This is a genomic window from Streptomyces sp. NPDC048142 (assembly GCF_043202835.1).
Classification (GTDB): Bacteria; Actinomycetota; Actinomycetes; order Streptomycetales; family Streptomycetaceae; genus Streptomyces.
Genome location: NZ_JBIDBC010000031.1, coordinates 1 through 56,695, shown reverse-complemented (window position 1 = coordinate 56,695; position 56,695 = coordinate 1). Strand labels below are relative to the sequence as shown.

The 56,695-nt window shown below is 71.6% G+C and carries 49 protein-coding genes and 1 pseudogene (1 of these 50 cut by a window edge); 34 read left to right on the top strand and 16 right to left on the bottom strand.

Features of this window, described 5'->3' with window-relative positions:
• The 4 genes in view from ACGF2Y_RS29730 to ACGF2Y_RS29715 are tightly spaced (at most 27 nt apart) and all read left to right on the top strand, a layout consistent with a single transcriptional unit that may run on beyond the window.
• Window positions 1-518, top strand: the 3' portion of a protein-coding gene (locus tag ACGF2Y_RS29730; RefSeq protein ID WP_392953776.1) for an NAD-dependent epimerase/dehydratase family protein. 238 nt of this gene lie to the left of the window's left edge; 518 of the gene's 756 nt are visible here — the last part of the coding sequence; its start codon lies off the left edge, out of view; the stop codon is at window positions 516-518.
• A 27-nt stretch (window positions 519-545) separates the two neighbouring features.
• Window positions 546-1,946, top strand: coding sequence for an NDP-hexose 2,3-dehydratase family protein (locus ACGF2Y_RS29725; RefSeq protein WP_392953774.1), 1,401 nt, complete (start codon window positions 546-548; stop codon window positions 1,944-1,946).
• Entirely contained in the window at window positions 1,943-2,974 is a 1,032-nt protein-coding gene (locus tag ACGF2Y_RS29720; protein ID WP_392953772.1) for a Gfo/Idh/MocA family protein, read from the top strand. Before ACGF2Y_RS29725 ends, ACGF2Y_RS29720 begins: the two co-directional genes overlap by 4 nt.
• Window positions 2,974-3,777, top strand: coding sequence for an SAM-dependent methyltransferase (locus tag ACGF2Y_RS29715; protein ID WP_392953769.1), 804 nt, complete (start codon window positions 2,974-2,976; stop codon window positions 3,775-3,777). The genes ACGF2Y_RS29720 and ACGF2Y_RS29715 overlap by 1 nt, the downstream gene beginning before the upstream one ends.
• Window positions 3,778-3,838: 61 nt before the next feature.
• Here ACGF2Y_RS29715 and ACGF2Y_RS29710 read toward each other — a convergent pair whose 3' ends face one another.
• Window positions 3,839-4,429 (bottom strand): TetR/AcrR family transcriptional regulator, encoded by a 591-nt coding sequence (locus tag ACGF2Y_RS29710; RefSeq protein WP_392953767.1) that lies wholly within the window; start codon window positions 4,427-4,429, stop codon window positions 3,839-3,841.
• An 88-nt stretch (window positions 4,430-4,517) separates the two neighbouring features.
• On the opposite strand from ACGF2Y_RS29710, the gene ACGF2Y_RS29705 reads away from it, so the two are divergent.
• The 11 genes from ACGF2Y_RS29705 (at window position 4,518) to ACGF2Y_RS29655 (ending at window position 17,341) form a co-directional block, all read left to right on the top strand.
• Window positions 4,518-5,762: a nucleotide disphospho-sugar-binding domain-containing protein gene (locus ACGF2Y_RS29705; RefSeq protein WP_392953764.1), complete on the top strand. Its 1,245-nt coding sequence runs from the start codon at window positions 4,518-4,520 to the stop codon at window positions 5,760-5,762.
• 57 nt (window positions 5,763-5,819) lie between these two features.
• On the top strand, window positions 5,820-7,025 hold the full coding sequence (locus tag ACGF2Y_RS29700; protein WP_392953761.1) for a nucleotide disphospho-sugar-binding domain-containing protein: 1,206 nt from the start codon (window positions 5,820-5,822) through the stop codon (window positions 7,023-7,025).
• A 71-nt stretch (window positions 7,026-7,096) separates the two neighbouring features.
• The gene (locus ACGF2Y_RS29695; protein WP_392953758.1) at window positions 7,097-8,287 is read left to right on the top strand and encodes a cytochrome P450; all 1,191 of its coding nucleotides are present in this window, start codon (window positions 7,097-7,099) and stop codon (window positions 8,285-8,287) included.
• Between the two features lie 13 nt (window positions 8,288-8,300).
• The gene (locus ACGF2Y_RS29690; RefSeq protein ID WP_392953755.1) at window positions 8,301-9,434 is read left to right on the top strand and encodes a nucleotide disphospho-sugar-binding domain-containing protein; all 1,134 of its coding nucleotides are present in this window, start codon (window positions 8,301-8,303) and stop codon (window positions 9,432-9,434) included.
• A gap of 91 nt (window positions 9,435-9,525) precedes the next feature.
• A complete protein-coding gene (locus tag ACGF2Y_RS29685) occupies window positions 9,526-10,683 on the top strand; it encodes a nucleotide disphospho-sugar-binding domain-containing protein (protein WP_392953752.1) in 1,158 nt (385 codons plus the stop codon).
• Window positions 10,684-10,868: 185 nt separating this feature from the next.
• Window positions 10,869-11,510, top strand: coding sequence for a dTDP-4-dehydrorhamnose 3,5-epimerase family protein (locus tag ACGF2Y_RS29680; protein WP_392953749.1), 642 nt, complete (start codon window positions 10,869-10,871; stop codon window positions 11,508-11,510).
• A complete protein-coding gene (rfbA, locus tag ACGF2Y_RS29675) occupies window positions 11,507-12,436 on the top strand; it encodes a glucose-1-phosphate thymidylyltransferase RfbA (protein ID WP_392953746.1) in 930 nt (309 codons plus the stop codon). The genes ACGF2Y_RS29680 and rfbA overlap by 4 nt, the downstream gene beginning before the upstream one ends.
• Window positions 12,393-13,424, top strand: a complete 1,032-nt coding sequence (locus tag ACGF2Y_RS29670) for an NAD-dependent epimerase/dehydratase family protein (protein ID WP_392953743.1) — start codon at window positions 12,393-12,395, stop codon at window positions 13,422-13,424. Before rfbA ends, ACGF2Y_RS29670 begins: the two co-directional genes overlap by 44 nt.
• A gap of 39 nt (window positions 13,425-13,463) precedes the next feature.
• Complete coding sequence (locus ACGF2Y_RS29665) at window positions 13,464-14,240, top strand: class I SAM-dependent methyltransferase (RefSeq protein WP_392953740.1); 777 nt, start codon at window positions 13,464-13,466, stop codon at window positions 14,238-14,240.
• 61 nt (window positions 14,241-14,301) lie between these two features.
• Window positions 14,302-15,531: a class I SAM-dependent methyltransferase gene (locus tag ACGF2Y_RS29660; protein WP_392953737.1), complete on the top strand. Its 1,230-nt coding sequence runs from the start codon at window positions 14,302-14,304 to the stop codon at window positions 15,529-15,531.
• Between the two features lie 22 nt (window positions 15,532-15,553).
• Complete coding sequence (locus ACGF2Y_RS29655) at window positions 15,554-17,341, top strand: carbamoyltransferase (protein ID WP_392953734.1); 1,788 nt, start codon at window positions 15,554-15,556, stop codon at window positions 17,339-17,341.
• 171 nt (window positions 17,342-17,512) lie between these two features.
• Here ACGF2Y_RS29655 and ACGF2Y_RS29650 read toward each other — a convergent pair whose 3' ends face one another.
• Window positions 17,513-18,181 carry a TetR/AcrR family transcriptional regulator gene (locus ACGF2Y_RS29650; protein ID WP_392953731.1) on the bottom strand — a complete coding sequence of 223 codons (669 nt, stop codon included), beginning with the start codon at window positions 18,179-18,181 and terminating at the stop codon, window positions 17,513-17,515.
• Between the two features lie 92 nt (window positions 18,182-18,273).
• Here ACGF2Y_RS29650 and ACGF2Y_RS29645 point away from each other — a divergent pair, with 92 nt between their 5' ends.
• The 5 genes from ACGF2Y_RS29645 to ACGF2Y_RS29625 all read left to right on the top strand — a co-directional run bounded on the left by ACGF2Y_RS29645 (window position 18,274) and on the right by ACGF2Y_RS29625 (window position 23,550).
• Window positions 18,274-20,061, top strand: a complete 1,788-nt coding sequence (locus ACGF2Y_RS29645) for an ABC transporter ATP-binding protein (protein WP_392953728.1) — start codon at window positions 18,274-18,276, stop codon at window positions 20,059-20,061.
• Window positions 20,058-21,839 carry an ABC transporter ATP-binding protein gene (locus ACGF2Y_RS29640; protein ID WP_392953725.1) on the top strand — a complete coding sequence of 594 codons (1,782 nt, stop codon included), beginning with the start codon at window positions 20,058-20,060 and terminating at the stop codon, window positions 21,837-21,839. Before ACGF2Y_RS29645 ends, ACGF2Y_RS29640 begins: the two co-directional genes overlap by 4 nt.
• An 18-nt stretch (window positions 21,840-21,857) precedes the next feature.
• On the top strand, window positions 21,858-22,487 hold the full coding sequence (locus tag ACGF2Y_RS29635; RefSeq protein WP_392953855.1) for a transposase: 630 nt from the start codon (window positions 21,858-21,860) through the stop codon (window positions 22,485-22,487).
• A 205-nt stretch (window positions 22,488-22,692) separates the two neighbouring features.
• A complete protein-coding gene (gene panD / locus ACGF2Y_RS29630; protein WP_392953723.1) occupies window positions 22,693-23,118 on the top strand; it encodes an aspartate 1-decarboxylase in 426 nt (141 codons plus the stop codon).
• Between the two features lie 78 nt (window positions 23,119-23,196).
• Window positions 23,197-23,550, top strand: a complete 354-nt coding sequence (locus ACGF2Y_RS29625) for a GNAT family N-acetyltransferase (protein WP_392953720.1) — start codon at window positions 23,197-23,199, stop codon at window positions 23,548-23,550.
• A gap of 818 nt (window positions 23,551-24,368) precedes the next feature.
• Here the strand turns inward: ACGF2Y_RS29625 and ACGF2Y_RS29620 are convergent.
• From ACGF2Y_RS29620 to ACGF2Y_RS29605, 4 genes are all read right to left on the bottom strand, one after another.
• Entirely contained in the window at window positions 24,369-25,784 is a 1,416-nt protein-coding gene (locus tag ACGF2Y_RS29620; RefSeq protein WP_392953718.1) for a diaminopimelate decarboxylase, read from the bottom strand.
• A gap of 153 nt (window positions 25,785-25,937) precedes the next feature.
• Entirely contained in the window at window positions 25,938-26,735 is a 798-nt protein-coding gene (locus ACGF2Y_RS29615; RefSeq protein ID WP_392953715.1) for a family 1 encapsulin nanocompartment shell protein, read from the bottom strand.
• A complete protein-coding gene (locus tag ACGF2Y_RS29610) occupies window positions 26,735-27,805 on the bottom strand; it encodes a Dyp-type peroxidase (RefSeq protein WP_392953712.1) in 1,071 nt (356 codons plus the stop codon). Before ACGF2Y_RS29610 ends, ACGF2Y_RS29615 begins: the two co-directional genes overlap by 1 nt.
• 500 nt (window positions 27,806-28,305) lie before the next feature.
• Window positions 28,306-28,830 (bottom strand): DUF5709 domain-containing protein, encoded by a 525-nt coding sequence (locus ACGF2Y_RS29605; protein ID WP_392953710.1) that lies wholly within the window; start codon window positions 28,828-28,830, stop codon window positions 28,306-28,308.
• 578 nt (window positions 28,831-29,408) lie between these two features.
• Here ACGF2Y_RS29605 and ACGF2Y_RS29600 point away from each other — a divergent pair.
• From ACGF2Y_RS29600 to ACGF2Y_RS29590, 3 genes are all read left to right on the top strand, one after another.
• Window positions 29,409-29,552, top strand: a complete 144-nt coding sequence (locus ACGF2Y_RS29600) for a hypothetical protein (protein WP_392953707.1) — start codon at window positions 29,409-29,411, stop codon at window positions 29,550-29,552.
• 287 nt (window positions 29,553-29,839) lie between these two features.
• Entirely contained in the window at window positions 29,840-31,315 is a 1,476-nt protein-coding gene (locus tag ACGF2Y_RS29595) for a UDP-N-acetylmuramoyl-L-alanyl-D-glutamate--2,6-diaminopimelate ligase (RefSeq protein ID WP_392953705.1), read from the top strand.
• A gap of 261 nt (window positions 31,316-31,576) precedes the next feature.
• Window positions 31,577-33,301, top strand: coding sequence for a carboxylesterase/lipase family protein (locus tag ACGF2Y_RS29590; protein WP_392953703.1), 1,725 nt, complete (start codon window positions 31,577-31,579; stop codon window positions 33,299-33,301).
• 169 nt (window positions 33,302-33,470) lie between these two features.
• Here the strand turns inward: ACGF2Y_RS29590 and ACGF2Y_RS29585 are convergent, their stop codons facing one another.
• Window positions 33,471-33,833: a hypothetical protein gene (locus tag ACGF2Y_RS29585; RefSeq protein ID WP_392953700.1), complete on the bottom strand. Its 363-nt coding sequence runs from the start codon at window positions 33,831-33,833 to the stop codon at window positions 33,471-33,473.
• A 113-nt stretch (window positions 33,834-33,946) separates the two neighbouring features.
• Between ACGF2Y_RS29585 and sigJ the strand changes: the two genes are divergently transcribed.
• Window positions 33,947-34,837: an RNA polymerase sigma factor SigJ gene (gene sigJ / locus ACGF2Y_RS29580; RefSeq protein ID WP_392953697.1), complete on the top strand. Its 891-nt coding sequence runs from the start codon at window positions 33,947-33,949 to the stop codon at window positions 34,835-34,837.
• A 41-nt stretch (window positions 34,838-34,878) separates the two neighbouring features.
• Here the strand turns inward: sigJ and ACGF2Y_RS29575 are convergent, their stop codons facing one another.
• Together ACGF2Y_RS29575 and ACGF2Y_RS29570 are read right to left on the bottom strand one after the other, a co-directional pair.
• On the bottom strand, window positions 34,879-35,451 hold the full coding sequence (locus ACGF2Y_RS29575) for a GNAT family N-acetyltransferase (protein ID WP_392953694.1): 573 nt from the start codon (window positions 35,449-35,451) through the stop codon (window positions 34,879-34,881).
• 101 nt (window positions 35,452-35,552) lie between these two features.
• Window positions 35,553-36,623: an SCO7460 family lipoprotein gene (locus ACGF2Y_RS29570; protein ID WP_392953853.1), complete on the bottom strand. Its 1,071-nt coding sequence runs from the start codon at window positions 36,621-36,623 to the stop codon at window positions 35,553-35,555.
• Between the two features lie 422 nt (window positions 36,624-37,045).
• Here ACGF2Y_RS29570 and ACGF2Y_RS29565 point away from each other — a divergent pair, with 422 nt between their 5' ends.
• The gene (locus ACGF2Y_RS29565; protein WP_392953691.1) at window positions 37,046-38,191 is read left to right on the top strand and encodes a S1 family peptidase; all 1,146 of its coding nucleotides are present in this window, start codon (window positions 37,046-37,048) and stop codon (window positions 38,189-38,191) included.
• A gap of 540 nt (window positions 38,192-38,731) precedes the next feature.
• Window positions 38,732-40,093 carry a transglycosylase family protein gene (locus ACGF2Y_RS29560; RefSeq protein WP_392953689.1) on the top strand — a complete coding sequence of 454 codons (1,362 nt, stop codon included), beginning with the start codon at window positions 38,732-38,734 and terminating at the stop codon, window positions 40,091-40,093.
• On the opposite strand, the gene ACGF2Y_RS29555 is transcribed toward ACGF2Y_RS29560, so the two are convergent.
• A complete protein-coding gene (locus ACGF2Y_RS29555; protein WP_392953686.1) occupies window positions 40,063-41,226 on the bottom strand; it encodes a DMT family transporter in 1,164 nt (387 codons plus the stop codon). The genes ACGF2Y_RS29560 and ACGF2Y_RS29555 overlap by 31 nt on opposite strands.
• Before the next feature lie 244 nt (window positions 41,227-41,470).
• Between ACGF2Y_RS29555 and ACGF2Y_RS29550 the strand changes: the two genes are divergently transcribed.
• Window positions 41,471-42,175: a (2Fe-2S)-binding protein gene (locus tag ACGF2Y_RS29550; RefSeq protein ID WP_392953683.1), complete on the top strand. Its 705-nt coding sequence runs from the start codon at window positions 41,471-41,473 to the stop codon at window positions 42,173-42,175.
• A 341-nt stretch (window positions 42,176-42,516) separates the two neighbouring features.
• Window positions 42,517-42,927: a RidA family protein gene (locus ACGF2Y_RS29545; RefSeq protein ID WP_392953680.1), complete on the top strand. Its 411-nt coding sequence runs from the start codon at window positions 42,517-42,519 to the stop codon at window positions 42,925-42,927.
• A gap of 43 nt (window positions 42,928-42,970) precedes the next feature.
• Here ACGF2Y_RS29545 and ACGF2Y_RS29540 read toward each other — a convergent pair whose 3' ends face one another.
• Complete coding sequence (locus tag ACGF2Y_RS29540) at window positions 42,971-43,426, bottom strand: ATP-binding protein (protein WP_392953850.1); 456 nt, start codon at window positions 43,424-43,426, stop codon at window positions 42,971-42,973.
• Between the two features lie 394 nt (window positions 43,427-43,820).
• Window positions 43,821-44,714, bottom strand: a complete 894-nt coding sequence (locus ACGF2Y_RS29535) for an RNA polymerase sigma factor SigF (protein ID WP_392953677.1) — start codon at window positions 44,712-44,714, stop codon at window positions 43,821-43,823.
• 255 nt (window positions 44,715-44,969) lie between these two features.
• Here ACGF2Y_RS29535 and ACGF2Y_RS29530 point away from each other — a divergent pair, with 255 nt between their 5' ends.
• Both ACGF2Y_RS29530 and ACGF2Y_RS29525 read left to right on the top strand, forming a co-directional pair.
• Window positions 44,970-46,454: an SDR family NAD(P)-dependent oxidoreductase gene (locus ACGF2Y_RS29530; protein WP_392953675.1), complete on the top strand. Its 1,485-nt coding sequence runs from the start codon at window positions 44,970-44,972 to the stop codon at window positions 46,452-46,454.
• Window positions 46,455-46,813: 359 nt separating this feature from the next.
• The gene (locus ACGF2Y_RS29525; protein WP_392953672.1) at window positions 46,814-46,990 is read left to right on the top strand and encodes a hypothetical protein; all 177 of its coding nucleotides are present in this window, start codon (window positions 46,814-46,816) and stop codon (window positions 46,988-46,990) included.
• Window positions 46,991-47,006: 16 nt separating this feature from the next.
• Here ACGF2Y_RS29525 and ACGF2Y_RS29520 read toward each other — a convergent pair whose 3' ends face one another.
• From ACGF2Y_RS29520 to ACGF2Y_RS29510, 3 genes are read right to left on the bottom strand one after another with little or no spacing between them, the layout of a single operon-like run.
• A complete protein-coding gene (locus ACGF2Y_RS29520) occupies window positions 47,007-48,461 on the bottom strand; it encodes a lipase maturation factor family protein (protein ID WP_392953669.1) in 1,455 nt (484 codons plus the stop codon).
• Window positions 48,462-48,483: 22 nt separating this feature from the next.
• Window positions 48,484-48,996: a DUF1990 family protein gene (locus ACGF2Y_RS29515; protein WP_392953666.1), complete on the bottom strand. Its 513-nt coding sequence runs from the start codon at window positions 48,994-48,996 to the stop codon at window positions 48,484-48,486.
• Window positions 48,993-49,853, bottom strand: coding sequence for a YndJ family protein (locus ACGF2Y_RS29510; protein ID WP_392953663.1), 861 nt, complete (start codon window positions 49,851-49,853; stop codon window positions 48,993-48,995). The genes ACGF2Y_RS29515 and ACGF2Y_RS29510 overlap by 4 nt, the downstream gene beginning before the upstream one ends.
• 171 nt (window positions 49,854-50,024) lie before the next feature.
• Here ACGF2Y_RS29510 and ACGF2Y_RS29505 point away from each other — a divergent pair, with 171 nt between their 5' ends.
• The 4 genes from ACGF2Y_RS29505 to ACGF2Y_RS29490 all read left to right on the top strand — a co-directional run bounded on the left by ACGF2Y_RS29505 (window position 50,025) and on the right by ACGF2Y_RS29490 (window position 55,662).
• Window positions 50,025-51,131 (top strand): DUF6777 domain-containing protein, encoded by a 1,107-nt coding sequence (locus ACGF2Y_RS29505; RefSeq protein ID WP_392953660.1) that lies wholly within the window; start codon window positions 50,025-50,027, stop codon window positions 51,129-51,131.
• 81 nt (window positions 51,132-51,212) lie between these two features.
• Window positions 51,213-53,276, top strand: a complete 2,064-nt coding sequence (locus ACGF2Y_RS29500) for a SpoIIE family protein phosphatase (protein WP_392953657.1) — start codon at window positions 51,213-51,215, stop codon at window positions 53,274-53,276.
• A gap of 124 nt (window positions 53,277-53,400) precedes the next feature.
• A complete protein-coding gene (locus ACGF2Y_RS29495) occupies window positions 53,401-54,765 on the top strand; it encodes a wax ester/triacylglycerol synthase family O-acyltransferase (RefSeq protein WP_392953654.1) in 1,365 nt (454 codons plus the stop codon).
• Window positions 54,766-54,801: 36 nt separating this feature from the next.
• Window positions 54,802-55,662: an Fpg/Nei family DNA glycosylase gene (locus ACGF2Y_RS29490; RefSeq protein WP_392953652.1), complete on the top strand. Its 861-nt coding sequence runs from the start codon at window positions 54,802-54,804 to the stop codon at window positions 55,660-55,662.
• 105 nt (window positions 55,663-55,767) lie between these two features.
• Here the strand turns inward: ACGF2Y_RS29490 and ACGF2Y_RS29485 are convergent.
• Window positions 55,768-56,307: pseudogene (locus ACGF2Y_RS29485) on the bottom strand (site-specific integrase); the annotation flags it as partial.
• Window positions 56,308-56,695: the final 388 nt, after the last annotated feature.

Here is a 56,695-nt window from a genome sequence, read left to right as displayed (position 1 = left end):
GCCGCGAGGACCGCCCCGTCGTCCCCTGCACCCCCTACGGCACGCACAAGCTCGCGCTGGAGAAGCGGCTGGAGGCCTCCGGCGTCGACTACCTGGCCCTGCGTCTGGGACACCTCGTCGGGCCGGGGCAGCCGCCGCACCAACTGCTGCCGACCCTTGTGCGCCAGATGCGCACCGGAACGGTCCACGTCCACCGGGGCGCCACCCGCGACCTCATCGACATCGACGACGTCGTCACCATCGTGGACCGGCTGCTCGGCGCGGGCCTCAGCCGGGAGAAGGTCAACGTCGCCTCCGGCAGCGCCGTGCCGATCGAGCGGATCATCGACCACATCGAGGAGCGCACCGGTCTCGTCGCTCGCCGGGTGTACCGGGACCGGGGCGGGCATCACACCATCTCCACCGACAAGCTGCGCGCCCTGGTGCCCGAGACCGAGGCCATGGGCTTCGGACCGAGCTACCACCGCCGGGTGCTCGACGCCTTTCTGACGGCGGCCGTCCCCACGGCGACGCCCTGACCCGAAGGTTGGCCCATCATGCCCGCCATGTCCGCAACCACGCTCACCCACCCCGTGCTCCGGCCGCGCCGGGAGGCCTCGGCCGTCGAGCGGTACGCCCGGTCCGCCGCGGCCCTCGAAGGAGCGGCGATCCGCACCGCCGACGTGCCGGCCTGGCTGGAGGAACGCAGGCGCGCCCACGACTTCCGGGTCGACCGCATCCCGTTCGCCGAACTCCGCGGCTGGGACTTCGCCCCCGACACGGGCAACCTCGTCCACCGCAGCGGAAGGTTCTTCTCCGTCGAGGGTCTGGACGCCACGGTCACCGACGACGACGGGACCCGGACGACCTGGCGTCAGCCGATCATCAAGCAGCCCGAGGTCGGCATCCTGGGGCTGCTGGTCAAGGAGTTCGACGGCGTCCCGCACTTCCTGATGCAGGCCAAGATGGAGCCCGGCAACCCCAACCTCCTCCAGCTCTCGCCGACGGTCCAGGCGACCCGCAGCAACTACACGGGTGCCCACCGGGGCGCTCCCGTCCGGTACGTCGACCACTTCGTCAGCCCCGAACCCGGCCGCGTCGTCGCCGACGTGCTGCAGTCCGAGCACGGCTCCTGGTTCTATCGCAAGAGCAACCGCAACATGATCGTCGAGACGACCGCCGAGGTGCAGCCGCACGAGGACTTCCGCTGGCTCACCCTGGGGCAGCTGGCCCAGCTGCTCCACCAGGACGACGTGGTGAACATGGACACGCGGACCGTGCTGTCCGCGGTGCCGTACGCCGACCCGCACGGCAGGGCCCGGCTCCGCGACGCCGAACTGCACTCGTGGTTCACCGGTCAGCGTGCCCGGCACACCGTCAGCGCCGAGCGTGTACCGCTGGCGGACGTCACCGGCTGGACCCGCGGTGAGGAGACCATCGAGCACGACGAGGGACGGTACTTCAGGGTGGTCGCCGTCTCCGTCCGGGCCGGCAACCGCGAAGTCACCGGGTGGACCCAACCGCTGTTCGAGCCGGTGCGGAGCGGTATCGCCGCCTTCGTCCTGCGCCACTTCGACGGCGTGCCGCACGTGCTGGCGCACGCCCGGGTCGAAGGCGGCTTCCTGGACGCGGTCGAACTTGGCCCCACGGTCCAGTACACCCCCGCCAACTACGCTCACCTGCCGGTCGGGGAACAGCCTCCGTTCCTCGACCTCGTCCGTACGGCGCGACCCGACCGCATCCGCTACGAAGCGGTGCACTCGGAGGAGGGCGGCCGCTTCCTCAACGCCGGGAGCAGGTATCTGGTGGTCGAGGCGGACGAGTCGCAGGCGCCGCTCGACCCGCCCCCCGGCTACCAGTGGGTCACCCCCGGCCAGCTCACCTCGCTCGTCCGGCACGGCCACTACCTCAACGTGCAGGCCCGCACCCTGCTCGCCTGCCTCGGCGCCATGGGGCTCACCTCATGAGCGCCCCCAGCCCCCCGGCGCGGCCCCGCCCCGTCCGGGTCGGCGTCCTGGGCACGGCGTCCATCGCCCGCCGCCGACTGCTGCCCGCACTCGCCGCCTGCCCGGACACCCGGCTCGTCGCCGTGGCGAGCCGCGACCTCGCCACCGCCGAGGAAGCCGCGGCGCCCTACGGCTGCCGGGCCGCGGAGGGCTACGAGGCGCTGCTCGCGCGGGACGACGTCGACGCCGTCTATGTGCCCCTTCCCGCCGCCCTGCACGCCCCGTGGGTGCGCGCCGCGCTGACGGCGGGCAAACACGTACTGGCGGAGAAGCCGCTGAGCACCGATGCGGCGACCACGCGCGGGCTCTTCGCGCTCGCCCGCGACGAGGGCCTCGTGCTGAGCGAGAACGTGATGTTCGTGCGCCATGCCCGGCACACCGCGGTCCGGCGCCTGATCGATGACGGCGCGATCGGCGAAGTGCGGGCGTTCCACGCGGCGTTCACCGTGCCGCGCCCGCCGGACGGCGACATCCGCCACAGTGCGGGACTCGGCGGGGGAGCGCTCTGCGACATGGGCGTGTACCCGGTGCGTGCCGCGCTCCACCTGCTGGGCGACGGCCTCCGGGTCGCGGGCGCGGTGCTCACCGCGGCGCCCGGGAGCGAGGTGGAGACCTCCGGCGCGGCTCTGCTCCGTACCACGGAAGGCGCGAGCGTCCACTGCGCCTTCGGGATGGAGCACAGCTACCGCTCCTTCTACGAGGTGTGGGGGGAGCGCGGACAGATCCGGGTGGAACACGCCTTCACCCCGCCCGCCGCACACGTGCCCGTGATACGCGTCGAACGGGACGGTGAGATCGAGGACGTCACGCTGGCGCCGGACGACCAGGTGGCCAACACCGTGTCGGCGTTCGCGGCGGCCGTACACGCCGGCCACTCCCCGGACGAAGCGGTGACGCTGCGCCAGGCGGAGCTGCTCGACGCCATCCGCCGGACAGCGGACCGGCCGGAATCCGGGCCCGAAACCCCCGACAACCGAAGGAGTCAGTGATGTCCGCCTCTGTACAGTGGATCCCCGAGGACACCGACCGTGAGCGTGCCAGCGCCGCCCGGGCGTACGACTACCTGCTGGGCGGCAGCCACCACTTCGAGGCGGACCGCGCCCTCGGCGACCAGGTGCTCTCCGTACTGCCCGCGAACGTCATGGCCCGGCAGAACAGGGACCTCCTCGGGCGCATGGTGCGCCACCTGATCGATGCCGGCATCCGGCAGTTCATCGACCTCGGCTCGGGACTGCCCGTCATGGGCCACGTCCACGAGCTAGCCGGGGAGAGCGGCCGGACCTGCCGAGTGGTCTACGTGGACAACGAACCGGCCACGGTCGCCCACGCCGGACTCCTGCTGCGCGGCGTCCCGGGCACGGCCCTGATCGGCGCGGACGTACGGGACCCGGAAGCCGTACTGGGAGCCGAGGCGACCCGTGAGCTGATCGACTTCACCGAGCCGGTGGGGCTGCTCATGCTCGGCGTCACCCAGTTCCTCCACGACGAGGACGACCCGTGGGGCCTCACCGCCCGCTACCGCGACGCCCTCGCCCCCGGAAGCCACCTCGCCCTGTCGTGCTTCACCTGGGACAACGACCCGGACACCATGCGCAGGACCGTCGAGATGTTCCGGGCGAGCGGCCGGACCCCGATCGTGCCGCGCACCGGCGCCGAAGTCCGCAGGCTCACCGGCGACTTCACCCTGCTCGACCCGGGCCTCGTGTACGCGCCCCGGTGGCGGCCCGACGCCATGTCCGGCGGCGAGCAGGAGCGGTCCAACCTGTACGCGGCCCTCGCCCGCAAACCGTGAACGGCCGCCGCGGGAGCCAGCGGCCCGGCCGGCCGGCACTCGCCGTGGCCGTCGCCCCGGTTCAGTCCTGCGGATCACGCGGGCCGTGAGCCCGCTCCACCATCTCCGTCGCGATGGAGAGCAGCGCCTCGCGCTTCTCCTCCTCGGAACCCTCGAAGTGCGGCAGCGCGAAGGTGCCGAAGTGCAGGGTGAGCAGAGCGCCCATGCACTGCAGCTGCTCCACGAGTGAGTAGCCCGGATCGCTGAGGAGTTCGCCGATGGCGGTCATCTGGTCCTTGAACTCCCGCCCCACCTCCAGATCGCGGAGCGTCGCCTCGTTCTCCTGCATGAACCGGAACAGCGGCACCGTGGCGTCGAGCGCGGCCCCGTACCGGCGCAGCAGCTCCCGCTTGGTCTCCAGGGTCCTGGGCTGCACCTCGCCCCACGCGATGGCGTCGGCCACCGGGCGTCCCAGGTTCTGGAAGATGCTGAGGAGGATCTCCTCCTTCGACTGGAAGTGGTAGTAGATCGCAGGCTTGGTGACCTGGAGCACCTCGGCGATCTCCCGCAGGGAGGTCTTCTCGTAACCCTGCTCGGCGAAGAGGTCGAGGGCCACCTCCTGGATGCGCCGACGGGTCTCCCCACGGCTCTTGCGGGCACCGTTCTCGGCCACGCTCTCTCCTCGGGTTCGTTCCCACCTACCTGTCGGCCGGTAAGCGGCCACCTCGTCGAGTCTACGGTCCCCACCTGAAAGGACCCCGATGCGCGTTCTGTTCACGGTCTCCAACTGGCCCGGTCACTGGTACTCCATGGTGCCTCTCGGCTGGGCGCTCCAGGCGGCCGGACACCAGGTGAAGGTGGTCTGCACGCCGTGTCAGACGGGACCGGTGACACACGCGGGGCTCATGCCGGTGCCGCTGCTCGAAGCGATGGACATGACCGTCCGGGGCCGGCTGCACAACTATCGCAAGGCCGAGGTGGGGACCTGGCCGTTCGCTACCCCGCCCCCGCACCCGCTCACCGGCGAACCGCTGCGCTCCCTCGACGAGTTCGACATGGGGCAGTGGTCGGCGGAGAACCGCGACTGGGCGGTCGGGGTCGTCAACCGCAGTGCCGACGCGGCCGTGGACTTCGCCCGCGGGTGGCGGCCCGACCTGGTCGTGCACGACCTGATGAGCCTGGAGGGCCCCCTGGTCGGAGGGGCGCTGAAGATCCCCGCCCTGCTGCACCTGTGGGGGCCGTGTGGACCCCAGGACCCGGTGCCCGGTGCCCCGCCCGGATCGAGCTTCGTCCCCATGGACCCGGTCGGAGCCTTCGAGCGGCACGGCGCGGGACCGATGGACGCCGACGTCTACACCCACGTCATCGACCCGTCGCCGATCTCCGTACAGCCGCCGCTGAAGGCCGAACGGATTCCGGTGAGGCATCTGCCGTACAACGGACCGGGGGCCGTCCCGCCCCGGCAGTCGCCGCGCGAGGACGGCCGGCCCCGGGTGTGCGTCGTCTGGGGCACCTCCGTCAGCGGGGTGCACGGACCCGCGTCGTTCGCCGTGCCCCGCGTCGTCGAAGCCCTGTCCGGCATCGATGCCGAGGTGCTGCTCACCTTGACCGGCGACGACCGCGCCCGGGTTGAGAGCGGACCCGCGCTGCCGCCGCACGTCCGGCTGCTGGAACGCACTCCGCTCAGCCTGCTGCTCCCGGAGTGCGACCTGGTCATCCACCACGGCGGAGCGGGCTGCACCATGACCGGACTGGCCGCCGGAATACCGCAGTTGGCGATCCATGCCGGATCCGACCAGGAAGTGATCGCCGACCGGGTCGCCGCGGCGGGCGCCGCCCACTCCCTGGTCAACGCCGAAGCGGACGCGGCGGCGGTCCACGGGGCCGTCACCCGGCTGCTCGGCGACCCGGCCCACCGGGCCGCCGCCCGCGGGCTGAGGGACGAGATGGAGTCCCTGCCCACCCCCGCCGATCTCGTGTCCGTCCTGTCCGAGCTCGTCGGCTGAACATCCGCACGCCCCCGCCACCCGCCGGAACCCATCGACGACACGAGGAACCCCGCCATGCGCGTCCTGGTGATGACCACTCCCGATCCGAGCCATCTGCCGCCCCTGGCACCGGTCGCCTGGGCGCTGCGCGCCGCGGGCCACGAGGTGCTGGTCGCCGGCCAGCCTGACAGCGCCGAGTCCGCCAGGACCACCGGGCTGAGCATGGTCGCGTTCGGCGAACCGTTCGACACCGAACAACTGGTGCTGAATTCCCTGGCCCCCGGCAAGCGTCCGCTGGAGAGCCGCCCCGGCAGCGCGCCCGGCACCTCGCCCCCCACCAAGGGCGGCTTCGGCGGCGTCTGGATCGAGCGAGCGCGGGCCATGGCGGGGGAGTACCTCGCCTTCGCCCGCGACTACCGGCCCGACCTCGTTCTCTCCGACCCGCTGGACTACAGCGGCCTCGTCATCGCCGGCGTACTGGGGATCCCGGCGGTGCACCACCGCTGGGGAGTCGACCCCGTCGGCACCCCCCGGATCCCCGCCGCCCGCGAGGAACTGGCCGACTTCTGCCGGACGCTGGGGCTGGGGACTCTCCCGGACCCCGCCGTCGTACTCGACCCGTGCCCCGCCGCTCTCCAACTGCCCCAGGTACGACGGGGGACCCCGGTGCGGTACGTGCCCTTCAACGGCAGCGGGGCGATGCCCGACTGGGTGCGAGCGGAGTGGGGCACTCCGCGCTCCACCATGCGGCGGGTGGTGGTCTCCCTGGGCCGGAGGACCCTCGCCTACCACGGTGTTCCGTTCGTCAGGGCCCTGCTGCACGCCCTGGCGGAAGTGCCGGACGTCGAACTGATCGCCACCGTCGGCGCCGATCACCGTGCCGCGGTGGGCCCCGTACCGGCCAATGTGCGGATGCTGGACCCCTTTCCGCTGCACGCCGTGCTCGACTCCTGCGACGCGATCGTCACCCACGGCGGATCGGCCACCACCATGACCGCCACCCTGCACGGGGTACCGCAACTGGCGCTGCCGCAGATGGCCGACTGCTTCGCGCACGGTGAGCGGCTGGCGGCATGCGGGGCCGGCGTCAGCCTGGCCACCGTGGCCGAGCAGGACGACGCCGCTGTGCTGCGCGCGTCGCTGTCCCTGCTGCTGGACGACCCCTCGTACGCCGCCGCGGCGTCCCGGCTGCGTACCGACATGGAGCGCATGCCCAGCCCCGCGGAGGTGGTCCCCGAACTGGAACGGCTCGCCGGGAAGGCGTTCCCGGCCCCCCTCTGACCCGCACCGCACCAGCGCGGCCCCACCCGGGCCCACCGATCCCCACCGAACCCCACCGAGCGAAAGGCACGATGATGACCGCGACCGGCACGCCATGGACCTTCCACCAGGACCAGTTCTGGATGCGCGGCGAGGAGCCGCCCGGCAGGGTCGTCCACGACGATGAGAAGGGCCTGTGGAACATCTACGGATGGGACGAGTCGCTCCAGGCGCTCGGCGACCCGGAGACCTTCTCCTCCGATCTGAGCGTCCTCGCACCCGAGGGCAAGCGCCAGATCTTCCCCGGAAACCTGACGACGATGGACCCGCCCGACCACACCAAGCTGCGCAAGATCGTCAGCGGGGTCTTCACCCGGGGCATGGTGGCCGCCCTCGAACCGCGCATCAAGGAACTGACCCTCGAACTCCTCGCCGGGACCGAGCCGGGCAGCTCCTTCGACCTGGTGGAGGAGCTGGCCCACCCCCTGCCGGTCATCGTCATCGCCGAACTGCTCGGCGTCCCCAGCTCGGACCGCCATCTGTTCCGCGAATGGGTCTCCAAACTGCTGGCGAACAACCAGAGCTTCTCCACCGGCGAGGACACCCCCGAGCTGCGCGCCCAGCGGGCGCTGACGTTCGAACAGATCGAGAACCTCTCCGGCTATCTGCGTGAGCACGTCGAGAGCCGACGGGTGACTCCCCGGGAGGACCTGCTGGGCCGCCTCGTCGAGGCCGAGGTCGACGGACAGCGGCTCAGCACCGCCGAAGTGGTCAACTTCGCCTTCGTCCTGCTGGTGGCCGGGCACATTACGACCACGATGCTGCTGGGCAACACCATCCTGTGCCTGGACGCCCACCCGCGGGCGATGAAGGCCGTACGCGAGGACCGCGAGCGGATCCCGTCGGCGATCGAGGAGTCCCTGCGGCTGTTCAGCCCCCTCGCCTCGCTGCGCCGGGTGACCACCAGAGCGACCCGCATCGGCGACGCCGAGATCGCCGCCAGGCAGGTGGTGATGGTCTGGACGGCCGTCGCCAGCCGCGACACACGGCAGTTCGGCGATCCGCACACCTTCGACATCGACCGCCGGGCCAACGCCCATCTGGCGTTCGGCCGCGGTTCGCACTTCTGCATGGGCGCCCCGCTGGCACGGCTCGAAGGACGACTCGCCCTGGACATCCTCCTCGACCGCTACCCCGGCCTGCACCGCGACCCGGACCGCGACCCCGTGTTCATGCCCGGCGCCAATGTGATGGGTGTGGAACAGCTGCACCTGCTGACCTGAGAGCGAGAAACAGATGAGGCTGCTGTTCGTCACGGGGCCCACCCCGTCCAACGTCTTCGCCCTCGCGCCGCTCGCCCTCGCGGCACGCGACGCGGGACACCAGGTATTCATGTCGACCGTACGGGAGCGGACCTCCGTCGTGACGGGCGTCGGGCTGCCGGCGCTCGCCGCGACGACCACCCCGCTCGCCGATCTCAAGGCGACCCGGCGCTCCGGCGAACGCGAGCGCGTCCCGGACGACGTGGACCATCCCGAGTTCATCCGGTACACCGGCCGCTGGTTCGGACGCGTGGCGGCCGAGAGCCTGGTCAGGCTCCGCGAGGTCGCGGCGGCCTGGCGGCCGGACGTGGTGATCGGCGGCCCCCACGCCTACGCGGCGGCCCTGCTGGCCCACGAGCTGTCCGTGCCGTGGGTGCGGCACACCTGGACCGCCCTCGACACCCGGGGCATCCACATCGGCAGTGAGGCAGAACTCGCCCCGGAACTGGGCCGGCTCGGCCTCGACCGGATACCGCCCCCAGCCATGCTCATCGACAACTGCCCACCCTCGATCCGTCAGGCCGACGCCGCTCCCGCCCAGCAGATCCGCTACGTCCCGGTCAACTCCCAGTGCACCACCGAACCCTGGATGTACACGCCCGGCGAGCGGCGCAGGGTCTGCGTCACGGGCGGCAGCATGGCCGCCCGCGACAACAACTTCGAGCTGATCCGCTCCATGGTGAAGCACCTGCGGGCACTGGGGACCGAGGTCGTCGTCCCCGCACCGCAGGAGACGGCCGACGCGCTCCGCGCGGAGTTCGGCGACATCAGGGCCGGCTGGTTCCCGCTGGATGTGGTGATGCCGACCTGCGCACTGGTCGTTCACCACGCGGGCGGCCTCACCGGGCTGACCGCGACGCTGTCCCAGGTCCCCCAACTGCTGTTGCCGCAGGAGGCGAAGGTGCGGGAGTCCGCCCGCCTCGTGGCCGCGTACGGGTGCGCGGTCAGTCTGCTGCCCGACGATTCGACCGAGGACAGGGTCGCCGATGCGCTGGAGGAGCTGCTTCACAAGTCCTCCTACTCGGAGCGTGCGGGCGATCTCGCCCGGGAGATCGACGGGATGCCGACGCCGGTCGAGGTCCTCGACCTCGTGACCTCCCTGGCGTGAACCCCGGGCGCCCCGTCGTCCGGCCCTTCTCCACCGGGCCGTTCCCCCTCCGACCGCTCCACGAACCCGACCGCCTCATGAGGAGAGCAGGATGCGCGTACTCTTCGTCACCGGTGGCGGGCAGGCCACCGTCTTCGCCCTGGCCCCGCTCGCCACCGCCGTGCGTGCCGCCGGACATCAGGTGTTCATGGCCGCCAACCACGAGGTCATGCCTGCGATCACCGCGTCGGCGCTGCCGGCGGTGCCGGTCACCGAAAGCTCGTTGCGGCACTTCATCTCGCACGACCGGCAGGGGCGGCCGGTCGATCTGCCGCTCGGCAGGCCGGTCGCCGAACAGGGCGAGTTCACCGGCCGCTGGTTCGCCAGAATGGCCGCGGAGAGCCTCCCGCTGCTGCGGGACTTCACGGCGCGATGGCGTCCGGACCTCGTCGTGGGCGGCACGAGCACCTATGCGGCCGCGTTGCTGGCGCGCCACCTCGGCGTACCGTACGTCCGGCTTGCCTGGGACGCGATAGACGCCCGCCACGTGCATCCCGGCGCGAGCCGGGAACTGGGCCCCGAACTCGCCCTGCTGGGGCTGGACGTGCTTCCCGAGCCCGACCTCTTCATCGACGTCTGCCCGCCGGGTCTACGGCCCCGGGAGGCTGCCCCCGCCGAACCGATGCGGTTCGTGCTGGGCAATCTGCACCGGGTGCTCGAACCCTGGATGTACACCCGGGGCGAGCATCGGCGGGTCTGTGTCACCGCGGGCAGCCAGGTGACGCGTGCCGGCGGGCACGGACTCTTCGAGTTCCTCACCAGGACGGTCCGCGAACTCGCCCCGCTCGACGCCGAAGTGCTGGTCGCCGCTCCGCAGGCGCTCGTCGAGGACGTGCGGTCGGAGTGCCGGGACGTCGGCCGACTGCAGGCCGGCTGGATGCCGTTGGACGTGGTCGCGCCCACCTGCGACCTGCTCGTCCACCACGGCGGCGGAGTCACCGGTCTGACCGGTATGTGCGCCGGCGTCCCCCAGGTCGTGGTCCCCGGGGCCGACATGCTCGCCGACGCGGCCCGTCGGCTGGCCGCATACGGTGCGGCGGTCACCCTGCCGACCGGTGACGGCCGGCCCGGCGCCGTGGGCGAGGCCGCCCGCCAGGTGCTGTCGGACCGGAGTCACGCCGTGCGCGCCGGGGAGCTGCGGGCCGAGATCGAGGCCATGCCCACGCCGCACGATCTGGTCGCCGCCCTGGAGAAGCTTGCCCGCGTCTGAACCGGACGTCGTTCGGGCCCGGCCGTTTGTAGATCGTCTGACATTCCTCGGACTTTCCGCACCAATTTTCTGAGTGAATCCTTGCAGGAATCGTATTGACCCCTCCAGGAATTCGAAGATAGATTTCCGTAGCATCGTATTCCTGTGAATTGATTTTCCGCGCCTGTCACGTTCAGGAGGGACGCATGAAAGCGCGAAAGCTCGCCGTGGAAGGCGCCATTGAATTCACTCCGCGGGCGTTCTCCGACGACCGTGGGGTGTTCGCCACCCCATTCCAGCAGTCTGCCTTCGAGACAGCGAAAGGCGCCCCGCTCTTCCCGGTCGCCCAGAGCAATCACAGCGTGTCCCGGCGCGGAGTCGTCCGGGGCATCCACTACACCGGGGCACCCCCCGGCGCGGCCAAGTACGTGTACTGCGCCGCCGGCAGATCGCTCGACATCGTCGTGGACATCAGGACCGGCTCGCCGACCTACGGACGCTGGGACGCGGTCCTCCTCGGCCCGGAGGAACTCCGCGCCGTCTACCTGCCGGTGGGCGTCGGACACGCGTTCGTCGCGCTCACCGACCACACCGTGATGTCGTACCTCACCTCCACGCCGTACGTGGCGGACAACGAACTGGCGCTGTCGCCGCTCGACCCGGCGATCGGCCTGCCGATCCCCGAGGACATCGAGCCCCTGCTCTCCGAGCGCGACACCCGCGCCCTCACCCTCGAAGAGGCGGCCGGACGCGGTCTGCTGCCGTCCTACGAGCACAGCCTGAGACTGGAGGCCGCACTGAGCGCCGAAGTCCGTGCGGAGCCCAGGGCGACGGGGCGTCCGGTATGAAGGGGATCATTCTCGCCGGCGGCAGCGGAACGCGGCTCAAACCACTGACCGGGGTGGTCTCCAAGCAGATTCTCCCCGTCTACAACAAGCCGATGATCTACTACCCGCTTTCCGTGCTCATGCTCGCCGGAATCCGGGACATTCTGCTGATCTCCGCACCCGGTCACCTGGACATGTTCCGCCGCCTCCTCGGCGACGGATCGAACCTCGGCGTGCGCATCGACTACGCCGAGCAGAAAGAACCCAACGGCATCGCCGAGGCATTCCTGCTGGGCGCCGACCACATAGGCGACGACCAGGTCGCCCTCATCCTCGGTGACAACGTATTCCACGGGTACAAGTTCTCCGACCTGCTGCGCAGGACGGTGGACCAGCTGGACGGCTGCGCACTCTTCGGCTACCCCGTGCAGGACCCCTGGCGGTACGGGATTGCCGAACTGGACGCCGACCGCCGGCTCGTGGGCCTGGCCGAGAAACCAGGCGAGCCCCGCTCCAACATCGCGGTCACCGGGCTCTACATGTACGACAACGACGTCGTCCGGATGGCCCAGGACCTGGTCCCGTCGGAGCGCGGGGAGCTGGAGATCACGGACATCAACCGGATCTACCTCGAACAGGGCCGGGCGCACCTGGCCGAGCTGGGACGCGGCTTCGTCTGGCTCGACATGGGCACCCACGACTCCCTGCTGGAGGCCGGCCAGTACGTACAGATCCTCGAACAGCGTCAAGGGGTCCGGATCGGCTGTGTCGAGGAGGTGGCGTACCGCAAGGGCTTCATCGACGCCGAGGAGTGCCGACTGCTCGCCCATGAACAGGCCGGCGAGTACGGGGAGTACCTCCTCGACCTCGTCGGCGCGGACCGCGTCCCGTCCCGGAGGAACCATGCAGAACCCTTCGTCACCCCCGACGGCGCCGGGCCCCGATGAGCGGCCTCCGGCCGAGGTGACCGGCGACGACACCCCCACCGTCGTCGTCCTGGGCGGCACCGGATGCATCGGGCGGCACGTCTGCGCCACCTTCGCCCGCCACGGGTACCGGGTCGTCACGGTGGCGCGTCGCCCCGCCCCCCGGGTGACGCCCCACCCGCACCGTTCGCTCGACCTGAGCACGGCCCGTCCGGCCGTGCTGCGCGCGCTGTTCGCCGACGCACGCGCCGATGCCGTCGTCAACGCCACCGACATGGCGGGCGCCACCGACACGACCGGCGCCGCCGACGGCGGCGAGGCCCGCGCCGCGGAACTGCTCGACGCCAACGAGGGGCTCGCACGGAGACTCGTCGACGCCCTGTCGGGCGCGGAGCGCGCCCCCCGGCTCGTCCACATCGGGACCATCCACGAGTACGGCCCCGGCGACAGCGGCGTCCCGCTGCACGAGGACGTCGAACCCGCTCCCGTCAACGCCTACGCACGCGCGAAACTGGCCGGCTCCCGGACGGTCCTGGACGCGGCGCGCTCGGGAGCCGTGAGCGCGGTGGTGCTCCGCGTGGTCAACACCTGCGGGCCGTATCCCACTCCGGCGGGTTTCGCCGGGAAGCTCCTGCCCACCCTGCGCGCCGCCGCTGCCGCCGGTGAGCCGCCGACGATCACCGTGGGCGGCGCGATGCGCGACTGGATCGACGTCCGGGACATCGCCGAGGCCGCTGTGCTCGCGGCGCGACGGCCGGTGAGCGGGCACGCCTTCAACATCGGCAGCGGCGTCTGCGTGTCCATGCGGGAGCTGGTCGGGCACGCCCTGACGGCGGCCGGCCTGCCCGACTCGGGAGTCCGCGAATCCACCGGGCAGCTGCGCGGCCTGGGCGCCGACTGGATCCAGGCCGACATCGGCCGGGCCCGCGCACTGCTCGGCTGGAGCCCCCTCGTCCCGCTGGAGCAGTCGCTGCGCGACATGTGGGACGCGGGGGAGACCAGCCGCTGACGGCCGTCGCCGTCCTGCCCATACCCGAGAGAGGAAGAGATGACGGACATCGAGTACAAGGACCCGCGCACCGTGCCGCACGAGTCGCAGGGGGAGCGCGAGTCCCGGCTGCGGCTGACCGAGCTGCTTGCCAGGACGCCGATCCCGCCCGAGTACCTGATCGACAACCTGCCCGTCTATCTGCGCCGCCCCCAGCTGGCGGACCTGCTGGCCATGGACGCGCTGTACCGGCGCATCATCGAAGTACCCGGCGTCATCATGGAGTTCGGTGTGCTGCACGGACGGCACCTGGCTGCCTTCACCGCACTGCGCAGCATCTACGAGCCCTACAATTCGCTGCGGCGCGTCATCGGGTTCGACACCTTCACCGGATTCCCGGACGTCTCCGAGATCGACCGGGCCACCCCCAGCGCGGTCGCCGGGCGGTTCGCCGTCCCCGAAGACGAGGTCGACCACCTGCGCCAGGTGCTGGCGGCGCACGAGGCGAACGAACCGTACGGCCACACCCAGCGCAGCTTCGTCGTCCAGGGCGACGTGCGCAAGACGGTCCCGCGGTACCTCCAGGAGAACCCCGAGACGGTCGTCGCACTCGCCTACATCGACCTCGACCTGTACGAACCGACCCTGGAGACGCTGCACGCGCTGCGCCCGCACCTGGCCAAGGGCAGCATCATCGCCTTCGACGAGCTGGCCCACCCCAAGTGGCCGGGCGAGACCAAGGCGCTGACCGAGTTCCTCGACCTGGGCAGCGTCACGCTCCATCAGCTGCCCCACCGGGAGTCCCCGATCATTTACCTGGTGTGGGGCGAGAACTGACGACCGGCGTCGGCCGATCCCGCCGCTGTCCCCCGCTGCCTGAGCCCGACTTGGAGAAGGAATGATCATTGAGGAGTGCCGCGCCTGCGGCAACAGCGAACTGCTTCCGGTGCTGGACCTGGGCCCGCAGGCGCTGACCGGGGTCTTCCCGCGGAGCCGCGACGAGGACGTGCCCCAGGTCCCCCTCGACCTGGTGCGGTGCTCACCCGGCGGCTGCGGCCTGGTGCAACTGCGCCACACGGCCGACCTGTCGCTCATGTACGGCGAGGGGTACGGATACCGCTCCGGGATCCGCGAGTTCATGCGCAACCACCTGCACGGCAAGGTCGCCGACCTCACCGCCCTGATGCGGCCGGGCCCCGGCGACCTGATCGTCGACATCGGGAGCAACGACGCCACGCTGCTGCGCGGCTACGCGGAGGGCCCCACCCTCGTCGGCGTCGACCCGACCGGGGAGAAGTTCCGCTCGCACTACCCGCCGGGCGCCGAGCTGCTCCCGGACTTCTTCTCGCGCAAGCTCGTCGAGGAACGGTTCGACTCCCGCCGCGCCAAGATCGTCACCTCCGTGGCGATGTTCTACGACCTGCCGCGCCCCATGGAGTTCATGCAGGACGTGCACGACATCCTCGACGAGGACGGCGTCTGGCTGATGGAGCAGAGCTACCTCCCGGCGATGCTCCAGGCGGCGGCGTACGACGTGATCTGCCACGAACACCTGGAGTACTACGCCCTCCAGCAGATCGAATGGATGGCGGAGCGTGTCGGTCTGCGGGCCATCAGGGCCGAACTCACCGACGTGTACGGCGGCAGCCTCTGCGTCGTGCTGGCCAAACGGTCCAGCCGCCACCGGGTGGACGAGGCGGGCCTCGCCCGCATCAGGGCCCACGAGGCGGCCCTCGGGCTGGGCACGGCGGCCCCCTTCGATACCTTCGCCACCCGCTCGCTCACCTCGCGCGATCAGCTCCGGGACTTCCTGGACCGCTCCCGCCGCGAGGGCCTCACCACCCTGGGCTACGGGGCTTCCACCAAGGGCAACGTCATTCTCCAGTTCTGCGGGCTCACCGAGGAGGACCTGCCGTGCATCGGCGAGGTGAGCCCGGAGAAGTGGGGCGGGTTCACTCCCGGCACCGGGATTCCCATCGTCTCCGAGGGGGAGGCCAAGGCGCACCGGCCCGATCAGCTGCTGGTGCTGCCCTGGATCTACCGCGAGGGATTCGTCGAGCGGGAACGGGACTTCACCGGGAGCGGCGGCACGCTGGTCTTCCCGCTCCCGGATCTGAGCATTGTATGAGCCGCACGGACAAGGAAGCGCGATGATCGTACTCGGATACAACGGCTTCTCGCGGGTGGCGGAACTCTTCGGCCGGCTCTACGGCCACACCCCCGAGAGCGTCGACCGGCACAACCTCATCGGCCACGACGCCGCGGCCTGCCTCTTCGTCGACGGGCGGCTGGTGGCCGCGGTCGAGGAGGAGCGTCTCAACCGGCAGAAGAAGACCAGCACCTTCCCGGCGCTGGCCATCCGCTGGTGCCTCGACCGGGCCGGCCTCGACTTCGACGACGTGGACCTGTTCGCCTTCGGCTGGAACCACGACGAAAAGTACGCGGACGCCGTGGTGACCGGCGTCGCCGGATCCCCGGAACCGGCCGAGGCCCGGCTGCGGACCCTCACCACCTTCGGGGAGCTCTACCTGGGGGCGCTGGGCCGCAGTGCGCTGGTGGAGGACTTCACCCGGTCCACCGGCTACACGCTGCCCGACGCCAAACTCGTCACCGTGCCGCACCACCGCGCCCACCTGGCGTGCGGCCGTCTGTTCTCAGGGGGAGGGGACGCCGCGTTCCTCGTGAACGACGGAACGGCCGAGCGGAACAGCGCCATCATGGGCGAGGTCCGCGACGGGAAGGTCGAGGTCTTCGACCACTTCACCATCGACGCCGGCCATTCGATCGCGCAGCTCTTCGGCTCGATCACCCGCTATCTGGGGTTCGTCCCGAACAACGACGAGTACAAGGTGATGGGGCTGGCCGGATTCGGCGTGGCCCCCGTGAAGAACCCGCTCCTCGGCGAGGTCGTCACCCTGGAGGAGGGCGGCCGCTACAGCCTGCGTCTGGCCCACGACCGGCGCGGACCGCGCGCCTACGACGGGCTGCTCGACGAGTTGTTCGGAGGCGACGACGCCACCCGTCACACCTTCGAATACCGGGTGCGCCTGGCCTGCGCCGCCCAGCAGATGGTGGAGACGGTCACCGCCCACCAGCTGCGGGCGCTCGCCGGGGCGAGTGACCTGCGGGACCTGATCTTCGAGGGAGGCCTGGCGCTCAACTGCGTCAACAACACGAAACTGCTGGAGGAGACGCCGTTCGAGCGGATGGAGGTGAGCTTCGGAGCGAGCGACCCCGGCATCTCGATCGGCGCCGCCGCACACGTCGCGTTCGAGCAGGCCGATCCCGTCACCGCCGCTATAGCGCCCTACACCGGTCCCGCGTACGACGCCGACGACATCAGGAAGGTCCTCCAGCGGCACGAATCCGCACTCGTCTGGGAGGAGATACCGGCCGCCGAAGTGGCCCGGAGGACCACGGACCTGCTGTCCGCGAAGAAGGTGGTCGGCTGGTTCCAGGGCCGCACGGAGTTCGGCCCCCGGGCGCTGGGCAACCGCAGCATCCTCGCCGACCCCAGCCACGCCGACATGAAGGACGTCATCAACAACCGGGTCAAGCACCGGGAGCCGTTCCGGCCCTTCGCGCCGATCGTGCTGGAGCGGGACGCCGCGAAGGTCTTCGAGCTGGGGAAGAAGGAGCGTTCCCCGTACATGACCTTCGTCTTCCCGGTGCGTCCGGAGTACACCGAGAAGATCGCGGCGGCCACACACGTGGACGCCACCTCCCGTATCCAGACCGTCACGGAGGAGGACAATCCGCTCCTGGCGGAACTGCTGTCGGAGTTCACCGCGCGGACCGGGGTGCCGTGTCTGGTGAACACGTCCTTCAACGTGGCGGGCGAGCCGATCGTCTGCTCCCCCGAGGACGCCGTCGCGTGCTTCCTCGGCACGGACATCGATCATCTGGTCATCGGGGACTTCGTGGTCTCCAAGAACTGACCGCCGACACGCACCATCCGAAGAGCGGCCCGCCGGGAACCCCGGCGGGCCGCTCTTCGTGTTCATGGGATTGAACGACCCGAGCGCTGACCTTCATGGCACGCTCACCGACACTGGTTCCCGCCCGCCGCGTACGAGGTGAGGACCTCCGGCCGGTGCGGGCACCTGGCGTCAGTCGTTATCAGTCGACGTGCTGATGGTGTGGGGTCGGCGCAGCAGGTCGCCGAGGCCCCGTTCCAGCAGGTGGAAGGCGTGCTGCGTGGCCGCTACCGCGTCGCTGTAGACCGAGTCGGGGGACTCTCCGGTGATGACGCGGCGAGCGTTCTGAACGGCCAGAACCTCCTGGACCGCCAGTATCTGCGCCGCGATCAGTGAGGCGGACACCTCCGAGGCGCCCTCCTCGGCCAGCACTTCGGCCAGCAGACTGCGACTCTGCTGCTGGTAGTACAGATTGCGCGCGGTGAGCGCTGGTGTGTCGGCGATGAGCTTCTGCAGACGTCGGACATACGGGGACGCGCTCAGGCCGGTCATGGGCTGGCGTTCGGCAAGGGCGGTCAGCAGGTACTCCCGCATCGCGCCGTGAGGGGTCTGCCCCGGTGGCCGTTCGCGGACCGCGCACGCCGGCTCGTCGATGTGGCGCTTTCCCGCCCCCAGGATGAGGTCTTCCTTGCAGGCGAAGTAGTTGAACACCGTCTTCTTGGAGACCGAGGAGGCTGCGGCGACCTCGGCGACCGAGACCTGGTCGAACCCTCGTTGCTCGAAGAGGTCGAGAGCCGTCGTCATCAGAAGTCGCCGCGTCTGGTCCTTCTTCCGTTCGCGCAGACTCACAGGCTGGTCCATGCCGCCACTGTACGAGAGAAGGAGGAAAACTGGTGTAAAGATACACCTGGCGTAAAGATACATCTGGTGTATTTTCTTGTTACGGTCGAGGTATGCCGACACCGCACGTTCCTGGGTCACCACCCGCCGCCGGTGGTCCCTCTCCGGGCCTGTTCCTCTTGCTTCGGGGGCGTCTGCGCCCCTGTGGCGGGCTCATCGCAGTCGCCTGCGTTCTGCAACTGCTCCAGTCCCTGGCCCTCCTTGCGCTACCGACGCTGACGGCCGGCATCGTCGACTGCGGCATCGTCGCCCAGGACACCGGCTACATCGTCGGGCACGGCGGGATCATGCTTGCCATCGCCGCCGTTCAGGCAGCCTGCTCCGCAGGTGCCGTGTATCTCGGCGCTCGGGTGGCGATGAACCTGGGCGCCGATTTACGGAGCGCGGTGTTCACCCACGTACAGCGCTTCACCACCCGCGAGATCGGTCACTTCGGTGCGCCGTCCCTGCTCACCCGGACCACCAACGACGTGCAGCAGGTCCAGACCTTGGCCTTCATGGCGCTGACGCTCCTCGTGACCGCCCCCTTGATGGGCGTAGGCGGGATCGCGCTCGCCGTGGAGCAGGACGTGCCCATGTCCGCCGTGCTCCTGGTGGCCGTCCCCGCGATGGTGGCGGTGATCGGGTTCCTCATCGTCCGGCTGGTCGGGCCGTCGCGTGTTATGCAGCGGCGTATCGATGCCGTGAACCGGGTGATGCGGGAGCAGATCGCCGGTATGCGCGTCATCCGGGCCTTCACCCGCGACGCGCATGAGCAGCGCCGGTTCCAGGGGGCCAACGCCGACCTGACGGCGGTCGCCTTGCGGGTGGGGCGGATTCAGGCGTACTTCGGCGCCTCGGCCGGACTGATTTCTCAGCTCGCCTCGATCGCGGTGGTTTCCGTCGGTGCCTGGCGGGTGGCCGACGGCGACCTTCAGCTGGGTTCGCTGGTGGCGTTCCTGAACTACCTTGCCCTGATTCTCACGGCCGTGATGATGGCGATGGGCGTATTCATGAGTGCCCCGCGAGCGAAGGTCTGCGCCGGTCGCATCAGTGAGGTGCTCGCCACCGAGCCCGGGATCACCGAACCATCCGCGCCGACCGGGCCACAGCTCGCGGAGGGGTGCCTGGAGCTGCGTCACGTCACCTTCCGGCACCCCGGCGCCGAGCGGCCCGTCCTGCGCGGACTCGACCTGGTCGCCCTGCCCGGCCGGACGACGGCGGTCATCGGCTCCACCGGCGGCGGCAAGTCGACGCTCGTCCACCTCGCGGCCCGGCTGCTGGACGCGGACAGCGGGACGGTGTCCATCGACGGCATCGACGTACGGCACATGGACCGCCGCACCCTGTCCGCCGCGGTCGCGCTCGTACCTCAGCGGGCCTACCTCTTCTCCGGAACGATCGCCTCGAACCTCCGTTACGGCGACCCCACGGCGGACGACGACGAGCTCTGGCACGTGCTGGAGGTCGCTCAGGCACGGGACTTCGTCGCGGCTCTGCCGGACGGGTTGGACACGGCCGTCGGCCAGGGCGGCAGCACCCTCTCCGGCGGGCAGCGTCAGCGTCTGGCCATCGCCAGGGCGCTGATCGCCAGGCCACGCCTCTATCTCTTCGACGACGCCTTCTCTGCCCTGGACAACGCGACAGACGCCGCTCTGCGTGCCGCCCTGGCCGACGAGATCGGCGATGCCACGCAGGTGGTCGTCTCCCAACGTGTGTCCACCATTCGCACCGCCGACCGTATCGCGGTACTCGACGGTGGTCGCATCGAAGCCTTCGGCACCCACGAGGAACTGCTGGACCTCAGTCCCGTCTACGCCGAGATCGCCGACTCGCAGCGTGCCCTCCAGGAGACGACGTGACGTCATCGCCAGACCACCCCGCCCGCCCGCGCGCCACCCTGCTCCGGGTTCTCGGCGGGCTGCGCCCGGACCGGGCCCGCATGTGCGTCGTACTCGCACTCGCCGTCCTCACCACCGCGATGACGGTCATCGTGCCGGCCCTCCTCGGCCGGGCCACCGACCTGATCGTGGAAGGCGTGAGCGGGGACGGCATCGACGTCGGCGCGCTGCGTACCGTCCTGGCGACCGCCGGGCTCCTCGCCGCAGCAGCCTGGGTGTGCCAGGTCGCCCAAGGCCGCCTGATCGCCGTCACGGTGCAGCGGATGGCGAGTCACCTCCGGGAACAGGCCGACTCCAAGCTCTCCCGGCTGCCGCTGCGCTACTTCGACACCCGCCCGCGCGGTGAGGTTCTTTCCAGAGCCACCAATGACATCGACAACCTCACCCAGACCGTGCAGCAGGTGTTCGCCCGTGCCCTCGCCTCACTGCTGCTCGTAGTCGGCACCATGACCATGATGCTGCGCATCTCCCTCCTGCTGACCACGGTCCTCCTGGTGACGGTGCCGGCGACGCTCTGGGCTGCCAGGACCGTCGCCCGGCAGGCCCGGCCACAGTTCTCCCGGCAGTGGGCGGCCACCGGTGCTCTCAGCGGCCATATCGAGGAGATGTACACCGGCCACGAACTCGTGACCGCCTTCGACCGCCGGGCCCAGGCGGCGCGCACTTTCGCCGAGCACAACGACGCCCTGCGCGCCGCCGGTATCAAGGCACAGCTGATCTCGGGCCTTATCGCCCCCACCTTGACCCTCCTGTCCAACATCACCTACGTCCTCGTGGCGGTGATCGGCGCACTGCGTGTGGCCTCCGGCGCCCTCTCGGTAGGGGACATCCAGGCGTTCTTCCAGTACGTCCTGCAGTTCGGCCAGACGACCGGCACGATCGCCTCCCTCACCGGGCAGGTCCAGTCCGCGGCAGCCTCCGCCGAGCGTGTCTTCGAGCTCCTCGACGCGGAGGAGGAGGAACCCGACACGGTGGACGCACCGAGTGTCGGGTCCGTCAGGGGTCGCGTCGCCTTCGAGGAGGTGTCCTTCCGCTACCAAGCGGACGAACCACTGATCGAGGACCTGTCGCTCACCGTCGAACCGGGCCGAACGGTGGCGATCGTCGGACCCACCGGTTCCGGGAAGACCACTCTCGTCAACCTGCTGATGCGCTTCTACGAACCCGACAGCGGACGTATCACCCTGGACGGCACGGACATCACCCGCCTGCCCCGCGGCGAACTCCGCGGCACCATCGGCATGGTGTTGCAGGACACCTGGCTCTTCGGTGGCACCATCGCCGACAACATCGCCTACGGACGACCCGACGCACCCCGCGAGCAGGTGGAGGCCGCCGCCCGTGCCGCCCGCGCCGACGGGTTCATCCGTACCTTGCCCGAGGGCTACGACAGGCGGCTCGACGAGGAAGGCGGCGGACTCAGCGCGGGAGAACGGCAACTGCTCACCATCGCCCGCGCCTTCCTGACCGAGCCGTCCCTCCTCATCCTGGACGAGGCGACGAGCGCGGTGGACACCCGCACCGAGCTCCTTGTCCAGCAGGCCACCACCGCCCTCCGGCGGGGCCGTACCAGCTTCGTCATCGCCCACCGTCTGTCCACGATCCGTGACGCCGACGAGATCCTGGTGATGGAAGCGGGGCGGATCGTCGAGCACGGCAGTCATGAGGCGCTATTGGCCGAGGGCGGTGCGTACGCACGCCTGTACGCGGCCCAGTTCGCTTCCAGTCCGGCCGCCTGAGGATCGGCCCGAAGGCGCCTGGGCCGTCGATGCCGCGTCGGTGCGGGCGAAAAGGGGGGCTCGCTGACCGGGCCGAATCCGGCCGATCGCGGCAAGAAGGGCAGCAAACTCCATGTGCTGTCCAAGGCCCAGGGCCTGCCGCTGGCCGTCGCGGTGTCCGGCGTGAACGTGCACGACAGCCAGGCGTTCAAGCCGTCGATTCCCGGCATCCCCGCCGTCCGCTCCCGGCGCGGACCACGCCGGAGGAAGCCGGTGAAGGTCCGTGCGGACAAGGCGTACTACTCCGCAGAGCACCTCCGCCGGCTCCGCAGCCAGCACCTCATCGCACGGATCGCCCGACCCGGTATCGAGGCAGGCGAGCGGTTCGGCCGGCGCCGCTGGAAGATCGAGCGGTCGATCTCCTGGCTCTTCGGCTACCGCCGCCCCACCGTCCGGTATGAACGAAAGGGCAGCCATTTTGTGGCCTTCCTCAGCCTCGCCGGCCCTCACCTGCTACAAGAAGCTCGCGAAACTCACCACGTGAGACCTGCGCCGCATCGAGCCCTCGTGTGCTCGCAAGGTCCTTCCAGAGGCCTTGGGGGCATGCAACCGCTGTCGGCTCGTCGGAGTGACGGCGATCACGGGTACCCACGGGGGAGAGCTGCGTAGGCTTGCGGAGTCGTTCTGGTGGATCTTGGGAGGGTGAGTGGGCCCCCCGTCACCTGGCGAAGTGTCAGAAGAGTCAGCAAGTGGTCAGCGCGAGTCCTGAAGAACCAGGGGAACGCTGCCCGGACATGCGACTCGTTGTAGAGTAAGGAAACAGCCCTTGACCTGCAAAAACGCAGGCAGGGAGCCTACGTCCAGGAGTGCCTCGATGATACGTACGATGTTCAAGTCCAAGATCCACCGGGCCACCGTCACCCAGGCCGACCTGCACTACGTCGGTTCCGTGACGATCGACGCCGCTCTGATGGAGGCCGCCGACCTGCTGCCCGGCGAGCTGGTCCATATCGTGGACATCGACAACGGCGCCCGCCTGGAGACGTACGTCATCGAGGGCGAGCGCGGATCCGGTGTCATCGGGATCAACGGCGCGGCCGCACACCTCGTGCACCCCGGTGACCTGGTCATCCTGATCAGCTACGCACAGGTCGACGACGCGGAGGCCCGTGCCCTCGTGCCGAGGGTCGTGCACGTGGACGCGGACAACCGGATCGTGGCGCTCGGTGCCGACGCCTCGGCGCCGGTTCCCGGGAGCCGTACGGAGCGGAGCCCGCAGGCCGTCGTCGCGGGCGACTGAGGCAGCCGTCCGCGTTCCGGAGGTTCCGGATTTTCCGGACGGGCGGCGTGCACGTCCATGAACGAGAGAGCAGGAGCCATGGCGGAGAACGCAGCCGTAGAGATCAGGGACGACCGGGAGCACGGCAAGCTCGTGGCGTACGAGGACGGCGTGCCGGCCGGGACCATCGCGTACTTCGTCATGGACCCGGCTCCCGGCGCGCTGGTGGCCGTGCACACCGTCGTCCGGTCCGATCACGAGGGCAGGGGCATCGCCGGGGCGCTCGTGAGGGAGTTCTACGCCATGGCCGCCCGCGAGGACGTCCCCGTCGTCCCGCTGTGCCCGTATGCGGCGAAGTGGGCGCAGCGCCACCCCGACGAGGCGCCCGAGGCGTCGGCCGAGCTCGTCCAGGGCGCGGAGCGCCGGCTCAGGAGCCACCCCGAGCTGTTCTGACCGGCCACGCCCCGGCCCCGTACGGCCCCGGGGTGTCAGGTGCGCAGTTCCGTGGTGGACCCGCCGCTGGGTGTGAGGAACAGGGAATCGTCGTCCGGATGGGCGTGGACGGTGAGAGCGCTCGGCAGGGGCCATGGGATACCCCTTTCGCATCGACGGCATCAACGGCATTGACCGCATCGACGGTGGTGGTCACGGAGGCGTGGCGGGTCCGGGCGCCCGGCCGGAGTCCTGACCGCTCCGGGCGGGCCGGAACGCGTCGGCGCACGGCTGTATGCGCCGCTGCCGCCGGGCGTACGTGTGGACTCGGCAGGCGCGGGCAGCCGCACCGGGAGACGGTGGAGGAGAGCTCCATCTGTCCTGTTCGTGCCGTTGTGGAGGAACGCGATGACCCACCCGTACCCCGACCCCGTACCCCCCTCGCCGACGCCTCCGCCCGTACCGGGCCCGCCCACCCCGGTGCCCAGCCCGCCGCCCGTGCCTCCGGGGCCCGGGCCGGTGCCGCCCGGTCCTGCGCCGGACCCGATCCCGCAGCCGCCGGGCCCCGGCCCGGACCCCGTACCTGCGCCGGAACCCGAGCCCCAGCCTGCCGGGACCTGACCGGAGGCCGGTTCCGGTTCAGGCCTGCGCCTGGTCCTTGCCGGTCCTGTCAGTGAGGGTGAGGAGAGCCCGGCTGCGACCGCCGGGCCCTCCTCGGGCAGGTTCGCGCAGCGCTGGGCCGCGATGTCCGGGGCGCCGGGCGGCTCCGCGAGGACTCACTCGGTCGAGAGGCGGGGCCGGTGCCGCCTCCGGCCCGCGGCGCACCGCCGTCGCCGCCGTCACTCACTGTGCTCGTGCTCGATCAGCGCGTCCGCGTGTGCGAGACCGCTCTCCGCCGCGATGGCGTCCATCGACTGAGCGTCCCGCACCGTCGCGAACGTCACCGCGACCCCGTCGTCCTCCCCGTCGTGCCCGTCCCGGTTCTGCCCCGTCCCGTTCCGCCCCGCCACCGTCCGGAACCCGTACACCGCGGGACGGGGCAGGCTGTTGTACGCCCATGGGGTGGAGAAGTAGTACGCCCCCGTGTCGTACAGCACCACCACATCGCCCTCGGCCAGCTCCGGCAGCTCCCTGCCGTACGCCACCACGTCCCCCGCGAAGCAGCACGGTCCCGCGATGTCCTGCGCCAGCACCGGGCCGGCCTTGGGCGCGCCGTCCGGGCCGAACGCCCCGATCCGCAACGGCCAGGCGTCGGGCATGAGGACGGTACGGGTGGCGGTCTGCGCACCCGCGTGGGTCAGCGCGATCCGGCGGCCCCCGGCGTCCTTCGTGTACTCCACCCGGGCCCCGATGAATCCGTTCTTCGCCAGCAGCGACCGGCCGAACTCCGTGACCAGCGAGTAGCGCCCGGAGAAGACGCCGGGGGCCGCCGCGGTCAGGGCCGCCACATAGTCCGGGTAGGTGGGGTGCACGGACTCGTCGGCGAAGTTGACCGGCAGTCCGCCGCCGATGTCCACACTGGTGACCTGCCGGACGCCCAGCGTCGCGTTGATCTCCTCGGCCAGCTCGTACGTCCGTGCCACCCCGGCCGCGATCAGCTCCAACGGGCAGCCCTGGGAGCCCACATGGGCATGCAGCCGGGTCAGCCACGGCCGCTCCCTGAAGGCCCCCACGACCGACTCGCGAGCCCCCGGGTCGCGCAGCGCCACCCCGAACTTCGACGTCTCCGTCGCCGTGCTCATCGGCCCGATCGCACCACCGCCCACCTGCGGATTGACCCGTAGCCCGATGACCGAGGCGGTACCCGGGTTCCGGAGGGCGTCGATGCGCCGCAGTTCGTCGAGGCTGTCGGCGTTGACGGCCACGCCGAGGGCGAGCGCCAGCCGGATCTCCTCGCGGGTCTTGGCGGGGGAGTCCAGGACGACCCGGGACGCGGCGAACCCGGCCTCCAGGGCGAGGCGCAGCTCACCAGGGCTCGCCACCTCGCATCCCATGCCGCAGTCGGCGAGCAGCCGCAGCACCGGGATGAGGGAGCAGGCCTTGGCCGCGAAGGTGTGCAGCACTCCGGGCGCGGCGGCGAAGGCGCCGTGCAGGGCCCCGACGGAGGCGCGCACCCCCTCCGTGTCGATGAATCCGGCGACCGGGCCGCCCTCGCCCAGCAGCCCCTGCCTGACGGCCGCCCGGACGACGGCGTCGAAGCGGGCGGCGGGCGGCGCCGTGCCGTCCTCGTGGTGGGCGGAAGTCGTCTGCGTCATAGGCCAGAGTCCCTGATGGCTGCCCCCAGGTCTTCGGCGGAAAGCGGAAAGCGGAAAGCGGAAAGCGGAGCGCGGGGGACGGAGGGCGGAAAGCGCAAAGCGGAAACAGGGGCGCTCGGATGCCCGTCCCCGTGCGGCTGAGCGCCCGGGGTGTCAGGCGATCAGGCCGACCACGGCCTCCGGTGTCAGCATCCGGAAGGTGAAGGCCTGCTGGAAGTAGAGGTGCACGCTGGTGGCGTCGTGGTCCGCGTAGCCGATCGACAGGTCCTGGCCCAGGCGGAGCTCGAAGTCGCCGCCCCGGGTGGACAGCAGCACCCCGCCCTTGACCGCGGGGGCCCACAGGATCTCGTCGTCCACCAGGCGGCTCAGATGCGTCTTGACCGGATACCCGTGGTCCGAGGTCTCGGCCGCCTCGGTGAACGCGTCCGCGCCGAGCAGCAGCCGGTACGGTCCGTCGACACCGGCCAGCCGCAGCCGGGTGACGGCCTGGCTGACCGTCACCGGATAGTCCCGCGCGTCGGCGGGCAGCGGCAGCGGATCGTGCGAGGAACCGTCCCGCAGGCCGGTGATCCCGGCCGCCCCGTACCCGTCGATGATCGCCATGTCCTCGGCGAACGCACAGGTGCGCGCCGCGTCCTTGACGGGCTGCCAGTCGCTGTCGGCGGAGCCGCGCTCCACGTCGTCCACGGCCCGGCGGGTCACCGTGAACGGCACCCGCCACTCGATGACCGGCATCGACGTGCGGGCCCGCGCCACCACGTCCGGGGTGGGCGGATCGATGTCGCGCAGGTGACCGTCGCCCACGGCGGCCAGCGTCGGACCGTCCGGATCGGACACGTCGACGACGCGGCGGCCGGCGACATGGCGGCGGAAGGTACGCCGGGCCTCCTCCTCGATCTCGTCCCAGGCGGACGGGGTGACCGGTGCGAGTTCGCGGTGCAGATTGTTCATCACGGGGCACTTTCTTGCAGGCTGCCGATGTGCAGCGAACCGTGGTCGGGACCGGGCGTGAGGGGTTCCTGCCGCACCGGTGCGGGCACCGGTTCCGGCCGGTGCCCGGAGCGGTCCAGGACGGGCGGGGGCGGCGGAGCGTCGAGGAAGTCGGCGCGGGGCGCGAAGAAGAGCGAGCCGGTCACCGCCGTGGAGAAGTCCAGGATGCGGTCGTGCGTCCCGGGCGGATCGCCGAGGAACATGTTGCGGAGCATCCGCTCGGTCACGTCGGGATCGGCGGCGTACCCGATGAAGTACGTACCGAACTCGCCCCGCCCGAAGCTCCCGAACGGCATGTTGGCCCGCAGGATGTCGCGCTCGGTGCCGTCCGGATCGGTGATGGTGTTGAGCGCGATGTGGGAGTCGGCGGGCTTGTCCTCGTCCGAGAACTCCACGTCGTCGAACTTGGTGCGGCCGATGACGCGTTCCTGCTCCTCGACGGGGAGCCTGTTCCAGGCCGCCAGATCGTGCAGATACTTCTGCACGACGACGTAACTGCCGCCCTCGAACTCCGGATCGTCCGCGCCGACCAGAGCCGCCGAACGGGCGTCGTCGCCGACCGGGTTCTCCGTACCGTCCACGAATCCGAGCAGATCCCGGTGGTCCAGGTACCGGAAGCCGTGCGTCTCGTCCACGATCCGCAGGGCCCCGCCGAGCTTGTCGAGCAACTGTGCCGCCCACGCGTAACAGACGTCCATCCGCTCGGCCCGGATGTGCAGCAGCACGTCTCCCGGGGTCGCCGGGGCGTGGTGCAGAGGCCCCCGCAGCTCCGGGAACGGGTGGAGGTGAGCCGGGCGGGGCCCGGCGAACAGCCGGTCCCAGGCGCCGGATCCGAAGGCCGCCACACAGGCGAGACCGGAGTCCGGGTACCGGAATCCGAGCGACCGGGCGACGGCCGCGAGGTCCGGCAGCACGTTGCGCACCGCGCTTTCGCCGCCCGGCTCGATCGTGCCGACCAGGAACAGCGCCGCGCTGGTCAACGGCGCCACGACGGGCTGGACGGAGACGGGATCGGGGAGGGGGTCGGGCATGCGCGCACTCCACTACGAGGGTGATATGAGGCGGAAACGGGGCTTGACGGCGTGAGACGGGACATCGGGGAACCGCGGGACGGGACATTGGGGAACCGCGGGACGGGACATCGGGGGAACAGGCCTCGCAGCCACTAAGCCACGCCCCGCATCCGGCCGCACGCGGGGTGGACCGGCCGGGGGAGCGCCGGCCCGGACCGCGCACCGGCCCGCGCTCAGCCCACCTCGGCCTCGGACCGCACCGCGCACCGGCCCGCGCTCAGCCCACCTCGGCCTCGGACCGCACCGAGCACCGGCCCGCGCTCAGCCCGCCTCGGCCTCGGACCGCACCGAGCACCGGCCCGCGCTCAGCCCGCCTGGGCCTCGGACCGGTCGCCGCCCCGGAGCGTGCGGAGCGAACCCTTCCGGTCCGTATGCCGGTAGGTGTGGTCCGCTTCGGTCAGGGGAGTACGGGCCCGGGGACAGCCGGGTACAGAGGCGGGCGCTCGCCGGCCGCCCGTTCAGGGCGACGGCGGGGCGGCCGTGCCGCTGGTGGTGCCAGGAACCGGCCCGGCCTCCAGGAGCGCGTCGTCGTCCCCCGGCTCGGGGATCACATGCATCGCGGCCTCCTCGGCCGACGCCGCCGCGCCGTCGATGCCCACATCGCTGGCGGTGAGAGTGGCCGGGACGCGCCCGTCGGCCTGCTGGGTCAGCCGTCCGGCACGGGCGACACCGACCTCGTCGTCCCAGAGCTCACCGTCACCGTCCACCAGATCGCCCACGCCGTCGCCGACGGAACCGTCTGGCTCGGGCACTTCCCTGGTCAGCCGGGTTTCGAGGGACTCGCCCGCGTGCCGTTCATTGGCCGTGGTGCCGAGGCCGTCGACCGCCCACGGGCGGTCCGGCGGCGAATATCCCTCGTCCAGGGGGTCGCCGGTACCGGACGGATCCATGAGCGTGTCATCGGCGCCGAGCTGTTCGCCGGGATCGGAAGCCTCGGGCTCCTGGGGCTGGTAGACGTCGTCCCCCCAGTCGGTGTCGCTCATGGCGCGTCCTTTCCTCCGGGAGTACCGAGTTCTCCTGTCCCCTTGTACGCAATTCCACTCCCGTCACGCTCCGGCCGCAAAGGGAAGATCGGTTTCCGGTGCCCGGTGCAGGGGTCGTGAACCGGTCCGTGCGCAGGTCGCGGCCTGTTCGCCGCGCATCCAGGCGTACGGGGAGTCCGGGGGCGATCACCACCAGCAGGGACGGCAGCCGCCGCACGGAAGCGGAAGCGGACGCGGACACGGGCAGCCGCAGGGGCAGAGCCGTACGGGTGGCCGCCGCAGGAGCGGCAGCCGTACGCGGGAGCGGGACCCGCCCCGTGGGACGCGCGGACCGAGCCTGCCGGGCAGCCCGCCTCCGCCCCCTGGAGCGCGCAGACCGGTCCCTCCGGGCCGACCTCGGCTCCGCCCGGAGGGACCGGGCGGAGCCGAGGCCGGGACCGCGCTCCTCGTGTCGTGCCCGGATGTGAAGACAGTGGTCAACCCCAAGCGAGGCATCGCCTCCGACGTCCGGGCCCGCTCCGGTGTCCGTCCCGGTCGGGGCGGACCGGGGCCCTTCCCACCGCACGTACACTCGGCCCATGGGACACAGCGCCGAACCGAGGACCTGCCCCCTGAGGGCCGCCTCCGCGCTGCCCCCGGCCGCCGCCCGCGCGGCCGTGCCCCCGGCGCCCGCCGACGCGGCGCCCGGAACGGGCCGTACCGCACTGCACGGCCACGGCTAGCGGTCCACGCGGCCGTTCCCGACAGCTGCATCCGGCGCTCCCGGCCCCCGGCGTCACCGCCCCCGCCCCGCCTCCCCACACCGGCACCACCTCTCCGGCCCGCTGAGCGCCGGAGCTCACCGTCGCCTCCGGCGCTCGCCGGAGGCGAGAGTCACGATCGGCTCCACAGCTTTACGGCTCCACAGCACCACGTCACCACAGCTCCACGCGGCCCACGGCGCACCCGCCGGGCCGCTTCCCGGCGACGGCCGCACCACCTGGCCGGCGCCGCACTCGAAGGGATCATCGTGAAGCTGAGCGACCTCATGGCCGGGCAGGTCCACCACGTGCTGCGGGGAACCCCCGACCGTACGGACGTCACCGCCGGAGCGACGTTCGACGCGGACCGGGTCACCCCCGGTTCCGTCTTCGCCGCGGTGCCCGGCCATGCCGCCGGCGGCCCGGCTGCCGTCGCTCCGGCCGTCGCTCGCGGCGCGGTCGCCGTACTCGTCGACGAACAGGCGCCGCCGCTGCCCGCGGCGGCGGGCGACGTGTGCGCCGTACGCGTCCCCGACGTCCGCAGGGCGGCCGCGGTCCTCGCCTCGCGCTACTTCGGCGAGCCGGGCCGGGCGATGGACCTGATCGCCATCACCGGCACCAACGGCAAGACCTCCGTCTCGTACATGACCGAGTCGGTGCTGCGGCTCGCCGAGGGGGTCCGGGTCGGGGTGATCGGCACCGCGGGCAGTCGGATCGGGGACGAGCCCATCCCGATGCCCCCCTCGGTGCTCACCACTCCGGAATCGCCCGATCTCCAGTATCTGCTGGGACAGATGCGCGACCGTGCCACCGGCAGCGTCGTCCTGGAGGCCACCTCGATGGGGCTGCTGACGCACCGTCTGGACCGTACGTTCATCGACGTCGGCGTCTTCACCAACCTCACCCAGGACCACCTCGACGACCACGGCACCATGGAGAACTACCGGGACGCCAAACTCCGCCTCTTCCAGGGGCTGTGCCGCCGCGCCGTGGTCAACGCCGACGACTCGGTGGGCGCCGGGATCCGGGAGCTGATGCCCGACGCCGTGACCACGTACGCGCTGGACGGTGACGCCGACTACCGCGCGAGTGATCTCACCGTGGACGCCTCGGGCACCCGGTTCACCCTGCACCACGACGGCCGCAAGTACCCGGCGGCGATCCCGGCGCCGGGCCGGTTCTCGGTCTCCAACGCGCTGGCCACGGTGGCCGCCTGCCACGTCCTCGGGCACGGTCTGGCCGGGCTGGTCGACGCGCTGGAGCGGATGCCGCAGATTCCCGGGCGCTTCGAACGCCTCCAGACCCCCGGCGGCGCCTCGGTGATCGTGGACTACGCCCACTCGCCGGACTCCCTCAGCAAGGTCCTCACCACGATCCGGGGCTTCGCCCGGGGCCGGGTCATCACCGTCTTCGGCTGCGGCGGCGACCGCGACACCACCAAGCGCGCCGAGATGGGGGCCATCGCCGGCACCCACTCCGACCTGTGCGTCCTCACCTCCGACAACCCCCGTTTCGAAGACCCCGAGGCGATCCTGGACCAGATCGCCGTGGGCATCGCGTCGACCGGGACACCTTTCGAGCGGATCACCGACCGCCGCCCGGCCATCGCCGCCGCGCTGGCGGAGGCGGGGCCGGCCGACATCGTGCTCATCGCGGGCAAGGGCAGCGAACCGCACCAGAGCATCCGGGGCGAACTGCTGCCGTTCAGCGACATGGCCACCGTGCGTGAGCTGATCGGCGCATAAGGGCTGTCCCGTCATCCCTGACGGGCGCACGACGGCAGCTACGGCACCTCGCCGCGTTGTCGGAACGCCCGAATACATCCAGTATGCGGACGTCCCTCCGCCTTGCGACGCACCGAATCCGAGGCCGCGCGCTGATCCACCAGGGATTGCGGGACAGCCCTTGGCCCGGGATCAATCCGGTGGCACAGACTCCCGCTGACCTGGGACGATGGCCTGGTCGCGCCGAAAGCCGGACGGGGCAGGAGCAGGGGAGCGAGAGCCGTGGACGTCTTCACGACGAAAGCCGGGCGGGTACGGGGGCGGCGCACCGCCCGGGATCGCGGCATCGTCGCCGTACTCGGACTCCCGTACGCGGCCCCGCCGTTCGGCGCCCGCCGGTTCCGGGAGCCGCAGCCGCCGGAACCCTGGGACGGCGTGCGGGACTGCACCGCCTTCGGGCCGATCGCTCCCCAGTCGGCCGAACTGCCGGGCGCGCCGGTCTGGTCGCCCGGTGACGAGGACATCCTCACGCTGAACGTCTGGACGCCCGCCGACGGTCCGGGCGACCTGCCCGTGCTGGTCTGGATCCACGGCGGCGCGTACGTCTTCGGGTCCTCGGCCCAGCCCGACTTCGACGGCACCGCACTGGCGGGCCGGGGGCTCGTCGTCGTCACCGTCAACAGCCGCCTCGGCTTCGAGGGGTTCGGCCATGTGCCCGACGCCGACGACAGCATGCCCTTCGCCGACACCGACGGCAGCATGCCCTTCGCCGACGCCGACGGCAGCACGCCCTTGCCCGACACGGACGGCACCGCCACGCCCTTCCCCGAGGGTGACAGCGGCGGCGGGCCCTTCCCCGACAACCGGGGCCTGCTCGACCAGATCGCCGCCCTGGAATGGGTCCGCGACAACATCTCCGCGTTCGGCGGCTCGCCCGACCGGGTCACCCTGGCCGGGCAGTCTTCGGGCGCCACCTCCGTGGCCTGCCTGACGGTGGCCGGCCGGGTGCGCGGCCTGTTCCGCCGAGCCGTCCTGCACAGTGCCGTCAACGCCTTCGCCACGGTGGAGCAGGCGGCCCGGACCACTGCCGAGGTCGCCGAAGCGGCCGGGGTGCCCGCCACCAGTGCCGGGCTGCTCGCCGCCCCGCCGGAGGTTCTCGTGGCCGCCTCGGACCGGGTCTGTGAGCGGTACACACAGGACCCCGGCTCGGGGCAGCGCCACTACGACCCGGCGATCTACGGTCCGGTCGCCGACGGTGTTCTTCTGACCGCCGACCCGCTGGAGGCACTGGCGTCCGGAGCGGGCGGTGCGGTGGAGCTGCTGGTCTGCCACGCCACGGAGGAGTACTGGCTCATGGACGCGGTCGGCAGCAGCGCGAAGATCACGGCCGAGGAGCAACTGGCCGCCTTCGCCGCCGACTTCGGGCTCCCGGCGTCACTCGTCGACGGCTACCGCGAGCGCCTGCCGGACGCGCCGGTTCTCGATGTCTACCTGTCCCTCTACTCCGGCCTCCTGTTCGCCGAGTACAGCACCCGCCTCGCCGAGGCCCACGCCCTGGCGGGCGGCCGGTCCTTCCTCGCCCGCTTCGACCGGCGCCGGGACCGCGCGGGACAACGGGTACGCGCCTGGCACTGCTCGGACATTCCGTTCGCGTTCGGCAACCTCCATGAGGAGAGCGTTCACTTCCTCGTCGGAGGCCCGCCCGGAGCAGCCGACCAGGAGCTCTCCCGGCGCATGACCCGTGCCTGGGCCGAGTTCGCCGCCCACGGCGACCCGGGCTGGAGCGCCCTCGACGGACCTGCCGGGAACGGGGCGGCGGTACGGGTCTGGCGTACGGCGGAAGAGGAGGCGGACGCGGACGCGGCCCGGCACCCGGGAGGAGCGCGGGCCGAGGGCGTGCGCGGGGCGGAGCACGGTCACGGACCTGAAGACGGGCTCGGGCGAGGGCCGGAGGGCGGGTTCCGTGATCTGTGGCGTACGGCCGGCCTGCCCCTGCTGGCGCCCTGAGGGTCAGCACCGCCCAGCGGCAACGGGACGGTGCTCAGCCGTTGGCACAGCTTCACGAAGTGGTCAAGGTTGGGGGCGTACGGCCGGGCGCCGGTGACGCGTTCCGGACAGCGGCAAACGGCCAAGCCGGGAACCCCCGTCACCGACGCCGTGCGCGCCGTGGCGGGCTTCAGCGCCGTGCCAGGGCCAGCACGCTCAGCCCGAACATCAGGACGCCCAGGGGGAGATGGACCGACGGAATATGCGCGATGCCGACCGCGACCTGGACCGAGGCCAGGGCCAGGAAGCCGGACGCGTGCAGGACGGGCCGGGGCGAGCCGCCGCCCGGCTTCCAGGCCAGCACCGCCGCGAGCACGTACAGCATCGACGCCCCGTACATCACGCGTGCTCCGACGCTGTGCAGCAGCTCTCCGTAGGCCGAGGTCATCAGCAGCCCCGAGGAGACCGCCTGAAGGAAGATGGTCAGGGTCTGCAGAGTGATCGCGATCCGCAGAAACGAGAAGCCGTGCCGTGCTGTCACCTGGATGGCCATGCCATGCTCCGTTTTCTGCCCGTGGGCAGTCGATCGATAAGGTCTCACCAGCCCGACGACGCGGGCCGGTGAAAGGTAAGGCGAGGGGCGGTCGGGAACATGGGACGGCAGGGGTGAGCGCCGGGGGAATAGCCGGTGAGCGCGGCCAACTGATCAATGTGGCGTACCGGTTGCTCGGCTCGCTGGCCGAGTCCGAGGACGCCGTGCAGGAGGCCTACGCGCGCTGGTACGCGCTGCCACGGAGCCGGCGGGACGAGATCGTGTCGCCCGGAGCCTGGCTGACGACGGTGACCGGCCGCATCTGTCTGGACGTGCTCGGTTCGGCGCGGGCCCGGCGCGAACGCTACGTCGGCGCGTGGCTGCCCGATCCGCTGCCCGACCCCGTCGGGCGCGGTCACGACCGGGGCTCCGACCCCGCCGACCAGATGGTCCTGGACGAATCGGTGACCATGGCCTTCCTCGTGGTCCTGGAGGCGATGACTCCCGCCGAGCGCGTGTCGTTCGTCCTGCACGATGTGTTCCGCTACCCCTTCGCCGAGATCGCCGGCGTCCTCGACCGAACCCCCGCCGCCTGCAAGCAGCTCGCGGCCTCCGCCCGGCGGCGGGTGCCCGCCGCCCCGGCTCCGGTGACGGCGGACGCGCGGACCGACGCGGTGCGGCGCGTCAAGGAGGCATGGGAGAACAAGGACATCGCAGCCCTCGTCGCTCTCCTCGACCCGGCCGCCGTGATGACCGCCGACGGCGGAGGTCTCGTCGGCGCGGCCCCGCGCCCGATCGAAGGAGGCGCGCGCATCGCCCCGTACATGGTCGCCATCGCCGACCGGGCCCCGGGGCTCGAACTCCTGGAGCGGGCGGTCAACGGTGTGCCGGGCCTGGTGGCGCGGCGTGGCGTCGTCGTCGTGACCGTGGCCTCGTTCGATGTCGCCGAGGGGCGTGTCTCCCGGATCTGGGTGGTCCGCAATCCGGAGAAGCTGCGGCCGTGGGCGGTTCGCCGGGGGCGCTGACGAACCGTTGCCCCGATCGGCTGTCGGCTCCGTCGGCTCTGTCAGCGCAGGTCGAGCCGCATGAGGACGCGAGGGTGACCGGCCAGCACCGAGGTGGTGTCGGCGGCGTGGGTGAACCCGGCGCGCTCGAAGTTCTTCCGGATCCCGGCGTACGCCATCGTCGTGTCGACCCGGGTGCCACCGCTGTCGAGCGGGTACGCCTCGATCGCCGGCGCGCCGTGCGCACGGGCGAACTCGACCGCACCGGCGATCAGGGCGTGCGAGATCCCCCTCCCGCGATGACCGGGGCGTACGCGGATGCACCACAGCGACCAGACCGGCAGGTCGTCGACGTACGGGATACGCCGGCTGCGCGCGAAGGAGGTGTCCGAGCGCGGCGCCACGGCGGCCCAGCCGACCGGCTCGTCGCCGTCGTGGGCGAGCACCCCCGGCGGGGGCTCCGCACGGCACAGCTCGGCGACATACTCACCGCGGGCCGGCCCGCGAAGCTCGTTGTTGAGCTTGGCCGGAATCCGGTGGCTCAGGCACCAGCAGACGTTGGCCCCGGGTGACTTCGGACCGACCAGGGTGCGAACATCCTCGAAGGCCGAAGCCGGGCGGACGGTGATGGCCATGGCGCCCACGATGCCACGACGCACCCGGTGACACCCGCTGGGGAGCCGCCGGGGGACCCCGCCGCCGGCCACCAAGAGGCAAGGGGGCGCTGCCCGAGCCGTTAGTGCGGCGGCAGCCGCAGCGCCCCGGTGCCCTCGCGCACGTCGTGCACGAGCCGGATCTTCCCCACCGGATTGCCGTGCTCGTCCGTGGTCACCAGGGCCGCGTCGTCGCTGTTGACGCACCGCCCGCGTGTGTCCGGCTCGGGGCAGAACAGGACGTAACCGGTCTGCCGGTCGACGCGGCCCGGCTCCAGTCGCCAGATCCATTGGTAGGTGCTCATCACCACCCGGGGGTAGGTGGCGCGCAGTTGCTCCTTCACCGCGTTCTGCACGGTGTCGCCGAACTTCCGGCTCTCCCGGCGCGGGCGGACGACCCGGGCGCTGCCCGTCGTGTCGACCCGGCCCGCCTCGATCTCGTAACTCGCCGAGAAATAGGCACGCTTGGTGAGCGAGGCCAGCAGGTCCGGCCGGGTCAGCCGCATGAGCGTGGGCCAGGAGTCCTTGCCCCGATGGCGGCGGTCCGCGACGGAGGGGGAGACCACGTTCACGTACGAGGCCCGAGCCTTCGCCGCCTTGCTGTCGGCCCCGCTCGCCGTGACCCAGCGCTGGACGCACTCCCCGATCTCGCCGAGCACCTTCGTCACGGTGGCGTTCGTCGGCTCGGCCACGACGTAGGGCGGGGCGCCGGTCGGGCCGAGGGCGACGACCTCGTAGCCGCACGCGTCGAAGGCGCCCTTGAGCGCCCGGAAGTCCTCGGCCCGCTGCCGGCCGCGCTTCACCGCTTCGGCCAGCACGCCGGCGCAGTCCTTGCGGTCGCACAGGGCCGTGTCGGGCTTGTCGGTCCCGTCCGTCCTGTCGGCGTCGATGCGGAGCCGGACCACGGCGTCGCGGTCGTCGGTGACCGCGAACGTGACCTCCGAGCCGCCGGAGCCCGGGAAGAGCGTGCGTACTCCGATCGCCCTGAGCTGACCCGGGAAGTGCTTCCCTGCCAGTTCCTCCGCCGCCCGGCGGTCGTCCTCGGTGTCGACCACTCCGCACGCGCCCAGCAGTACCACCAGCGAACCCGCCAGTGCGGCGGTCAGTGCGGCGGTCAGTGCGGCTCTCCACCGCCTGCGGCGTGATCCGGTCATCATCTGCTCTTCCCCCCTGGGCCCGCTCCCTGGGCCCGCTCCCTGGGCCCGCTCCCTGGGCCCGCTCCCTGGGCCCGCTCCCTGGGCCCGCTCCCTGGGCCCGCTCCCTGGGCCCACTCCCTGGGCCCACTCCGTGGTCCCACCGCCCGGCCCGGCCCTTGGTCCCGCCCCCTGTTCCTGTGACAGACAGTAGGACGCGTGTCTGCGGGCCGGATGAGTACACCTACTCAGGCCCCGGTGCGCGGCGTCCTCGCACACCCCCTCCCGGCCGATCGTGCAATTGGCATGGACCTGGCTATTGAACTCCGCTACAGTCCGGGACGACATGTCTGAGAGCGCTCTCACGCGGCACGACCACCATGCGCTCCCGGATGCCTCCCGTTCCACCCCACGTCGCTGGAACAACAGGAAGGGTCACTCCCTTGAAACACGCAACCGTGCTGCGGACCGGTCTGTCCGCACTCCTGCTCCTCGGTGCCTGGGCCGCCGCCGGCCCGTCGTCCGCCTCCGCCGCCCCCACCGACTCCGTGCGGCCTCCCGCCTCCGCCGCCCTCCTCACCGCGATGCAGCGCGACCTCGGCCTCAGTGAGGCCGAGGCCCGCGCGAGGCTCGCCGACGAGAAGGCGGCCACCGCCCTGGAGCCGAAGGCGCAGCGCGCCGCGGGCTCCGCCTTCGGCGGCTCCTGGTTCGACGCGAGGACCGGCAAGCTGGTCGTCGCCGTCACGAACGCCGAAAAGGCCGGGGCCGTACGAGCCGCCGGGGCCGATGCCCGGCTCGTGAAGCACTCGGCCGCGCGGCTCGACGCCGCGAAGGCACGGATCGACGCCCTGCCCGCACCGGCCGGAGTGAGCAGCTGGCATGTCGACCCGGCGGCCAGCAGCGTCATCGTGAACGTCGTCGCGTCCGAACAGGGTGACAACGATGTCCGGTCCTTCGTCGCCAAGGCCCGCGAGGTCGGGCCCGTGACCGTGGAGACGACCGCCGAAGTCCCGCAGACCTTCGCCGCGGGAACGGTCGGAGGCGACCCGTACTACACGGGCAACGTCCGCTGCTCGATCGGCTTCTCCGTCCACGGCGGCTTCGTCACCGCCGGGCACTGCGGCGGCGCGGGTCAGTCCGTGCGCGGCTGGGACGGCTCGGCCATCGGCCACTTCCAGGGCTCGTCCTTCCCCGGCAACGACTACGCCTGGGTGAACGTGGCCAACGGCTGGTGGACCGTGCCGGTCGTCCTCGGCTGGGGAGCCGTCTCCGACCAGCTCGTCCGTGGCTCGAACGAGGCGCCGATCGGCGCCTCGATCTGCCGCTCCGGCTCCACCACGCACTGGCACTGCGGCAACGTCCTCGCCAAGAACGAGACCGTCAACTACAGCCAGGGCGCCGTGCACCAGATGACCAAGACGAGCGTCTGCGCCGAGGGCGGCGACTCCGGCGGCTCGTTCATCAGCGGCGACCAGGCCCAGGGCGTCACCTCCGGCGGCTGGGGCAACTGCTCCGGCGGCGGGCAGACCTGGTACCAGCCGGTCAACGAGATCCTCAACCGCTACGGGCTGACCCTGCACACCGCATGATCCGGGGAAGCCGTCCCGCCGCCCTCCCCGGCGGAGCGGCTCCCGCCGGCGGATGAGGGCGCCGGGGCCGCGAGCGGTCCCGGACGGCCGGATGCCATCGGCCGGCGAAGGCAGGAGTGGGCGGTCCCGCCGGTGGGCGGGGCCGCCTTCCTGCGGGGGCGCTGCCGTCCCGGTGCGGGGATTGCCGCAGCAGGCGGGGCGGCGGGGGCCGTGCGGAGCCGGAATCGGCCGTGAAGTGGCGATGCGAGCCCGGCCGGCCCGAAGTGCCCGGCGGGCCTGAAAACATCCCGCGAAACCCATCCCGCGAAACCCATCCCGCGAAACCCATCCCGCGACCCCATCCCGCGAACGCATCCCGGGGAGAGGAAAGTTGGTGGCTCATGCCGGATCCGGATGTGGTCTCTGTCGGGTTTTGTGGGGCGATATTCGGCCACGGACGGTCCCGGCGCGGCCGAGTATCACGTTTTGCTTGTGATCAGTCGCAGCCCCGACCTACGTTGCCCCTTGCGAGATGTCCCAAAGCCAGTGGGGGAGCCAAGTATGGCCGCGACCGGACGGCACCGCAGGTATCAGCCCAGCCGGATCAACCGTGCCTCGCTCGCGGTGACGGCGGGTGGCGCGGGCATCGCGCTCCCGCTCATCGCCGCGGCCTCGGCGGGGGCCGCTTCGGGTGAGGTCTGGGAGAAGGTCGCCGCCTGCGAGTCCAGCGGCAATTGGACCGTCAACACGGGCAACGGCTATTACGGCGGGCTGCAGTTCAGCGGCTCCACCTGGGTGGCCTTCGGCGGCACGCGGTACGCGCCGCGCGCCGATCTCGCCACCCGGGACCAGCAGATCGCCGTCGCCGAGAAGGTGCTGGACGGCCAGGGCCCCGGCGCCTGGCCCACCTGTTCCGTACGGGCGGGGCTCACCCGGGGCGGGGACGCGCCCGGGACCGCGCCGGAGGCGGGGGCCGACACGCAGAGCGCGGGAACCCGGCCCGTCCAGGCCGCGGCTCCGCAGAGCGCGCCGACCGGGCAGCCGCAGACCCGTCCGGCCACGGCGACGCCCACCCAGGTACCGGGCAAGCGTGACTCGTACACCGTCGCGAGCGGCGACTCCCTCTCCGGGATCGCGTCCGCCCAGCGGGTACGCGGCGGCTGGCAGGGCCTCTACGCGGCCAACCGCACCGTCGTCGGGAACGACCCGGACCTGATCTTCCCCGGACAGCGGCTGAGCCTCGACCGGAGCCGGGCGCCAAAGGCGGGGGAGCCGACGAGCCCCGGAAAGCCCGCGGGGCGGACCGCCCCGAAGCCCCCGGCGGCCGAACCCACGAAAGAGACACCCGCGCAGGCCGCGCCGAAGAGGGAAACGCCCCAGCCGGACGCCCCGAAACAACAGGCGCCCAAGGAAGAAGCGCCCAAGAAGGAAGCGCCCAAGAAAGAAGCGCCGAAGCAGGAAGCGCCGAAGAAGGCCGCCCCCGAGAAGGAGCAGCCCGCTCCGGAGCGCGCCGTGAAGCACTCCGGTCTGAGCGCCCCGGTGGCGGCCGGCACCGGCACCGCCTACCGGCAGGCCGGTTCCTGGTCCAGCGGGTATCACACGGGGGTGGACTTCCCCGTGCCCACCGGGACATCGGTGAAGTCGGTGGCCCCAGGACGCATCGTCTCGGCCGGCTGGGCCGGAGCGTACGGCTACGAGGTCGTCATCCGGCACAGCGACGGCAAGTACAGCCAGTACGCCCATCTCTCCGCGCTCCATGTGCGCGCGGGGCAGTCGGTCTCCGGCGGGCAGCGCATCGCCCGCTCCGGCTCCACGGGCAACAGCACGGGCCCGCACCTGCACTTCGAGATCCGTACGGGCCCCGGCTACGGCTCGGACATCGACCCGCTCGCCTACCTCCGGGCGGGCGGCGTCAGGGTCTGAACCGTTCGCTCGGCGGGGGAGCGCCGCAGAGTGGCTCCGCCGCGCCGCCGCTGCTCCGCGAGCGGGCCCTGCGTACCGAACTCCACCTGCGGCACCGCGTGCCCCGGCGGCAGGGGCGACGACATGTGCGCCACGGCCGGCCGCCCCGACCCGGGCCCCGGCACGACCGGTGACGGGGAGGAGTGACCGTCCTCCCGTCCCTCCGCGCCGGGCATCGCGTCGCCAGAGGCGGAGCCGGCGGCCGGGGCCGCGCGCTGCCCGACGGGGGCTGCCGCCTCGGGGTACGTCCGCCGCTCCTGGGCGTGCTCCGCGTTCAGCCGCTCCCGCGTCAGCATGATCAGACCGCCGGCGGCCACGGCTCCGCAGGAGAGAGCCAGGACGGTGCCCGGGACACCGAGGCGGAAGTGCTCGCCGAAGAGCGTGATGCCGATCGCGGCGGCCACCACCGGGTTGACCACCGTCACCGTCGCGAGCGGAGCCGTCAGCCCCGCACCCCGGTAGGCGGCCTGGGACAGGAACAGGCCCGCCGCCGCCAGCACGGCGATCACCAGCAGCGGCAGGACGCCCGAGCGGAGCGAACCGGACGTCCACTCCACGGCCACGGTCTTGGTGAACACCGAGGCCATACCGAACGCCGCGCCCGCGCCCGTGGCCAGGACGATGCTGCGCAGGACCGGCCTGCGCAGCGTACGGGCGAGCACGACGAGCGCGCCGACGGCCCCGAACGTCAGCGAGGCCAGCGCGATCTGCTCGGGACCGTTCAGCGTGTGCGGCGCGGCGTTCCCCGTGAGCGCCAGCAGTCCGCCGAGCCCGGCCGTCGCCATCAGCGCGCCGCGCCAGGCCGTCGCCCCGGCTCTCCGCCCGACGAACAGGGCCGCCATCGGCAGGGCGAAGACGATCGTCAGCGCGCCGAGCGGCTGGACCAGGCTGAGCGGTCCGTACGCGAGCGCCACCACGTGCAGAACCGCACCCGTGCCGTTGAGGAGGACGGCGACCCACCACACGCCGTTGCGCACCAGAGCACGCGAGGAGTTGTCACCGGTCGCGGCCACGCGCTCCTGGATGATCGCACCGGCCGCGTAGGCGACCGCGGAGATCAGTGACAGCAGCACGGACAACGCAAGGGAACTCATGTACACCACGATGTCCCGTCCGGGGCCCCACGTCGTCGTCCTTGAGACTGCACTTCGGCATACTGCCCCAGTAGTACACCCGTCGGACCGACGTCCTCCTCCCGACGGTAGTCCTGCCGCCCCCAGCCGTCAGAAGTTACCGCCCGGCGGATACGGTGAGCCGCGAGGACGGCACGGCCGGTGTCCGTACGGCCGGTCGCGGGAGCGGTCCGCAGACGGACCGGGAACCGAGGGGGAGCAGGGCATGGACCTGGTGCTACTGGGGTCGGTCGGGGGATTCTTCGCACTGCGGACCACCCCGGTGCCGGGCGGTGGACACCGGCCGCTGGAGCGGTTGTACGCGGGGGAGAACGGTCCTCTCGCCGCGCGTGTCGACAAGGTCGCCACGCGCCTCGCGGCCCCCGAGCGCAGGGTCGCCGCCTCCATCGCCCATCTCGGGCTGGCCGCCCGGCTCTGGTCCGTCGCCCTGGGCTCCGCCGCGCTCTTCGGGCGGATCCCCGCCCTGCCGCCCGGAGCCCTCCACTGGGACCCGTCGTCCACCTCGCCGGAGGATCTGTGGCTCGCGGGGACGACGGAGCTGCCCGGCACGGCCGCCCGGATCCGTGAGGAGGTCCAGTACGGGCATCTGGTCCCGCTGGCCGAGGCGTTCCGGCGCGACGGGAACATCTCCCCGCGGCTGTTGTGGGGCAACGCGGGATCCGCGCTCGCCGGAGCCGTACGCGAACTCGTCGCCTTCGCGCGCGCCCACGACCGGCCGGACGTGGCCGCACGGGCGCGGGCGCTGGCGGCCGAACTCTTCGACGACGAGGCGCTGCGCGACACCGGAGCACCGCACGGCCCGGCGTTCCGGCGGCGCAGCTGCTGCCTGTACTGGCGCTGCCCGGGTGGCGGGCTGTGCGGGGACTGCGTGTTCGACCGGGCGCCCGGACCGGCCGCGGCGGGACGGTAGCCGCCGGCCGGAAGGCTGAGGCGCGCCGAAGGAGCGGCGGGAGGCCTCGACTCGGTGAAGCGCAGGGTGCCCTCGCCCAGGGCCTCGACGATCAGGAGCGCCCACTTGCCGGCGACATCGGAGAAGATCTCCCGCGCCGGCGAGTCCGCGCGCCGCAGGTCCGCGTCTCGGGCGAGCCGCTGAACTGCTTGGTCACCATGAGGTTCCCCCGTCACCGAAAAGTGCGTTCTTCCATGTCAGCGGCCACTCTCCTACGGTTCCCGAGTAACCACGAGTGACCGGCACCGGCCGGTCCGGTGGAGCAGAGGGGGCATGTCCCCCGGAACGAGGAGGCGGGCAGGATGGCCATCACCCTGGTGAACCCGAGCAGACTGCCGGAGATCGGCGCCTACCAGCAGGTATCGGTCGCGACCGGATCGAAGCTGGTCTTCATCGCCGGACAGGTCGCCCGGGACGCGGCGGGAGCCACCGTCGGTGCGGGCGACCTCGCCGCGCAGGTCGAGCAGTGTTACGTCAACATCGGCACGGCCCTCGCCGCGGTCGGCGGCACCTTCGAGGACCTGGCGAAGCTGACCGTGTACGTCGTGGACTGGGCGCCCGGGAAGATGCCCCTGTTCCTGGAGGGGGTGTCCCGGGCCGCCGCGCGACTGGGGACCACCCCCGTACCGCCCGGCACGCTGGTGGGCGTCGCGGCCCTGGACATCCCCGAACACCTGGTGGAGGTCGAGGCCGTCGCCGTCCTCGACGCCTGACGGGGGCCCCGGAGTGCGGACGGGCGGGGAGCGCCGGCCGGGCTCAGGTGCTGAGCTGGAACTCCGCCCGGATCCGCTTGCCCACCGGCACCAGCTCGGCCGTGAGCCGGTCGCACAGGGCCACGACGATCTCCATGCCGTGACCGCCCAGGCGGGACGGGTCGGGGGCGTACAGCACGGGCATCGCGGTGCTGCTGTCGTACACCGTGATGCTGATGAGCTGCGCGTTGCCCTCCAGCTCCAGGAGATAGGGGCCGTGGCTGTAGCGGTCGGCGTTGGTGACCAGCTCGCTCACGGCCAGCATCAGGTCGTTGCGCGTGTGTTCGCCGATAGAGGCGAGGCACTCCATCGCGAGTCTTGTCAGGAAACGGTCGGCGAGCGCACGGGCCAGCGCGATGCAGCCGGGCTCGCCGTCGAAGACCTCTGCGCTGAGCAGTACCTCGGCGGAAGCCAGCCCCAGACCCGGGTCTTGCGGTGGGGAGGTGACCTGTTCGTTCATGTGCTCCAGCCAGGGCGCCGCAGTGAGGTCGGAGACCTTTTCCGCCATGCGTCTACCCCTGGCGAAGAATCCCACTCCAGGAGATCCGGACCGATCCTACGCACGTCCGCGCAACCGCACCACGGTCGCGGGGAACCCGTCGGCCCGGCGCATCGCCGCGCCGGTGGAGGAAGTCCAGCGCCCTGCCCGTCGCGTACGACGTGCGGGGCGCTGAGGGTCCTGTGGCCCCCGAAGGCCTCACGGGGCGAACGCCTTGTCCGCGAACTCGGGCGCGATCCCGATCCCGTCGTCCGACACGGTCAGGTGCCAGTCCTCGTCCTCGTGTACGCCGCCGACCGGGATCCGGCACGGGATCCGGCACGGGACGCTCTTCCGGCGGAACCTCCCCGCAGGATTACGCCTCGACGCCCATTCCCTTGCGCAGCTGCTGGACGATCCTGCTGAGCAGCCGTGACACATGCATCTGGGACACGCCCAGCTCCTCGCCGATCTGCGACTGCGTCATCTCCGCCCCGAACCGCATCTGCACGATCCTGCGCTCCCGGTCATCGAGCCGGTCCAGCAGCGGGGCCAGCGTGTGCAGGTTCTCGACGGTCTCCATGGCCGGATCCGTCTCGCCGAGGACATCGGCGTACGCCCGCTGCTCCTGGCCCGAGTCACTGTCCGCGGAAGGAGTGTCGAGCGAACCGGCCGAGTAGCCGTTGGCGGCCACGAGCCCCTCGATGATCTCCTCCTCGGGGAGGCCGAGGTGGGTGGCCAGCTCCTTGACGGTCGGGTCGCGGTCGAGCTCGGCGGAGAGCTGCTCCTTCGCCTTGGCGAGGTCCACCCGCAGCTCCTGAAGCCGCCTGGGCACATGCACCGACCAGGTGGTGTCGCGGAAGAACCGCTTGATCTCCCCGACGATGTAGGGCACCGCGAAGGTGGCGAACTCGACCTCGCGGGACAGGTCGAACCGGTCGATCGCCTTGATCAGGCCGATCGTGCCGACCTGGATGATGTCCTCGGTGTCGCCGCCGCGGTTGCGGAACCGGGACGCGGCGAAGCGCACCAGGGAGAGATTCATCTCGATCAGGGTGTTGCGCGCGTACTGGTGCTCGTGGGTACCCTCCTCCAGGACCTGGAGCCGGTCGAAGAAGATCTTCGACAGGGCCCGTGCGTCCTGTGGGGCGATCTTTCCGGCGTCCTCGACCCAGGGCAGCTCTCCGGTGACGTCCGCCGTCCGCGCACCGGTCCGGCCGTCGCTCAGCGGCGTCGTCGTCCCGGTGGCTCGCGCTGACATCGCCGTCATGGTGTCACCCTCCTGCTGCCCGATGTGTCGGACGGTCGCCTGCCCGGTCCCCGCCAGGTCATGCGCCCCTTGTTCCGTTTCTTTCCTTCCACTTCGTTCCCGCGGCCTCTCCCGCCGTCCTTCCCGCGCCTTTCCGCCGGGGCCGCTCGTACACCGCTCGAACGGAGCAGTGGCCCGCGCATGGCAAACTTGGGCGGGGTGTTTCGGCCTGCGGTGATCCACGATCCGCGGCGAGAAGATGACAGAGGAACGGCAATGACGGTGACAGAGGACAGCCCGGAGCTCGCTCCCGGAATCGAGGAGTTCGGTCCCGGCATCGACCCGGAGCGGCTGGCCGTCTGCCTGGGCGTGCTCGACGAGCTCGACCGGATCGAGGTGGACCACCCGGACGCGATCGCCGTCCGCCGGGCCACCGCCGGGATCTACCGCACCGTGAAGCAGCGCCGCCGCCAGGAGCGCCGCGCCGCGAAGACCGCCCACGACCGGGCCGTCACCGAGGCCACGGCGACCGGCTCGGCCGAGCGCATCGACGACGAGACGCAGGGCGTGCTGCCCTCCTCCTCCGCCCAGGCCGAGATCGCGGGCATCCTCCAGCGGCCCCGGTCCTGCTACATCTGCAAGACGCGGTACGTCGAGGTCGACGCGTTCTACCACCAGCTCTGCCAGTCCTGTGCCAAGGAGAACCGCTCCCGCCGCGACGCCCGTACCGATCTGACCGGACGCCGGGCGCTGCTCACCGGCGGCCGGGCGAAGATCGGCATGTACATCGCGCTGCGGCTGCTGCGCGACGGCGCGCACACCACCATCACCACCCGCTTCCCCAACGACGCGATCCGTCGCTTCAAGGCGATGGAGGACAGCGACGAGTGGATCCACCGGCTGAAGATCGTCGGCATCGACCTCCGCGACCCGGCCCAGGTCGTCGCGCTGGCCGACTCGGTCGCGGCCGAGGGCCCGCTCGACATCCTGATCAACAACGCCGCCCAGACCGTCCGCCGCTCCCCGGGGGCCTACAGCGAGCTGGTCGGCGCCGAGTCGGCTCCGCTGCCCGCGGGCGAACTGCCGGTCGCCGAGGTCATCGGCACCTTCGGCAGCGGCACGGTCGACCGGGTGGCCGCGCTGCCCGCCGCCCGCAAGGAGGGCCTGAGCGCCCAGGAGGTCACGGACCTCGCCCTGGTCACCGGCTCCGCCTCGCCGGCCCGGATCGCCGCGGGCACCGCGATCGACGCGGGCGGCCTCGTCCCGGACCTGCATGACAGCAACAGCTGGATCCAGACGGTCGAGGAGGTCGAGCCGATCGAGCTCCTCGAAGTCCAGCTCTGCAACTCCACCGCACCGTTCATCCTGATCAGCCGGCTCCGTCCGGCGATGGCGAGGACCACCGCGAAGCACGCGTACGTCGTCAACGTCTCGGCGATGGAGGGCGTCTTCAGCCGCGGCTACAAGGGTGCGGGACACCCGCACACCAACATGGCCAAGGCCGCGCTCAACATGCTGACGCGCACCAGCGCCCAGGAGATGTTCGAGAAGGACGGCATCCTGATGACGGCCGTGGACACCGGCTGGATCACCGACGAGCGCCCGCACCCGGACAAGATGCGCCTCGCCGAGGAGGGCTTCCACGCCCCCCTCGACCTGGTCGACGGCGCGGCCCGGGTCTACGACCCGATCGTGCGCGGTGAGAGCGGCGAGGCCCTCTACGGCTGCTTCCTCAAGGACTACGCCCCCGCGAACTGGTAACCCGAACGGCTCAACCGGCCCGCCGGTCCGAGCGCGGCGGCCCCGAACCCGGCCCAGGATGTTCCCTGGGCCGGGTTTTCGCGTACCCCGATGGCCGAAAGTGACCTACTGCACACGTTCTATCGAGCGCGGAGGCGCTCATTTGGTTACGCTGAGGCGAACGGACGCCATCGAGGAGCCCACGAAGGTTCCTCGACCGTCCTGGGACATGGTCGGTAACCCGGCTGCTGCCCCACCCCCAACCGGCGCCACCGCGACCGACATATCCCAACCCCTGCTCCGCGCGGGGCGGTCGCGCCCCGGCATCGCTGCCGGAGCGAAGGCGACGCCCCGGGCGACGCGACACGAAGGAGTGCGCGGTGACGACACCGGAACTGACCGAGCGCGAAATGCGCCCCGCCGAACGGAACAAGGAGCGGCCCGGCCGCCCCGAGAAGCTGCGGAACATCGAGGTCTGGGCCAGGTCCGCCCCGATCCGGCTCGCCGGATACGAGGACGACCTCGCCGAGCCGCACATCCTTCCCGGCATCGACTGAAGCACCGGCCGACGGCTCAGCGCGTCCTGCGGCCCGTCCCCCCGCCCTCCCGCTCCGGCGGCAGCGGCCGGGAGACGGGCCGCAGGAATTCCCGGACATAGGTGCGGTGCCACCAGCAACCGGTGGCCCGCAGCTCCCGGAGCCCGGTGAACCGGTAGCGGAACACCCGGGCGCGCACCTGCCGGGGCGGTGCGTCGGGGAACGGGTTGTGAGCGAGCAGCCGGAGCGTGTCCCGGTCGCCCTCCAGCAGCCGTTCGGCGAACGGCCCGAACCAGGAGCGCGCGTACGCGGGGGAGAGCGCCGCGAACCACATCATCCAGTCGAGCCGCAGATGGTACGGGGCGAACTGGCGCGGCAGCCGGCGCGGATCGCCCGGCTTGCCGCGGAAGCCGTACTCCCGCCACTCGGCGCCCTCGTGCGCCACCGGATCGGGGCTGCCCTCCACCACGACCTCCAGCCGCATCCGGCTGATCGAACCGAACGCCCCGTAGGTGTTGACCAGGTGCAGGGGATCGAAGGACCGGTTCATCGCCTGTCGCCGCGAGAGCAGATTGCGCGCCGGGCGGTAGCTGAGCACCAGCACCAGGACGGTGACCGCGATGACGACCACCTCGTACCAGAGCGGCGGCGGGACCTGGGCGGGCGGCGGTCCGGCCAGGGGAGTCCAGTCGATCGCGGAGAGCGCCAGCGCGATGGTGAGCCAGTTCAGCCAGGCGAAGTTCCCCGACAGGACGAGCCAGAGCTGGGTGAGGGCCATCAGGCCGGCGGCCGCGCTCGCCACCGGCTGCGGGGTGAACAGGAGGAAGGGCACCAGCAGCTGGGTGACATGGTTGGCGGCGACCTCCACCCGGTGCACGGGCCTGGGCAGATGGTGGAAGAACCAGCTCAGCGGCCCCGGCATCGGCTGCGTCTCGTGGTGGAAGTCCAGGCACGTCAGCTCGCGCCAGCACGCGTCCCCACGCATCTTGATCAGCCCCGCGCCGAACTCCACCCGGAACAGCAGCCACCGCAGCAGCCACAGCACCAGCACCGGCGGGGCCGTGTCCCCGCTGCCGAGGAAGACCACCAGGAACCCCGTCTCCAGCAGCAGCGACTCCCAGCCGAATCCGTACCAGACCTGCCCCACCTGGACGATCGACAGATACAGCACCCAGGGCAGCGCCCAGAGCAGCATGCCGCCCCACAGCGGCAGCAGACCGTCGAGACCGGCGATCAGGGCCACCGAGACGGCGCAGCCGCTCCAGGCGACGGCGGCGAAGAAGCGGTCCGAGTAGTGCAGCCGGAAGAGCCCAGGAGCGGCCCGCCAGGGCGTGCGCCGCAGCAGCTCGGGCACGGGCAGCATGCCGCGCTCGCCGATCAGCGCCCGGAACTGGAGCGCGGCGGAGAGGAAGGCGACCAGATAGACCACGGCCAGAGCCCGCTGGAAGATCAGCCGGCTCAGCCAGTAGCCGTCCGCGGTGAACCACTCCATCTCTGCCAGTATCGGCCAGGAGTCAGCTCGCGGCGACGATCCGGCGCAGCGTACGGCCGAGCCTGCGCGCGTACCAGTGCTGCACGGGCGGCACCAGCGGGCCGGCGAGCCGGGTGTACCAGGAGGCGGGGCGCGAGAACGCCAGCACCGTGAACCACACGGTGCCGTCGTCCGCCAGGTCCACCACGAAGCACTCCTCGCCGCGCTCCGGATGCCCGGCCAGGGTGCCGTAGGCGAAGCCGGTGCGGCCGTCCTCCCCGTACGCCGTCCAGATCACCTGGCAGGGGGCGGTGAAGCGCAGCGGTCCAAGGCCCAGGGAGATCCGGACGCTGCCGCCGGGCTCCGCGCGCCGGGCCGGGGCCTCCACCCGTGCGCCCGAGGCGCGGTGCATCCGCCACTCGGTGATCGCCGCGCCGGCGGCCGCGAAGTCCGCCTCGCCCCGGCCGATCCGGGTGCGGTGGTGGAGGTGGTGGTAGCCCCGGGGGAGCGGGCCGAGGCGGGTCGCGCCGACCTCCGGGTAGCTGAGGGTGCTCATGCGGTCCTGCCTCCGGTGCGGTGGGGTGCTTCGGTGCGGATGGTTCCTTGGGCGCGGATGCGCCGCCAGGCCAGCAGTGAGCAGAGCGCGAAGCCCAGCGCGTTGCCCAGGCCATGGGTGGCGGCCATCCAGGTCAGGGTGGGGTGGGGCAGTCCGGTCGCCTCGCCGAGCGCCCAGCTCAGCGCGAGCAGCATGGTCGCCACCAGGATGGCGGCGGAGGTGAGCAGCAGGATCCGTGTCGTCCGGTCCCGGCTCCCGGTGCGCCCCATGCGCCAGGTCAGCAGGCCGACCGTCCACATTCCGGCGGTGAGGACGACGGCCCCGACGAGCTCGGCCCAGTCGCCGATGAAGTAGCCGGCCAGTACGAGCAGGGTGCCCAGGGGCACGCTCAGTGCGGCGAAGCGGCCCGCGGGGCCGTCGGAGACCCGGCAGACCAGGCCGGCGATCAGTGCGGCGGCGAATCCGGCGAAGTGGAAGTGCGGCACGGTGAGCGCGAGGATGCCGAGGTCGAACCCGAGCAGCTCGTGTCCCGCACGTTCGGCGACCAGGGCGGTCGCGGCGACGGCCGGGGTGACCAGGGCGGTGAGCAGCGCGATCCCCGCCGGGTCGAGGTCCCGGCCGCGGACCGCCCGGCGCGGGGCATGGAGGGCCAGCAGGACGGTGCCCAGTGCGTAGCAGCAGGCGAGCACCGTGGCCGTGGCACCGCGCGGCAGCCAGAGGGCGACCGCGCCCGGTACGGCGAAGAGGGGCCAGAGCCGGCGGATCCGGTCCAGTTCCTGTCGTTCGGTCAGCCGCAGCCCCGCCGGCACGACGACGAGCATGCCCAGCATCACGATGGTGTTGACCAGTGCGGACACGAGTTCTCCCCCCTGCTTTGAACATGTTCAAGTCCCGGAAGTGAGAGTAGAGGGTTTCTTGAACACGTTCAAGACCGGGGTGGGGGCCGGTCGTCCGCTTGCGGGTCCGTGGCCGGTGCGGCACAGATGGTGACACCCACTCCGTTCCACAGGGACAGGCAGGAGAGCTCTGTGCGCTCACCCAGACCTTTCCGGCGCACCGCGCTCGCCGCGCTGTCCGCCGGGGTGCTGTTCGCCGCGGCCGGCTGCGGCGACGGCGGCGACCGTACGGCGAAAGGCACCACGGGCACCGCGGAGGCCGAGGACGTCCTCCTCCAGTCGCTCACGTCACCCGGCCCCGGACCGTTCACCACGTCCACGGCGCGGGCGACGGACTCCCCGTCCCCCACCGGAGCGCCGGACGCCGAACCGACCTCCGCCACCCGGACGGTCCATCCGGTCTCCGGCGCCGCCCCGGGGCTCTACGGCGGCACCCGGTCGGTCGCCGCCTGCGACGTCGAGCGGCAGTCCGCCCTCCTGACCGAAGGCGAGGACAAGGCGCGCGCCTTCGCCGGCGCGGCCGACATCGAGGCCGTGCAGATCCCGGGCTACCTGAAGTCCCTCACCCCCGTCGTCCTGCGCGCCGACGCCCAGGTCACCAATCACGGCTACAGCGCCGGCTCGGCCACCGCCTTCCAGGCCGTGCTCCAGGCGGGCACCGCCGTCCTGGTCGACAGCCGGGGCATGCCCCGCGTCCGCTGTGTCTGCGGCAACCCGCTGGGCCCGCCCGTGGTCACCGACGGGACTGTCGCCCACCGGGGTGAGCGCTGGCCCGGCTACGACCCCGCGCGCATCGTGGCCGTCGAGCCCGGCCTGAAAGCGGCCACCAGCCTGATCATCGTGGACACCGACGACCGCACCTGGATCGAACGGGCCATGGGCGACAGTGGCGGCCGCGACCGCAGCCCGGACGACCCGCCGCCCTTCGAGCCCGACGTCGACCTGCTCTTCCCGTCACCGGAGCGCCCCTGGGAGTCCGCGCCCCCGGACCCCGTTCCGTCCGACGCGGTCCCCTCCGAGCCGGAAGGGCCGACGGACCCAGGGCCCCCGGAGCCGTCCGGCGACACACCGCCCGAAGGGCCGTGGGAGTACGAGGAGGGCGACCCCGACGTCGCGCCGGAGCCGACCCAGGTCTTCCCCGCCGAGCCGGACGGGCCCGCCCCGCCCGACGGGCAGGTGGAGCCCGCAGGGCCGGAAGAGCCGATGGAAGCGGGTCTCGGTGACGTGTTCGCCGGCTGATCCGTCCCATGGGTGCCGGTCGAGGAGCCGGTCGGGAAATCAGACAAGAAGAATCAGACAAATGGTGGCAGAGTGGCCCACATGGATGATCGGGTAGCGGGTGCCCTGTCACTCCCCGACGACTGGCCCGCCCACCCGGACCTCAGCCTCGCCCTGAACCGTATGGGCAGCTTCGACTGGGATCTTGACACCGGCCTCATGCACATGGACCGGCCTGCCCTCGACGTGTTCGACCTCACCGCGGACGAGTACGACGGCCGGCCGGACTCGCTGGCGCCGCGCGTGCCGACGGACGAGGCCCAGCGGCTGGACGGGATGGTCTCGCACGCCCTGAAGAGCGGTCGCACCAACTACGGCGCGTACTTCCGCATCCAGCGGCGCGACGGGACGCTGCGCTGGACCCACACCCAGGGCTTCGTCCGCCGGGACGGGACCGGCCGCCCGCGCCGCATCATCGGGATCGTCCGCGACGCCACCCAGGAACTGGCCGACTCCACCGCCCGGCGCGAGGTGGACGAGGAGCGCCGCCGGCGCACCAGCCTGGTCGAGGGCACCACCGCCGCGCTGGCCCACGCCCGTACCGTCAAGGACGTCATCGCCGTCCTCAAGAACTCCCAGGGGCTCGCCCACCTCGGAGCCACCAGCCTCGTCATGGGCCTGCTGGAGTCCGGCCGCATCCACCTCGTGGCCGACGGCCCCGAAGGCGCGTACGTCCCCGGCACCCGGTACACCCGGGTGGACGAGCAGTACCCGATGAGCGAAGTGGTCCGCACGCTGGCCCCGCGCTTCATCGAGTCCGCCGACGACTTCGCCGCCTCCTACCCGATCCTGTGGCCCGACATCAGCCACCTCGGGATCACCTCGGCCGCCTACATGCCACTGATCGCCCAGGCCCGCCCGATCGGCGCGCTCGGTCTTCTCTACCGGGACAAGGCGGGCTTCACCGCCGACGAACGCAATCTGCTGATGGCGCTCGGCACCTCGATCGCCCAGAGCCTCCAGCGCGCGATGCTCTACGAGCAGGAGCACGACCTCGCCGAGGGGCTCCAGCAGGCGATGCTGCCGCGCCGGATCCCGGCCGTGCCCGGGGCGCAGGTCGCCGTCCGCTACCGGTCGGCCCGCCTCGGCCGGGACATCGGAGGCGACTGGTACGACCTGATCCCCCTGCCCGGCGGCCGGGTCGGCGCCGTCATCGGGGACGTCCAGGGGCACGACACCCACGCCGCCGCCGTCATGGGGCAGCTCAGGATCGTCCTGCGCGCGTACGCCGCCGAGGGGCACAGCCCCGCCACGGTCATGGCCCGCGCCTCCGTCTTCCTCCACGAACTCGACACCGACCGCTTCGCCACCTGCACCTACGCCGAGGTCGACCTCACCACCGGCGTCGTCCAGCTGGTCCGTGCCGGGCACGTCGACCCGCTGGTGCGGGACGTGGACGGCAGCTGCCGCAGGATGCCCTCCGAGGGCGGACTGCCGCTCGGCCTCTCGGCGGAGTTCGGCCGGCTCGAATACCCGGTCGGCACGGTCGAGCTGGACCCGGGCCAGACGATGATCCTGTTCACCGACGGCCTTGTCGAGCTGCCGGGCTCCGACCTCGACGAAGGCATGCAACTGCTCACCGCACTCGTCACCCATGGCCCCCGCGACCTGCAGAAGCTGGCCGACGAGCTCTGCGACGCCGTCGACGGGCGCGGCGGCCAGGACGATGTCGCGGTCCTGCTGCTGCGCCGCCGGGCCGCGCACGCCCCGCAGCCGGGCGGCCGGCTCCAGCAGCACGTCGCCCAGAACGACCCCGAGGCGCTGAGTTCGTCCCGGCACATGATCCGGGCCGCGGTCCGGGCCTGGGGAGCGAAGGACCGGGCCGACGAGATCGAGCTCGCGGCCGACGAACTGATCACCAACGCGCTCATGCACACCGACGGCGGCGCCGTCGTGACGATCCGGGTCCTCGCCGGAACCGAGCGACGCCTGCGCGTCGACGTCGAGGACCGCTCCAGCGCCCTGCCCCGGCGCCGCGACGCGGGGGAGTTCGGAGTGTCGGGGCGCGGCCTCATGCTGGTCGACCGGCTGGCCGACGTCTGGGGCGTGGAGTCCCGGGGCAGCGGCAAATGCGTGTGGTGCGAGTTCCTGATCCCGGCGCGCTGAACCCCGGCGCAGGGACGTAACAGTACGTAACATGTCGTTGCTTGACCGTGACCGACCGCAAAGGATTGACTGCGGGGCACCGGCCGCACCCGGCCCTGCCGCCCTCGACGACCTGGGATCCCCGTTGGCCACCGAGCTTCTCGCCCCGCTCGATCTCGCTTTCTGGCACCTCGAATCGGATGCCCACCCGATGCACCTGGGCGCGCTCGCCGTCTTCGCCCGAGCAACCGGCACCGGTCCGGAGCGGATCCTCGACCTGCTGGGGACCCGCGCCGCCGCGATCCCCCGGCTGCGCATGTGCGTACGGGACGTCCTGCTGCCGGTCGGCGGCAAGGCCTGGGCGGTGGACAAGGACTTCGACGTGCACCGGCACGTCGAACGCGTCGTCGTGGACGACGGCGACTTCATGGCGCAGGCCACCCGGCTGGCCGGCGAACTGATGGAGCGGCCGCTCGGACGCGGGCTGCCGCCCTGGCGGATGTATCTCATCGGCGGCGCGGCCGGCGGGCCCTTCGCCGTCCTGGTCAAGCTGCACCACGCCCTGGCCGACGGGATGCGGGCGGTCGCCATCGGGGCCGGGATCTTCGACGAGATCGCCGCCGTCACCAGCGCCCGGACGACGGTCCGGGGTCGCGCCGCGCGCCCGCCGCGCTCCTGGCTGCCCGACCCCCGTGAGATGGCGGGCATGGCGCTCGGGCGGATCGGCGAGGTCGGCCGGGCGCTCGGCGTGGGGGCCTCCGTCGTCCGCGCCGGCCGCCTCGACCTGCGCGGCACGACCGCCTTCACCGCACCCTCCAGCGGCACCCGGCGCCTGGCCACCGCCGACCTCGACGCCGAGGACCTCCGGCGGATCCGGCGGGCCGAGGGCGGCACCGCCAACGACATCCTCCTCGCCGTCGTCGCCGGGGCGCTGCGCCGCTGGATGGCCGAGCGCGGCGAGCCGCTGCCCGCCGCCGACCCGCGCGCCCTGGTCCCCGTCTCCCGGCGCGGGCCCGGCGGGACCGCCACCGGCAACCGGCTCTCCGCCTATCTGCTCGGCCTGCCGGTCACCGCGGCCGACCCGCGCGAGCGGCTCCGGGAGGTCCGGAGCGCGATGGACCGCAACAAGGCGGCGGGCCCCCTGAAGGGCGCCGGAGCCGTGGCCGTACTCGCCGACCAACTGCCGCCGCTGGCCCACCGGTTCGGCGCACCGCTGGCGGCCAACGCCGCCCGCGTGCTGTTCGACGTACTGGTCACCAGCGTGCCGCTGCCCCGCTCCGCGCTCACGCTGGGCGGCTGCCCGCTGACCGCCCTCTACCCCATGGCGCCGCTGGCCCGGGGCCAGTCCCTGGCAGTCGCCCTCTCCGCCTACGGCGGGCGGGTGCACGTGGGTCTGGTGGCCGACGGCAAGGCGCTGCCCGACCTCGACCGGCTCGCCGCGGCGGTCGAGGAGGAGTTCACGGAGCTGTACGCCCTCATCACCGGCACGCATCGCGCACCGGTGTCCTGACAGGCAGCCGCACACCGGCTGCGGCAGGCTTGAGCCATGCCCGAACTGCCCGAAGTCGAAGCCCTGCGGGTCTTCCTCGACGACCACCTGGTCGGCAAGGAGATCGCCCGCGTCCTGCCGCTGGCGATCAGCGTCCTGAAGACGTACGACCCGCCGCCGGCCGCCCTGGAGGGCCGGGCCGTCACCTCGGTCGCCCGGCACGGCAAGTTCCTCGACATCGGGGCGGGCGGGCTCCACCTGTGCACCCACCTCGCACGGGCCGGCTGGCTCCGCTGGAAGGACTCCTTCCCGGCCGCCACGCCCCGCCCCGGCAAGGGGCCCCTCGCCCTGCGCCTGGTGACCGCGGACGGCGACGGCTTCGACCTGACCGAGATGGGCACCAGGAAGCGCCTCTCGGTCCACCTCGTCCACGACCCCATGGAGGTCCCCGGCATCGCCCGCCTCGGCCCGGACCCCCTCGCCGACGCCTTCGACCGGGACGCGCTCGCCGCGCTGCTCGCCGGGGAGCGCCGTCAGATCAAGGGCGCGCTGCGCGACCAGTCGCTCATCGCGGGCATCGGCAACGCCTACAGCGACGAGATCCTGCACGTCGCGAAGATGTCCCCGTTCAAACGGACCGCCGACCTCGGCGAGGACGACGTCACCCGGCTGTACACCGCGCTGCGCACCACGCTCAAGGACGCCGTGGCCCGCTCCGGCGGTCTGGAGGCGGGGAAGCTCAAGGCTGAGAAGAAGAGCGGGATGCGGGTCCACGGACGTACCGGAGAGGCCTGCCCGGTCTGCGGGGACACCATCCTGGAGGTCTCCTTCAGCGACTCCTCGCTGCAGTACTGCCCCACCTGCCAGACCGGCGGGAAGCCCCTTGCTGACAGGCGGCTTTCCCGGCTTCTCAAGTAGCTGCTTGGGCTCCGAGGGCACAACCGGGGCACTCTGCATGAGCGCAAGTCCCTGAGTCACAGCGTCACGGGTGGTGTCCTCAGCGGCGTCCCACAGATGCGTGTACACATCCAGGGTCATAGACGCCTTGGCGTGCCCAAGGTTCCGCTGCACGACCTTGACGGATGCCCCGTGGTGGATGAGCAGCGAAGCGTAGAAGTGCCGAAGATCGTGCATCGTGGCACCTGCGGGAACTTTCAGCGCAGACCCGGACTCCTTGAGCAGCGTGTTCGCCCGCTGCACAGTGGCTGCCCACACGTGACGCCACTGCCCCCTGGTGTTCGGGCGAAGGCTGGTGTTCAGGAAGATCAAGTTCGCCTTGCGCTCTACCGGCTTGCGCGGGTTGCTTCGGTCCTCGATCACCACAGGGGCAATCGGGAACTGCTCCAAGTGCGCCCGAATCGCGTCGATGCCAATCTGCGCCACGGGCACCACACGAACCGAAGACGCACTCTTCAGGGTGGTGATGTACGGATCACCCTTGTCGGGTGAGTAGAGCTGCTGCCGCACCGTGATCTCACCCTTGGTGAAGTCCACCGAGTCAAGCTCCAGACCCCACAGCTCCCCCTGACGCAGCCCCGTAGCTGCCGCCACGAGCAACGGCATCCGGTGGTTCTCCGGAGCCCCGGTCACGAGCGCTGACACGACTTCAGGGGGCAGTGGGTGCACCTCCTTTCGGTGCACGGTCGGAAGCTTCACCCCCTGGCAGGGGTCCTTGGCTATCAGTCCGTCCAGGACCGCGCTCTGAAGCGCCGCCCGCAGGTAGACGTACTTGTTCCTGACAGTGTTGGGGGACAGCACCTTCGACCGGTTGTTCACCCACGCCTGAATGTCGGACGTCTTGAGACTTGCCACCGACCGCTGCCCCAACAGCGGATTAATGTGGATGCGGAACGCCCCACTAGGGCCTGTATCGAGTCGTGATCAATCTGCGGGATTCGCCCTCGCTTCGGGGGTGGATCGTGTAGTCCGGTGTGCATGACGCGGAGACAGT

Bases quoted from the DNA above. Each gene is read 5' to 3' on its own strand.
- ACGF2Y_RS29725 (WP_392953774.1), top strand. From the start codon at position 546: ATGTCCGCAACCACGCTCACCCACCCCGTGCTCCGGCCGCGCCGGGAG.
- ACGF2Y_RS29720 (WP_392953772.1), top strand. From the start codon at position 1,943: ATGAGCGCCCCCAGCCCCCCGGCGCGGCCCCGCCCCGTCCGGGTCGGC.
- ACGF2Y_RS29715 (WP_392953769.1), top strand. From the start codon at position 2,974: ATGTCCGCCTCTGTACAGTGGATCCCCGAGGACACCGACCGTGAGCGT.
- ACGF2Y_RS29705 (WP_392953764.1), top strand. From the start codon at position 4,518: ATGCGCGTTCTGTTCACGGTCTCCAACTGGCCCGGTCACTGGTACTCC.
- ACGF2Y_RS29700 (WP_392953761.1), top strand. From the start codon at position 5,820: ATGCGCGTCCTGGTGATGACCACTCCCGATCCGAGCCATCTGCCGCCC.
- ACGF2Y_RS29695 (WP_392953758.1), top strand. From the start codon at position 7,097: ATGATGACCGCGACCGGCACGCCATGGACCTTCCACCAGGACCAGTTC.
- ACGF2Y_RS29690 (WP_392953755.1), top strand. From the start codon at position 8,301: ATGAGGCTGCTGTTCGTCACGGGGCCCACCCCGTCCAACGTCTTCGCC.
- ACGF2Y_RS29685 (WP_392953752.1), top strand. From the start codon at position 9,526: ATGCGCGTACTCTTCGTCACCGGTGGCGGGCAGGCCACCGTCTTCGCC.
- ACGF2Y_RS29680 (WP_392953749.1), top strand. From the start codon at position 10,869: ATGAAAGCGCGAAAGCTCGCCGTGGAAGGCGCCATTGAATTCACTCCG.
- rfbA (WP_392953746.1), top strand. From the start codon at position 11,507: ATGAAGGGGATCATTCTCGCCGGCGGCAGCGGAACGCGGCTCAAACCA.
- ACGF2Y_RS29670 (WP_392953743.1), top strand. From the start codon at position 12,393: ATGCAGAACCCTTCGTCACCCCCGACGGCGCCGGGCCCCGATGAGCGG.
- ACGF2Y_RS29665 (WP_392953740.1), top strand. From the start codon at position 13,464: ATGACGGACATCGAGTACAAGGACCCGCGCACCGTGCCGCACGAGTCG.
- ACGF2Y_RS29660 (WP_392953737.1), top strand. From the start codon at position 14,302: ATGATCATTGAGGAGTGCCGCGCCTGCGGCAACAGCGAACTGCTTCCG.
- ACGF2Y_RS29655 (WP_392953734.1), top strand. From the start codon at position 15,554: ATGATCGTACTCGGATACAACGGCTTCTCGCGGGTGGCGGAACTCTTC.
- ACGF2Y_RS29650 (WP_392953731.1), bottom strand. From the start codon at position 18,181: ATGGACCAGCCTGTGAGTCTGCGCGAACGGAAGAAGGACCAGACGCGG.
- ACGF2Y_RS29645 (WP_392953728.1), top strand. From the start codon at position 18,274: ATGCCGACACCGCACGTTCCTGGGTCACCACCCGCCGCCGGTGGTCCC.
- panD (WP_392953723.1), top strand. From the start codon at position 22,693: ATGATACGTACGATGTTCAAGTCCAAGATCCACCGGGCCACCGTCACC.
- ACGF2Y_RS29625 (WP_392953720.1), top strand. From the start codon at position 23,197: ATGGCGGAGAACGCAGCCGTAGAGATCAGGGACGACCGGGAGCACGGC.
- ACGF2Y_RS29620 (WP_392953718.1), bottom strand. From the start codon at position 25,784: ATGACGCAGACGACTTCCGCCCACCACGAGGACGGCACGGCGCCGCCC.
- ACGF2Y_RS29615 (WP_392953715.1), bottom strand. From the start codon at position 26,735: ATGAACAATCTGCACCGCGAACTCGCACCGGTCACCCCGTCCGCCTGG.
- ACGF2Y_RS29610 (WP_392953712.1), bottom strand. From the start codon at position 27,805: ATGCCCGACCCCCTCCCCGATCCCGTCTCCGTCCAGCCCGTCGTGGCG.
- ACGF2Y_RS29605 (WP_392953710.1), bottom strand. From the start codon at position 28,830: ATGAGCGACACCGACTGGGGGGACGACGTCTACCAGCCCCAGGAGCCC.
- ACGF2Y_RS29600 (WP_392953707.1), top strand. From the start codon at position 29,409: ATGGGACACAGCGCCGAACCGAGGACCTGCCCCCTGAGGGCCGCCTCC.
- ACGF2Y_RS29585 (WP_392953700.1), bottom strand. From the start codon at position 33,833: ATGGCCATCCAGGTGACAGCACGGCACGGCTTCTCGTTTCTGCGGATC.
- ACGF2Y_RS29575 (WP_392953694.1), bottom strand. From the start codon at position 35,451: ATGGCCATCACCGTCCGCCCGGCTTCGGCCTTCGAGGATGTTCGCACC.
- ACGF2Y_RS29570 (WP_392953853.1), bottom strand. From the start codon at position 36,623: ATGACCGGATCACGCCGCAGGCGGTGGAGAGCCGCACTGACCGCCGCA.
- ACGF2Y_RS29560 (WP_392953689.1), top strand. From the start codon at position 38,732: ATGGCCGCGACCGGACGGCACCGCAGGTATCAGCCCAGCCGGATCAAC.
- ACGF2Y_RS29555 (WP_392953686.1), bottom strand. From the start codon at position 41,226: ATGAGTTCCCTTGCGTTGTCCGTGCTGCTGTCACTGATCTCCGCGGTC.
- ACGF2Y_RS29550 (WP_392953683.1), top strand. From the start codon at position 41,471: ATGGACCTGGTGCTACTGGGGTCGGTCGGGGGATTCTTCGCACTGCGG.
- ACGF2Y_RS29545 (WP_392953680.1), top strand. From the start codon at position 42,517: ATGGCCATCACCCTGGTGAACCCGAGCAGACTGCCGGAGATCGGCGCC.
- ACGF2Y_RS29540 (WP_392953850.1), bottom strand. From the start codon at position 43,426: ATGAACGAACAGGTCACCTCCCCACCGCAAGACCCGGGTCTGGGGCTG.
- ACGF2Y_RS29535 (WP_392953677.1), bottom strand. From the start codon at position 44,714: ATGACGGCGATGTCAGCGCGAGCCACCGGGACGACGACGCCGCTGAGC.
- ACGF2Y_RS29530 (WP_392953675.1), top strand. From the start codon at position 44,970: ATGACGGTGACAGAGGACAGCCCGGAGCTCGCTCCCGGAATCGAGGAG.
- ACGF2Y_RS29520 (WP_392953669.1), bottom strand. From the start codon at position 48,461: ATGGAGTGGTTCACCGCGGACGGCTACTGGCTGAGCCGGCTGATCTTC.
- ACGF2Y_RS29515 (WP_392953666.1), bottom strand. From the start codon at position 48,996: ATGAGCACCCTCAGCTACCCGGAGGTCGGCGCGACCCGCCTCGGCCCG.
- ACGF2Y_RS29500 (WP_392953657.1), top strand. From the start codon at position 51,213: ATGGATGATCGGGTAGCGGGTGCCCTGTCACTCCCCGACGACTGGCCC.
- ACGF2Y_RS29490 (WP_392953652.1), top strand. From the start codon at position 54,802: ATGCCCGAACTGCCCGAAGTCGAAGCCCTGCGGGTCTTCCTCGACGAC.